Raw genomic sequence first — 53,888 nt, 5'->3', positions numbered from 1 at the left:
GGAGAGCCGGTCTTCCCCGAGGACGGCCGGCCGCTGAAGGAGACCATGCCCGAGCTCGTTCAGAAACTCTCTACCCTCAAGGCTGAGGAAGGGGACCTCATCGTGATCACCTGGGCCGATAACCCGGCGGACGCAATGAAGAGTGCCTACCACGTGGCCCTGACCCTGAAGGGGGAGTGCGTTCCCGAGGAGATAAAGTCCCTGGCGAGGTGAAACAGTGAGCAGGCTTATTCTGGCCCTCGACGTTTACGACCGCGAGAGGGCACTGGGGATAGCGGAGTGCACCGCGGACTACCTCTGGGCCATTAAGGTCAACTGGCCGCTGATAATCGGCTCGGGCCTTAAAATAATCACCGAGCTTAAGCAGGTGACGGGACTGCCGGTCATAGCCGATTTGAAGCTCGCTGATATTCCGAACACGAATCGGCTGATAGCGAGGAAGGTTTTCGAAGCAGGGGCCGATTACATCATAGCCCACGGCTTCGTCGGGAGAGAGGGCGTTAAAGCGGTGATGGAACTCGGGGAGACGATAATCGTCGTCGAGATGAGCCACCCCGGAGCTAAGGAGTTCATCCAGCCGGTGACGGATAAGCTCATCGAGATGGCCAACGAGCTTGAGCCGTTTGGTGTTATCGCCCCCGCAACGAGGCCGGAGCGCGTAAGTTACATCCGCTCGAAGCTTAAGCCGGGGATTAAGGTGATAACCCCCGGCGTCGGTGCCCAGGGAGGAAAGGCCGGGGACGTTTTAAAGGCTGGAGCCGACTACATCATCGTGGGAAGGGCAATCTACCAGAGTGAGAACCCGAGGGAGAGCGCGGGGAGTATTTTCGAGGAGGTGAAAGCATGGAGCTGAAGGTCAAGCACCCGCTTAGCAAGAAAGAAGTTAAGGAGATAATCCGCGAGATGAGCGAAATTTTTGGGGAAGAGATAGCGAAGAAAATGCTGAACAAAAAGGACCGCGTTGAACTCGCGGAGTTCGACAGGACGACGGAGATAATCCTAGTCAACGGAAAGCCCTTCTTCATCAGGCGAAAGGAACTGGTCTTTCCGCTGGTCATAGCGCTCTACGAGCTGTCCAACGAGGAGGACTTGAGGAAGTGGCCGAGAAGGGTGGTGGTTGACGCGGGAGCGGTTCCCTTCATCCTCAAGGGGGCAGACGTTATGGCCGCTGGTATAACCGACGCCGACGAGAACATCAGGGAGGGCGACTTCGTCTTCGTGGTCGAGGAGAACTATGGGAGGCCCCTCGCCATTGGAACGGCCCTCATGGACGGCAAGACGATGAAGGAGAAGCCCAGGGGCAAGGCCGTCAAGAACATCCACCATGCGAAGGACAGGATATGGGAGCTGACGGTGGGCTGAGATGGGCAAAAAGCCGCTCGAAAAAGGGGAGAAGAAAATCCGGGTTCTCGTTGGCGGGGTCTTCGACATCCTCCACGTTGGCCACGTCCGCTTTCTGAGGCAGGCAAAGGAACTCGGAGACGAACTCGTGGTAATAGTGGCGAACGACGAGACGGTGAGGCGGCAGAAGCGCAGGGAACCCGTGAACAGTGCCGAAGACAGGGCGGAACTGCTGAAAGCCCTCAGAATGGTCGATGAAGTCTACATCGGCTCGCCCGGGACGATAGACTACGAGCTGGTGAAGAGAATCGACCCGGACATAATCGCGATAGGCCCCGACCAGACCTTCAACTGCGAGAGGATGAAGGAAGAGCTGAGGAGGCACGGCATAAACGCCGAGGTCATCCGCATCCCGTACCTCTACAAGAGCGACCGCGCGAAGACGAGCAGAATAATCCAGAGGATAGTGGAGACCTACTGTGACTGAGCTGATTTCAGCCCTTATTTGAACGAAGACCAGGGGCATCCTGATGATTTGAAGGCTTATTCAAGCGCCTGATTGAGGTTAAAGCCTGAACCTCTGAAGGTACTCCCTCAGAAAATCCGGATCTTCCCTTTTAACCGCGCTGAGTAGCTCGTCGAACTTCTTCTCCCCAAGGGCGAGCCGGAGATAGTAGTAGAGGTTCACCGCATCTTCAACTATGGTGCTCTGTCTCCGCCCCTCCTCGCCGTAGAGTTCTATGAGCTTCCTGTTCATGTCCCTGCTTACGTATAGTGTCTTCTGCATCTTCTCCTTCTTCAGGTTGGGCCTGGCGGCCCTCTCCTCCCGCCGTCTGGAGGGTTTTGTGAGCTCATTAACGGAACCATCAAAGAGTTTTGGTATCTCATCCTTCGACAATCTCAACCACCTCTCGTGCTAGCTTTGAAAAGGCCTTCGCGGCGCGGCTCTTACCATCGAACTCGAAGATGCTAACGCCCTGACTCTGGGCTTTCTCTAGGGCTATCGCCCTCGGGATCGTTGTCAGTATCGGAGCGTCCGGGTAGGTTCTCCTGAGTTCCCTGAGGCGCATCCTTGGGACCTTCGTCTGCCGGGTGAACTTGTTCGGGACCAGTCCGAGGAGCTTGAGGTTCTCGTTGGTCTCCTCGCGTATCATGCGCATCAGGTTGAACATGAGCTGCATTCCGATGACGCCAAAGTAGCTGAGTTCGAGGGGAATGAGAACGTAGTCGGAAGCGGTGAGCGAGTTTACCAGGAAGATGCCCATACTCGGAGGATTGTCTATGAGAACGTAATCGTAATCGGGCAAAACGGGAGTCAGAGCTTTTTCGAGCCTTCTCTCGCGGTTGTAGGCGTTGATTATCTCGATTTCCTTCGCTGAGAGGTTGAGGTGGCTGGGTACCAGGTGAATCCCCGGTCTAACCTCCACGAGGGTCTCGTGAACCTCGCTTTCCCTCGTCATCAGCGTTCCGACGTTGCTGTTGCCGTGCTGGAGTACGTCCATCCCGATTAACCCGAAGGTTAGGTTGAACTGCGGATCTATGTCAACGAGGAGAACCCTCTTCCCCATATCGGCGAGGGCGTAGGCGAGGTTCATGGTGAGGGTCGTCTTCCCGACACCGCCCTTCTGATTTGCAACGCTGATCACTACCGCCATGGGATCACCTGATTGAAGGGTTGGAAAAAGATCAGGTTATGTCCAGGAAGTCATCGAGGATTCTCCTGGCGTGGGGCGGAAGATCCCTTCCCGTCCTTTCGGGTCTCCCCGAGATTGTCTCGAAGATCCTGCCGAAGTCGTCCTCTTTGAAGGGCTTGGCAGGTTTCGTGGGGATTATGTTGTCCTTCACCGAAGAGGCCACCTGGAGGGCGTGCTCCCCGCCGAGGATGTGGGGGCTCTTGACCCCTGTCATTATGACCATGGCGCGAACCACTTTACCCATGTCCTCGTCAATCCTCGCTCCCCACTTGATCTCGCTCTTCTCACCGAGCTTCTCGTAGACGACGTTCATGGCATCGTTTATCTCGCCGAGACTCACGTCCGGGCCAACCGTGAAGTGCACCAGTGCCCTGTCGCCGCTGCCATATTCAACGTCGAGCATTTTGTTCTCGAGGGCGTTCTTGACGGCATCAACCGCCCTGTTGCTGGAGTCGCTCTCACCTATTCCGATCAAAGCGGCTCCACCGTTGTGCATGACGCTGTAAACATCTGCAAAGTCTATGTTTACCATTGACGGGAGCTTTATGGTCTCGGTTATGCCCTTGACCATCCTCGCTATAATCTCGTCGGCGAAGCGGAAGGCCGCGTTGATCGGTAACTTGGGAACGAGCTTGAGGAGCTTGTCGTTCTCGATTATGATGACGGTATCGGAGTAGTACATGAGGGCCTTTATGCCGGCTTTGGCCTTCTCTATCCTTATCCTGCCCTCGTTCCTGAAGGGGAAGGTAACGACGCTGACGACGAGAGGCTCCCTAAAGCGACCGTTGTGCCTGGCGCGTTCCTTTATCACCTTCGCCACAACCGGCGCGGCACCGGTCCCGGTTCCGTTGCCCATGCCGGCGGTGATGAACACCAGATCGGCGTCACCTATGGTCTCCGCTATTTCGTGGGCGCTTGCCTCCGCCGCGCGGTAACCTATCTCGGGGTTTCCGCCGGAACCCTTTCCCTGGGTTATCTCTTTCCCCAGGAGGAGTTTTTTGTGGGCCTTGGTTCTTGCGAGATGCTGGGCGTCGGTGTTCATGGCTATGAGCTCCGCACCCTGAACACCCAGCTCAAAGAGCCTCGTTATCGTGTTGTTTCCAGAACCGCCAACACCTACTATAACAATCCTTATCAGGTCCTCTAGGTTCTCGTCGGGGAACCCTTCGACCCCGGTCCTTCCCGCGTCGTCCTCGACATCCAGTTTTATCCCGGCCTGCTCCAGCAGTTTAAACACCATATGCCCCAACCCCCAATCAAGCTTAATCAAAGGGTTATTTTACACCTGGTTCCAGCGGCTTATTTCAGGATGTAATCGGGTGTTGAACGCTCTTCAGTTTCAAGCTCGTAAAGTTCCCTCTTCAGGAGCTCGCGTATCGCCGCCCTGATGATCTCGCTCCGGTTGGGGTAGACACCCCTCTTAACCAGTTGGTCCATTGCGTTTATGAGCCCCTGGGGGAGCTGAACACTGATGATACGCATTCTGGCCACCATGCACCACCCGGTTCAGCAAACCGCTGGAATAGGTAGGTCTTTAATTAGTTAAATACTTTGCGCCTGCTTGATAATATGCACAAAATATGTTTTTTAAAAGATTTTTTAAGTACGTGGCTATTTATGAAGATTTTTAAATCCCCCGGGAAGAAGAGCACAGAAAGGGTTTTAACGCCCGGGATTCCAGACGTTCGGGGGTGGCTGAATGAAAGCAATAACGCCCAACCTCCACGTTGCCAGGGTTCTGGTCAGGAACGCCGGTGAGATAATTCCCCACATAGGAAGGGACCTTCAGATAGTCAGGGGCGAATGCCTGGAGGAGGTGGCCTTTGCAGGTCTCCTTGCCCTGCGTTCCCTTGAAAGGGGAACCTCCCGTGCACGGACGCCAGGTGGGGAACTGCTGCTCAGACTTTCCGGAAAACTCCAGATAAGGGAAGCCATAGCGGAGCGGGGGATTAAAAACGGTGAGAACTACCTGGTGGTATTCGGCCCCGGTGAGAGGGCCAGGGAGATCATTGAGGAGCTGAAACTGGAGGAGCTCCCCCTCATCGAATGTGAGCGGGAAAAACTGAAAACTTTTTTCGAAAGGGCGGCCCTTGTCGAAGCTTTATAGAACGGTTCCCCCGTCCCAAAGTCCCCACCGGCGGATAGATTTATATAGCCCCCACCATTTCCCGAATTGCCGAGGTGATGATCCCGTGAAGTACAAAAAGCGCAAGTACTTTCTTGCCGGCAGAATAAACCTCATCCAGCGCTCCAAGATCAGGGAGCTTTTTGAGAAGGCCAAAAGCATGGAAAACGTTATATCCCTCGGAATAGGGGAACCGGATTTTGACACTCCTGTGGTAATAAAAGAGGCCGCCAAGAGGGCCATAGACGAGGGTTATACCCACTACACCCCCAACGCCGGCATTCCAGAGTTTCGAGAGGCAATAGCAGAGTACTATAAAACCCACTACAAAGCGGACGTCTCACCCGATGACATCCTGGTCACCGCGGGCGCCTACGAGGCAACCTACCTCGCCTTTCAGACCCTCCTGGAGAGGGGCGACGACGTCATAATTCCCGATCCCGCCTTCGTCTGTTACGTCGAAGACGCCAAAATAGCCGAGGCTGGTATACTAAGGGTGATTCTCAGAGAAGAGAACGAGTTCCAGCCCGACCCGGACGAACTGGTTGAGGCGATAACCAAAAAGACCCGGATGCTGGTTATAAACTACCCCAACAACCCAACAGGTGCGGTTCTCAAAAAGAAGACCGTAAAGGCAATAGCTGATATAGCGGAGGATTACAACCTCTACATCCTGAGCGACGAACCCTACGAGCACTTCCTCTACGAGGGGGCCAAGCACTACCCGATGATAAAGTACGCCCCACACAACACGGTTCTGGCCAACAGCTTCTCCAAGACCTTTGCCATGACCGGTTGGAGGTTGGGCTTCACCATCGCCCCGAGCCAGGTCATCAGGGACATGATAAAGCTCCACGCCTACGTCATCGGAAACGTTACTTCCTTCATCCAGATAGCCGGGATCACCGCCCTCAGGGACAAGCGCAGCTGGGAGGCGGTTGAGGAGATGCGCAGGACCTACGCCGAGAGGCGGAGGCTCGTCCTAAAGTACCTTAACCGGATGCCCCACATAACTCCCTTTAAACCGAAGGGCGCCTTCTACGTCTGGGCCCGCATTGATCCCGGGCTGGGAATGACCAGCGAGGACTTCGCAGAGTGGCTCCTGGACAACGCCGGTGTGGTTGTCATTCCTGGAACGGCCTTTGGGAAGGCAGGAGAGGGCTGGATTCGGATAAGCTACGCCACCAAGAAGGAACAGCTCAGGGAAGCTCTCGAGAGAATGCACGCGGCCCTATCAAAGATCTGAGGGAGAGGGATGAACGAGGTAATCGCCATCTTCGTTACCATATTTTTGGCTGAGCTCGGCGACAAGACCCAGCTCGCGACCATAGCATTTGCCGCGAAGTACGGCTGGAAGACGGCCTTCACCGGCGCGATACTCGGCCTCGCGGCGGTTAACCTGCTCGGGGCCCTGCTGGGGGATTGGCTCGGGGACGTGGTCCCCCTGGACCTGATCCACAAGGGTGCAGGAATTCTTTTCATAACCTTTGGAGTTCTGATGCTGTTGGGAAAGCTCTAGGAGGGATGTAGATGGACAGGAGATGGCTAACGGTTTTGATGAACACCCTCGTCATCGCGGCGGGTTTCGGAACGATGCACATGCTTGAAAAGTTCAAGGACGTTGTTATAGCACACTACGGCATAACCGAGGCGGCCATGGGGTACCAGCAAACTGCCTACGTTGTCGGTCTTTTCGTCGCGTTCCTTCTCGGCGGAACCGGCCTCTTCAAGGGCTCCTTCAAGCGGAGCGTCGCGCTTATAGTAAGCTTTGCCGCGATACCCCAGTTCCTGATCCCCTTCGTGCCAAACTGGTGGGGAGTGGTCGCGCTCCGCTTCTTCCAGGGTTTCATAGTTGCTCTCATTGCGGTCTTTAGCAACCAGATAGGAAGGCTCTTTTTAGCGGAGAGGCCCTTCGCGAAGGGGATAATCCTCTCGGGAATCTTCTGGGGAGGGATCTACGGCATCAACCTGGCCAGATGGAGCGCCAGCACTTACTCCGGATGGGAGGCCGTCAAGATAGCGTTCCTCCTCTCGGCTGTGGTTATGTACCTGGCCCTCGCGATCTGGTGGCTCTTCGTCGAGGACTTTGAGATACCCCGGGAAAGGAGATCCTCCGGGGTTAACGTCTGGAAGATGCCCTTCACGTGGGTCTTCGGGCTCACCTTCTTCCCTGCCCTGTGGATAATCTTCACCCTCGGATCGTTCACTCTCCACAACGTCAGGTTCAGCGACTCCCAGCTTGCAAATCTGGTCACGACCCTGGAGGTCTCCATGGGGATCTGGTCAATAGTGATGGGCTACCTCGGCTTCAGGCTCTCCCTCAAAAACACAACCAACCGGGGCCTCTTCAGGGCAATAGTCAGCGTCATGACCCTCTCCTACGCCCTGACATTCCTGGGCCTCCTAATCCTGTGGAGGGGCATATCGGCCAACGACTACATCATCGCCCTCCTCGGGCTGGCGGTAACGGGCATAGTCCAGGGAACGGGACCTGCGTTCTGGACGACAGCGCCGGCGGCGTATCCAAAGGACGTCTACCCCGAAGCGAGCTTTGCCCTCGGATTGATCTCGAACTCTGCCAACGCGATAGCCCCCAACGTGATGTTCGTTCTCGTGCACGGGGTCTCAACCGGGATCATTATCTACATCTCCATGGCACTCCTCGGAATAGCCCTCCTGGCTGTCTCGTCCCGGATGAGGCTCCCCGTGGAGGAGCTTGGCGATGCGGCCTAAAACGTCCATCGTCTTATTTTTCTCCCTTCTAGCGGCGTTTTTTTACGGCATCGGACTAACCGGCGACCTTTCGGACGCAGTGGGCTACGGACTGATAGGAACCGTTCATGCTATTACCTCCATCGGGATCCATAAGGGGCACGAGACGGTCATAGCGCTGTCCCCATACCTGGCACTCCTTGACATGCTCTTCGGCCTGCTCTGGGTTATGATCGGTCTGACCCTGCCCGCGGTAACGCTGACCCTCCTCTCGGCCCTGGCCCTCTTCATCCTTATGGACGAGGACGTGAGGACGGAACTCAGGGGAGGGCCCTGAGACCCCTCCGGCGAAAAGCTTAATAAGGGACCCCCATCACTACCGCCGGGGGGCCGTAGGGTAGCTTGGCCCATCCTGCGGGCTTTGGGAGCCCGTGACCCGGGTTCAAATCCCGGCGGCCCCACCATAGCTTGCCTTCTGAAAAACCCAAGTCCAAGGAGGTTTGCTCATTAATTGACGTTTTTTGTCCCCCCAAGGCGTCCAGTCAGAACAGGCTGCAACTGCCCGAATGGCTTCTTCTACAGGATAAACCCCACCAGCGATATGTCACGAAAAAGGGTGCACGCCTCGTTACCGGTCCCGCATGAGAAATTTTTGTGTTGGTGGGCCCGCGGGGGTTCGAACCCCGGACCTCCGCCGTGTGAGGGCGGCGTCATAACCAGGCTAGACCACGGGCCCGTCCCGGGAATAGTGAGAGGAGGGAGAAATATAAAGCTTTCGCCCGCTAGGTTTCCTCCAGTATCTCCCTGGGCGCACCGGCGAACTCCACCAGATACTCCGCCTCGACTATGTGCAGCCTCCCCGGAACCACCATGACATGCGGCTGTTTCCCGAAGTCCTCGTTTATCATGTCCCTGACGTAGCCCGCCCTGAGCGTCGGGTTCAGAGAGCCGGCCCTCGCGAGGACAACAACGAGCGTGTCCGGGGTAAAAACATTCTGCCCCCTCATCTCCTCGACCTGAAGGAGTATCTCCATCGCCTCGTTGGCCGTCATGTAGCGGTTCTGGTCGGCCTTTATGTCGAGGAAGAGCATCGTATGAAGGCCCCTCTCCCTGTTCTCCCCTATCACGTCGTAGTGGCTCGTGGGGAACCAGTTCCTCTCGGGGTAAGCAACGGTCGCGCTCTTGCCGAACTTGTAGATGTGAAGCCCAGTTATCGCTATGGCGGAGTATATGCTGGGCGCGTGAATGACGTAGCTCTCGATTCCGGCCTTTTTGGCCCGTATCCTGAGATCGGAGTGCGTCGTCGCGACCATGGGATCTCCAGCGGTGAGGAAAGCCACGTCCCTGTCTTTTGCCTCGCTCAGGACGATCTTCTCGAAGTTGAGTTCCACCTCCTCCCTGTTCAGCCTCCGTATCGGCTTGCCTATAAGCTCCTCGATTCTGCCTATTGTCGTTCCCGCCAGCAGGGAGGTGTAGAACTCGGCAAAGACCACGTCGCATTTCCTGGCCGTCTCAAGACCCTTTAGCGTTATGTCCTTCTCATCGTAAAGTCCCAGTCCTATGAAGTATATCGCCATCTTCCCCACCGGGGGGTGTAGGCGGTGGCGTTTTTAAGCTTGAGGTCAATACATTAGGCAATTGCCGAAAAGCTTATAACGATTGACGAATACCCCTATCCATGCTTGAAAAGGAGAAAGAGGCTCTCGCAAAGAGGATCGCGGGAGAAATAACCCTCTCCTCCGATCCGGGCAAGACCATGCGCAAGTGGCGTGAGATATTCGGCATCAGTCAGACGGAGCTTGCCGACCACCTTGGAGTTTCTTCCTCCGTGATAAGCGACTACGAGGGCGGGAGGAGAAAGAGCCCCGGTGCTTCTACGATAAGGAAGTTCGTTGAAGCCCTCATCAGCATAGACGAGAAGCGCGGTGGCAACGTCATAAGGGCCTTCAGCAAGACCCTCAGCAGCGAGCTTCCCACAAGTGCCATTCTCGACATCAGGGAGTTCGCTCTTCCGGTCACGATAAAGGACCTCGTTGATGCGGTTAAGGGCGAGATAGTCGCCAACGCCCACCTCCTTGACAGAAAGATCTACGGCTACACCGTGGTTGATAGCATAAGGGCGATTCTCGAAATGAGCAGCGAGGAGTTTTTAAAACTCTACGGCTGGACTACTGAGAGGGCTCTCATCTTCACCAAGGTGACCACCGGCAGGAGTCCGATGATAGCGGTGCGCGTCCAGGGTCTCAAACCTGCAGTTGTAGTGCTCCACGGCGTCAAGAACCTCGACGAACTCGCAGTAAAGCTCGCGGAACGCGAGAGGGTTCCGCTTGTTGTGTCCCACGCCCCCAGTGAGGCCGAGCTGATATCGGGTCTCAGAAGACTGGTGGAAAAAACGGAGAGGGAGTTTTAGCTTTCGAGCTCCTTTTTCCTCCAGATTCCTTCCTCGGCAAGCTGAGTTAACCTGTCCCTCATGTGGACTAAAACGTCGCTCAGCGTCTTCCCGTTGTCGTACTCCTCGAGTATTTTCAGCAGCTCCTCCCGGCTGTAGTCCTTCATCTTCCTCGCGAGCTCCGTCATCCTGGGGTATGCCCTCACTATGTTGTCAACTATCGTTATGTCGGCCATCCTCGCCGAGCGGGAGAGCGGATTTAGGTCTATTGTTATCACGAACTTTCCCATTCCAACTAAAGCCTCGGTTCTATCGCCGTCCTCGAGCGGAACGACGACTACGTCGGCCCTCCATATCCCCTTCTCGTCCACCTTGCCGCGCTCGTGCTCTAAACCTGGGATTCTCTTCGTTGGGTTTATTCCGAGGAGTTCTATTTCGGGGTCGTACTTCCTGAGCTCCTCCGCTATGGCTCTAACGCGCTCCTCGGTGCGATAGAAGAGGTTTATCTCGAGCTTGGCGTTGAGCGTTTTGGCCAGCTCTATCGTTTCCTTTGGAACGAGCGCCGCAACGTTCCCGTTAACGGATATAACCGGGTGTTCCGCCAGGAGGAGCTTTGCCACCGCCGCCTTCATCGCCCTCTCTGCCGGCTCTATCGTCCTCTCGCCGATTATGTAGTCGAAGGCCTCGCCGCGACCGTGCGCTATAAGACCGGCCTTCGCTGTTATCCCCTTCTCCATGCCCTCGATTATCTTCTCCCGGTAGTACAGGCTCCAGTAGCGTGGATGACTCTTGGGGATCTCGACCATGGAACCACCGGGGGATGTTGCCGCGGAGAGCTATAAGACTTCCGTCACCACTGCCTGTTCCTGTCCCCGAAAAAGAACTTCATGAAACCTGAGAAGTCTTCCCCCCGAAAAGCGGCGTAAAGCTTCTGGGTCTCCTCGGGGGTGAGCCACTCGATGTGCTCTGGAATACCCTCCTCGAAGAGGTAGAGTATCTCGTCTCCCTTCCTCGCCACGTCGAGGGTGTATACCTTCTTCCCGTGCTCCAGGGCTATCCTTGTCTCATGAGCGACGAGGGATGTGAACCTGCCGATGACGGCCACCGCGACGAATATATCCGCTTCCGGGATAAGGTGGTCGGTTGTTTTGAGGCCGTAGTCAGAGGGGACAACGAAATTGTTAGAGCCAAGCTTCTCCTCGAGGAGCTCGAGGATCGCCTTCTCGGTGCGCGTGTGGTAGAGTATGGTGGGCTCGCTCAGGTAGACAAGCGGCCCATGGGTTTCCTTTTTCCTTCGCTTGAAGAATCCGAGCATTGAACCACCTCAGGTGGGGATAATGTCATCATCTCTCAGGAGGGATGACACTCATCATCGGCTGGTCATCATAGCGGGGAGGCTTTATTAAGGTTTAGGCTCAGCTCATACAGGTGATAGAATGCGCGTCATTCCCATCGCGAGCGAGAGTTTGGGAGTTAGAAGTCTAGCGACCTTCATCGAGGCTTCCGGCCTAAAAATCCTCATAGATCCCGGCGTCGCCCTCGGGCCGAAGCGCTATGGCCTCCCACCGGCCAGAATAGAGCTTGAAACCCTCCAGAAAATGAGGCGAAAGCTCCAGGGGTACGCGAGAAGGGCTGACGTTGTGATAATATCACACTACCACTACGACCACCACATGCCCTTTTTTGAAGGCCTCTACGAGAGTTCAAGCGAGGAATACGCGCGGGAGGTTTATCAGGATAAGCTCCTCTTCCTCAAACATCCCAAAGAGAACATAAACTTCAGCCAGAGGAAGCGTGCCTGGGCCCTTTTGAGAAACGCTGAACCGATAGCAAGGAAGATTGAGTTCACCGATGGAAAAACCTTCGACCTCGGAGGGGTTAGGCTTGAGTTCTCGCCAGCTGTCCCCCACGGAAGGGAAGGGAGTAAGCTCGGCTTCGTCGTGATGGTCCTCGTGGACGATGGCTCCCAAAGGATAATCCACGCAAGTGATATTCAACTGCTTAACAGGAAATCGGTGGAGTGGGTAGTCGAGAAGAACCCCGACCTGCTAATAACCGGCGGTCCTCCCACATATCTCGGAAAGCGCACCGAGGGGAGCTGGGAGACCGGGATAAAGAACCTGAACGAGATAATCCGCGAGACGAACGCTGAGATAATACTCGACCACCACATAGTGAGGGACAAACGCTATCAGGAGTTCTTCGATGAACTTGAGGTAAGGCCCAAAACCTTCGCCGGTTACCTGAGGATCGGGGATAGGCCACTGGAGGCCTACAGGAGGGAACTCCACCGGAGGGAAAAAGGGGAAAGGGTGAATCTTCCGTTCCTGTCGGATCGGCTGGAGTAAGTGATCCTCTGGTCATTGCTGTCCAGGGAGTTTTATAGGGGCCGGGACTGAGGGGAAACCATGTCGTGCGATTCCAGGCGAAGAAAGGCATTCCAGGGAAGTCTGATGACCCTCGCCATTGGAATGATAGTCTACGCCCTCTGGAGCGGGAGATACTCAATAGGGGCCCTGGCCGTTGTTCCGGCAGTGCTCTTCGTCTACGCTGAATGCGGTTCACTGCCCTTCGACACCTGTGACGTTGAGGATGGCGACGCAACATTCTCACTCAAGCGAAAGCCTTAAGCCTTCACCTCCAAACTCCCTCCGGTGGTGGAGATGGGGGACTTTTACATAGCCCACGAAGGAGACATAAAAGCCGGAAGGACGACAGACGTCTACTTCCTGAGGACGAAGAAAATCCTCGAGGAGAAAGGGGTAAGGAAGAAGGTCTTCGCAGACGTGGCGACTACTTCTTTGCCGCATGGCTGGAAGTGGGGGGTTTTAGCGGGAATAGAGGAGGTCGCAAAACTCCTCGAGGGCCTTCCCGTCAACGTCTACGCGATGGCCGAGGGGACGATCTTCCACCCCTACGAGCCGGTTCTCCAGATAGAAGGATTCTACGAGGAGTTCGGGATCTACGAGACGGCCCTGTTGGGAATGTTAAGTCAGGCGAGCGGGATAGCCACCGCTTCCCTAAGGGTGAAGATGGCCGCCAACTTCAAGCCCGTCTACTCCTTCGGGATAAGGCACATGCACCCAGCAATAGCTCCAATGATAGATCGCTCGGCCTTCATAGGCGGCTGCGACGGTGTTTCCGGCATTCTCGGAGCCGAGATGATCGGAGAAAAGCCCGTCGGAACGATGCCACACGCGCTCATCATAACCGTCGGCGACCAGGTGACGGCCTGGAAGTACTACGACGAGGTCATGCCGCCGGAGGTTCCGAGAACCGCCCTGGTCGATACCTTCTGCGACGAAAAGTTTGAATCGCTGGTGGCCGCCGAGGTCCTGGGCAGGAGGCTCGACGCGGTCCGCTTGGACACGCCGGGCTCCAGGAGGGGCAACTTCCGAAAAATCATCGAGGAAGTCCGCTGGGAGCTCAATTTAAGGGGCTACGACTGGGTGAAAATCTTCGTCTCGGGGGGCCTAAACGAGGAAAGCATAAGGGAAATAGTGGACGTGGCCGATGCCTTCGGAGTTGGCTCTGCCATAGCGAGCGCCAAACCGGTGGACTTCTCCCTCGACATAGTGGAGGTGGAGGGAAAGCCACTAACGAAGCGTGGAAAACTCAGCGGAAGAAAGCAGATCTACCGCTGCGAGAACGGTCACTACCACCGCGTCCCGGCGGACAAAAAGCTCGAAAGGTGTCCCATCTGCGGGGCAGAGGTTGAACCGCTCCTGAAACCTCTCATAGAGAATGGCGAGATAGTTGCAGAGCTTCCTAAAGCGAGGGAGATAAGGGAATATGTTCTGGAGCAGGCGAAGAGGTTCGAGCTAAAGCTCGAGTGACAGTTTTTCTGTTTTTGTTTTCAGCAATCCACGACAGTAAAGGACGCGGAGAGAAGGGGTAGCGGGATAAGGAAAAGGAGGCTTCAAACCTCCTCTATGTAAATGCAGCTGACCGGGCAGGCCTCTGCTGCCTCCTTGGCACAGTTGTAGAGGTTCTCATCCTCGATTATCTCAACGACCGGGTGGCTCTTTCCGTCGTCTCCCATCTCGAAGACGTCCGGGCAGAGGCTGGCACAGATGGCATCTCCGATACAAACATCCTGGTCAACCCTAACCTTCCACGCCATGGAACATCACCGGGTTTAGATGAACTCCGGCGAATATAAACTTTTCGTCGCAGAATAGAACGCTCAACGGCGAGAATTAGGGAAAATGGGAAGACGCTGGGCGTCGGTGTACAAAGAAATGCAGGATGGATCAGTAGAGGCCGAGTTTCTTCTTGTACTCCGGGCTTATCATGTCCGGGCTCCACGGCGGATCAAAGGTGAGCTCTATCTCCGCGTCCTTAACCCCCGGGATCTCGAGTATCTTGTCCTCTACAGCCCTGAGAATCCACATCGTCATCGGGCAGCCTGGGGTGGTCATCGTCATTTTTACATAAACCGTGTTGTCGGGCCTTATCTGAAGGTCATAGATGAGCCCGAGGTTAACCACGTCAACCCCTATCTCCGGGTCTATGACCTCCTTGAGCTTCTCCAAGATGAGCTCCTTCGTGAGCTCGACGTTCTCACCCTCGCTGGTTTTCTCCTCGCGCTCGCGGTTTATCGTTATCAAACCGACGCCCTCGAGCTTTCCAATCTCCGAGTGGAGCCTGATGAGAACGTTGTCCAAATCAGGAGTGTCCTTCGCGAGGGTCACCGTTACGTTACCCTTCCCATCCACCTCTATGGATTTGACGAACTTCTCGTCAACGATGTCCTTAACGACCCTTTCAACGTCTTCCTTCGTGACCATTGTTCACCACCTGGCCGGAGTTGGGGAATACAATTTTAAACCTTTTGGGTCAGAAGTGAGTAGTCAGGGCGAGAGAATGTCGAGTATCAGATCTTCGGCTATTTCGGGCGTTATCGCCCTTGCCCGCAGCTCCCTCAACACCCTCTGTATGGCGAAGCGCCTCACCGACGGGGCTTTTCTAAAGGCCTCCCTGAGGAGCGGGCAGCCGAATTTGAGGTCGTAGTTCCCACCGATGAGCTCGATTATCTCCGCCTTGTCGAGAGCCAAAAAGGCCGGAAGGTTGAGGGTCACGAGGTCTCCGGAGCGGTAGATTGAGATCAGGCCCGAGCTCAGGAGATCACCGGAGGCGAGGATTCTTATTCCATTTTTTCGAGCGTAGTCCTCGACGGCCTTCATAACCATGGAGTGACATCTGCCACATATGGGCGCTCCCTTCTCCATCTGGGCGGTTATAACCTCGAGATAACCGGGAATCTCCACGAAAACCGCCCCCTCGTCTCTAGCCCTTTCGATCACGCTCTCCTTCATCTGGGGGAGTTTTGCGGTAACGGGAACGACATCAAACCCAGCCCACCTGAGGATCTTGAGGGAGGCTGTGCTATCGGAACCGGCCGAGAAGGCGAGAACCATTCTCACGCCTATTGGAGAGCGATCAAAGTCCTTTCCGGTCAGACGGTACTCGACGAGATCCCTAAGGCGAGAATAGGCTTCCTCCCCAATTTCTCCCCTGACCCCCTCAAGGGCTTCGAGGTTGTACTCAAGGCGGTACCTCTTGATAAAATCATCCTTCACCGGGCCGATCATGAGGATAGGAGGGAGTGAGGATTATTAAACCTGACGCCGGGAAAAACCTTAAAAAAAGCCCGACCTACCCCGCTCACGAACGAAATCCTTCTGGAGGTGCTGCTATGGAGGAGATAATCGAGAGGGTCAGGGAGAAGACGAGCATTCCTGTTTACGAGAGGACTATCGAGAACGTTCTGAGTTCGATCCTCGCTAGCGGCGATGTCTGGCGCATCGTTGATCTCAGCGAAGAACCCCTCCCGCTGGTCGTGGCCGTCATAACTGCACTCCATGAACTCGGTTACGTGACCTTCGATGGCCCGAACGTCGTCCTGACCGAGAGCGGGAAGAGACTCGTGGAGGAGTACGGGATCGGCGCGAGAAGGGACTACACCTGCCCCCACTGTGCCGGAAGGACCGTCGAGCTTTCAGCATTCAGCGACCTGCTCGAGCAGTTCAGGGAGATCGTCAAGGACCGCCCGCAGCCGAAACACGACTTCGACCAGGCCTACGTTACCCCCGAGACAACCGTCGCGAGGATTGCCTTAATGCACACCAGGGGAGACCTCGAGAACAAGGAGGTCTTCGTCCTCGGGGACGACGACCTGACAAGCATAGCCCTCATGCTCTCCGGCCTGCCAAAGAGGATCGCGGTTCTCGATATTGACGAGCGCCTTGTCAGGTTCATCGAGAAGACCGCCGACGAGCTTGGCTACGAGAACATTGAGATGTTCACCTTCGATCTGAGGGAGCCACTTCCTGACTACGCCCTCCACAAGTTCGATACCTTCATCACCGATCCGCCCGAGACCGTTGAAGCGATAAGGGCCTTCGTCGGCAGGGGAATAGCGACGCTCAAGGGACCGGGACGCGCGGGTTACTTCGGCATAACGAGGCGCGAGAGTTCTCTCGATAAATGGCGCGAGATTCAAAAGCTGCTCCTCAACGAGTTCGGCGTTGTTATAACCGACATCATCAGGAACTTCAACGAGTACGTTAACTGGGGTTATGAGGAGGAGACGCGCGCCTGGAAGCTCCTTCCGGTCAAGGTCAAGCCCTCTTACAACTGGTACAAGAGCTATATGTTCAGGATTCAGACCCTCGAAGGTTCGAAGGGCTTTGAGGACAGGATAGAGGTCGGTGACGAGCTCTACAACGACGAGGAAGCGTCGACCACATGATAGCCCTTGTCGACTGCATAAGGAAAAATCTCGGCCGGGTTCCCGGCCTTTATTCCCTAATCCTCTACGGTTCCCTGGTTAGAGGAGATTACATCCCCGGAACGAGTGACGTTGACTTCTTCGCAGTTCTTGAGGACGGTATCGAGCCGGAGGAGGTGCTTTCAAAACTACAACCTGTTCTTGAGGAGTGCACCAGATCCATACAATCCGTTGAGGTCGACATGGCATGGGAATGGCTCTCAAACCTCCGTGACCCCCTCAACCTTGGCTATCCCTACAAGTTCCTGACGGTTTACCAGGCAGACTTCAGGGAGAACCACTTCGTGGTTCTCGGTGAGGATGTAGTCCGGCTCCTGCCCCAATACCGGGTTGAGGAGATACTTCCCAGAAGGCTGGATGACATTCTAAAGAACCTCGAGCGCTTCTCGGAAAATCCAAAGATGCTCCATATCCTCGCGGGCGAAACCGCCAGGCTGATGGCTTTCCTTCACGGCTCAAGCCTCAGAAAGTGGGACGTCCTTAGAAAACTCGAAGAGCTTGGCGATGGCGAGGCGGTAGAAATCTATCGCTCGTACCTTGATGGAAGGAAAACAGAGCTTGATAAGGAGTTTTTAGCTGAGTTTGTGCTATCAAGGGTGGAAAAACTGAGAAAGGAGCAGGGCTTACTTTCCCCTTGACTTCTCCGCCTTCTTAGTCCGCCTTCCTCTCCAGGCCACGACGGCCGCGAGGGCTATCAAGAGGACCCCCGTACCGATGTAGATGTATGCAATCCCTTCGCCTTCCCTGGAGGGTTCTACGGGGCGAAAGCCGTTAACTTCGTAAGCCCCGATCGAGAGCGGACTTCTACCGGGGTATATCACCACGTAACCGTCGAGGTCGTCCGGCCGAATCCCGTTGGTTGAGTTGCCGATGTAGGTCGAGTTCTCAATGAGCAGAAACGTCGCGTTGGCGAGTACCACCGTTCCGTTTTTCACCCTCGGTTCAGGGATATCAGCGTAGAGAAGCCTCCGAAGGAAAGAGACTCCCCTCCGATAGATCCCGATATCAGTGAGGTTTGCCTCCTGGAGGGCCCAGAGAACCCTCGCCGTGGAGGTTATGCCCGCTATCGAGCCCTGAGTATACGGAAAGGCCCCGTTCGGATACTGTCTCTCCTCAATTATCTCCAGCGTTTCGTTGAGTTCCCGATCCCTGCCAAACTCCCGGAAGACAATGACAGCGTGGGCGAAGTAGTAGGTGGGAACGCGGTAGTAGACGGGGTTTCCTGTCTTCGGGTCTCTAGTGGAGAGCATCCAGGTGAGGTTCCTTGAGAGGTAATCCAGGGATCGGGAGTAGTTGTAGCTCACGTTGAGGTTCCTGAAGACCCAGACGACGTATTCCGTGTTGTAGAAGTCTCTCCAGACGCCGTTTTTGTTGGTGGAGAGCAGGTGGCTGATCTCCTTCGAGTAGTCCTCCCCGAGGAGTGCCTTCACCCTCGCCGTTTCGGCGACCTGCCACGGGAGCAGTTTCGAGAGGTTCCCGGGCAGTTGGGGTTTCCTGCCGCACATCAGGTAGTAGTCCGCCAGGACCACCCTCTCCCAGTCCGCTGTCGGGCGAACCTTCGAGAGGTAGGGGCAGGCTATCGGACGAAGGTTCTCAAAGCCCTTTATTTTGGAGACACTCAATAAATCGAGGACACGGTAGTGGAGCGTTCCCCAGAAGCCGAAGTGCTCCCTCTGGAGGAGCTCCTCGCGGTACTTCTCGTTTCCCGTCGCGTAGAGTGCCATGGCTATCGCGACGGTATCGTTGAAGTTCCCCTCGAGCTCAACCCTGTCACCAAGGTATGCTAGCGCAAAGGCCCGATAGGCCCTCAGGTCCCCCTCCACCTTCATCCTTTTGAGCTCGTCCTTTTTCCCAAGCGCCATGTATCCGAAGATCTTTTCCTCGTCGTTCTTGGGTTGTGCAGCCATCAACCAGCCGGTAGCCCGGCTTAGGGCCTCCTCAACCTGCTTTTCAAAGCCGGTGAGGTTCTCGAGTATGTAGCCACTCCTGAACTCCTTCAGGGCTATAAGCGCCAGAGCGGTATCGAGGTAATCATTCCACGAGCCGTCGGGATTCTGGGTGTAGACCAGCCAGTAGGCGGCGTTGTTTATGGTGTGAATATACCTGCCCCGGGCTATGTTCTCCCCGCGCATGAGGGCCAGCATTGCCATTGCTGTGTGCTTCGCCTCGTGCTCCTCGCCGTACTCGTAGCCCCACGAGTCGAAGGGTGTCCTTATCTCCATCAGCCACTCGCAGCCCTCCAGAACCCGCGAGTAATCGCCGGTTTTGTAAAGGGCAAGAACAGAGAAGGCCGTGTCCGGAACGGTCGGGGAATAGACGTAGGGCTCGATTTTAGCCGATACCTGAACCGGTGACGCGATGAGCAGTATAAACAGCCCGATTGAGAGAAGCCTCTTCATTCAAACCACCCCGGGGGGAAAAGAAAAGGGGGTTAAAAAGTCATCCGTAGTAGACCCTGGCAACGAGCTGGTAACTGGCGCTGTTGTAGTAGGTGTCGTAGGCGTAGACGACAAAGTACCAGGTTCCGGGAGCGGGGTTGCTGTACTCCACGTGCTCGCTCGAGCCGTAGTTCTCGGAACGGTCAACCAGGTTCTGGTTGTTGTCGTAGAGGTAGAGGTCGAGGTCATCGTAGCTGCTGCCGGTGAGGTCGCCGGTGATCTTGGTGGCGCCGCTGCCGACGGCCATCTGGTGGACGTTGTAGTCGTGGTACTGGACGCTTCCGGTGAATGTCTTCTCGTCAACGGTGGGCTGGCTTCCTCCATCGCTACCGCCGTTGTCCCCGCCACTCGGCTGGCCGAGTGAGCCGTCGCTTACCACATCAACCTGGTAGTTGGCCGAACCGCTGTAGCTGACGACCTTTATCGTCCAGGTTCCATCAGCTGGGTTGTAGTAGCCGACCTTTTCGAAGCCGTAGTAGGCGGTGTAGGAATAGTCAACCTGGTTGCCGTTCGGGTCGTAGAGGTACAGATCGAGGTCGCTCTGGGAGTTGTCCCAGTAGAGCGTTGCCGTGATAAAGGAAGCACCGCTCACCGTGAACTGGTGGCTCTCCTGGCCCTTGCTGGCAACCGAGCCGGTGAAGGTGAGCCTGGAGAGGTCATCGTAGTACGCGGCCTTGTAGGCGTTGACCCTGCCGGCACCGTAGGCGATGTCGGCTATTTCATCGGGCTTGACGATATCGGCGGTCTCTATGAGGGCCATCTTGACCTTGTCCGGGCTCCAGCTCGGGTGGGCCTGGAGGATGAGGGCGGAGATACCCGCAACGTGCGGGGTGGCCATTGAGGTTCCGGGAGCCGCGGTGTAGTAGTCGTTTATCGGCTGCCCCATGCTGGTTCCGCTGGCGCGGGCGGCTATGATCCAGTTGCCCGGAGCGACGACCTCGGGCTTGAGCCTGTTGTCGGCGGTCGGTCCCCTGCTGGAGAAGTCGGTTATGACGTCGTTCTTGTCAACGGCACCGACGGTGATGACCTTGCTGGCCGCTGCCGGTGAGCCAACGGTGTACTTGTCGGGTCCGCTGTTTCCAGCGGCAACACAGACGACTATTCCAGCATCCCAGGCCCTGTTAACGGCCTGGCTGAGGGAGTCGCTTCCGTCCGAACTCTGGGAGCCGCCGAGCGAGAGGTTGATGACCCTTATCCCGTACTTGTCCTTGTTCTGAACCGCCCAGTCAACACCGGCTATGATGTCGGAAACGCTGCCGCTTCCCTCCCCGCTGAGAACCTTTATTCCAACGAGCTTGGCACCTGGGGCCATTCCTTTATACTTGCCGTTGCTCGCCTTTCCGGTTCCGGCGGCTATGCTGGCGACATGGGTTCCGTGACCGTTGTCGTCGTAGGGACTTGAGCGATCGTTAACGAAGTCCTTCCATCCGATGACCTTGCCCTGCAGGTCGGGGTGGGAGGCATCAATTCCAGTGTCTATTATACCTATGGTGATTCCGGAACCGTCGTAGCCGAGGTTCCAGAGGTTGGTGGCCATAACCTGGGCGGCCGACTCATCGAGGCCCTCGGTGTCAACGGCCACCTTAATCGCGTAGTCCTCCTGGATGAACTTTATGCCGGAGAGGGTGCTCTTTCCAAAGAAACCGGTGTCTATCATCCCTGCAATCGCCAGGAGATCCCTTACCTTTATCTTCACCGCAACCGCGGGAATGATCTCGTAGGTGTACTTCACTTCCGCACCCAGGAGCTTCAGTATCCTGACGGCCCTGTCCCTGTCCTGGGGATTGTCGAACATTATAACGGTGCTTATTTCCTGATTCCAGTTCATCCCCTGGACCTTCTTGAAGAGGCCCGGTGTTAACAGCCCGTAGTCCTTTTCAACCTGCACGGTCCCTGTCTGCGGCTTGATGGGTACTGCCGCAGTCGTTCCCGCCATCAGGCCAACAAGAAACAGGGCAACCAAAACTACCTTCCACCTATTCATTCTCCAACACCTCATTCTAGTGGGGGATTCCAGCATTCCTCCGGGTATAGAACCCATCATCCCGGGACATGAGTGTACATGGATATATAAGCCTTTCGAGTGCTGAAAGAACGGGAGACGATGCAAAGAGAGTGAGTTCATGAAAGCTAGAACGAAGAAACATGCCAGAATGTAACGGTGGAACCGTTTATCAGCATCGGCAGAAGTTTGGTGCGGTGGCCGGGATTTGAACCCGGGTTACCGGCTTGGGAGGCCGGTGTCCTGGACCAGGCTAGACTACCACCGCACTGTCCAGCCCGCTGATAAATAATCAGTCCGGACTTTAAAAGCTTTACTTTTCAGGCACTGCTGAGCAGAATGCCCCCGACTATCATTGTCAGCCCGATGACGGTCGCGGGTGCTATGTTCTCGCCGACGATGAGGGAAATGAAGACGAGGCTCAGAAAGGGCACGAGGTAGGCTAAATTCGAGGCGAACGTCATGTCATCCTCAATGGCTCTGTACCAGAGGAGAAATGTAACACCCATCTCAAAGAGGCCGACGTAGACCGCTCCGATAAGGCCCTCAATAGGTGGAACCGCAAGCCCCCCTGAGAGCGCGAGAACAGACAGGATATAGATGAACCCGAAGAGGAAGTTCCAGAAGGTCTTCTCGACGGGTGGCCGCTCGTCCCTCAGGTTCAACAGCCAGTAGGTGGCCCATATAACCGCACTTCCGAGTCCAAGGGCAACTCCGATTGGATCCGAAAAGTTCAGGTCGGTTAAATCTCCTTTCGTGGCCACGATAAATGCCCCAAAGAAGCCAAGTGAAAGCCCGGCGATCGTCCTTAACCTTACCCTCCTTCCAAGGAGGGGGATCGAGAGGAGAACCAGTATCAGCGGCCAGGTGTAGTTGAGTGCCTGCGCCTCCTGGGCCGGAAGCCGATCGTAGGCCGAAAAGAGGAGGAGGTAGTAGAGGACAATCAGAAAGCCGAGGTAAGCGGAGCGGAGGTTCTCCTTTCGCGAAGAGAACTCGCAGGAGTGGGGAAGGCCTAAAACGATCAGAGAGGTTAATAGGGCGTAGAAGAGCAGCTGAAATGGTGTTAGATGCCTCAGGGATAGCTTGAAGGCGCTCGCGACGGTTGACCAGAGGAGCACTGCGAGAACGGCGTGCTTTTTGGACATGGAGAAAAAGAGAAGTTGAAGCTTTAAAAATTCACTCCTCCCTGAAGGCCCCATACTTCTTGGGGTCATAGAAAGGTGGAGCAACCGTTACGGCCTTCTTTGCCTTGCCCCTTATCTCTATCTCCAGCTCGACGCCGGGCTTGGCGTACTCCTCCTTCACGAAGGCCATTCCAATGCCTATACCGAGGAGAGGTGAGAGGGTTCCGCTCGTGACTTCGCCGATGGGCTCGCCGTTGGCAAGAACGCGGTAGCCCTCCCTCGGAATGCCCTTCTCGACCATCTTGAAGTGGACGAGCTTCCTTCCCAAACCGCGCTCCCTCTGCTTCAGCAGGGCTTCCTTTCCTATGAACTCCTTGTCCCAGAATATGGCGAAGTCAAGGTTTGCCTGGAGGGGGGTAACCTCGTCTATATCTGTACTGAGGAGCTGTAGTTCTTTCGTCTCGTTGCCGTAGAGCGTGTAACCGGCTTCAAGCCTGAGCGTATCGCGAGCTCCAAGACCAGCGGGCTTTATGCCGTACTTCTTGCCAGCTTCAAGGATTCTCCCCCAGACGTGGAGGGCCTTTTCCGGTTTTCCTCTCTTCGATGGGTCCGGATGATAGGGGTTGGCATCTTCGAAGTAGACCTCAAAACCGTTCTCGCCGGTGTAGCCGCTCCTGGAGAGGAGCATCCTGATTCCATCGAGCTCAACTTCCTTCGCCTGGAACCACCAGAGATCGTTGATGTCTATTCCGAAGAGCTCCTTGGCGAGATCCCTCGCCTTCGGCCCCTGTACTGAGAACATGACCATGTCGTAGGTCTTGTTTTCAATCTCGAGGTCGAGCTCGCCAAACTTTTCTATCCCGCGCTTTAGCGCGTTGAACCAGGCCTCGAGCTTCTCGAAGGCGTCGCTGTCACAAACCATCATGTAGGTGTCGTTCCCGAGGTTGAAAACTAAAGTCTCGTCCTTAACCGCTCCGCGCTCGTTGAGAACCAGCGTGTAGGTTCCGCTTATTGCAGGGGGCTTGCTTATGTCGTTGGTCGTTACGTACTGGAGGAACTCCAGGGCATCTTTACCTCGGAGGATGAACTCGCCCATGTGGGAAACGTCGAAGATTCCGACGCCGTTTCTAACCGCAAGGTGCTCCTCCTTTATGCTGGAGTACCAGATGGGCATCTCCCAGCCGGCAAACTCCTCAACCTTTTTTGCGTGTTCCTTATGCCAGTCGAATAGGTGTACCCTTTTGGCCATGGACATCACCGTTAAAACTTCAATCAGAGCGTTATAACCCTTTCCGCCAGGGGGCGCGAGGAAAACATAATAAGCGGCCACCAACAATTTAAGGTGGGTGGTGTTATGTTCGAGAAAGTTCTCTACCCTACTGACTTCTCGGAGGTTTCCCTCCACGCGCTCAGGAACTGCATCCCAAGGCTCGCGGCACTGGGGGTGAAAAAGCTCTATCTCATCCACGTCATTGATATAACCGTTGCGGAGCTGGAGGCCCTCGAGCTCGAGGAGGTTTACAGAAAGAGGCTGGAGGAACTGGCGGAGGAGCTGAGGGAGGGGGGAATAAAGGCGGAGGCCATTGTGCGGCTGGGAATACCCTCACTGGAGATCTCCGAGACCGCTGAGGAGAAGAACGTGGATCTTATAATCATTCCCAGCGCTGGAGAGAACATCTGGAGGCGCATGTTCCTCGGTAGCACCGCGTCTAACCTAGCCAGGGCCACGAGGAGACCGGTTCTTCTTCTGAGATACATCAAAACGGACGACGGCTTCCGGCTCCCCCTTGACTGCGGGGATATATTCAAAAGGCCCCTCGTAGCCCTCGATTTCTCGGAGTGCTCTAATAAAATAGTTCAGGTGGTCAAAAAGTTCGAGGAGCTAATCGAGAAGGGCATCCTCCTCCACTCGGTTGACTACGGCAAGTTTGAGGAGCTGGAGCAAAACATCGAGACGGCCAGGAAGAACCTTGAGGAAATCGCCCGGGGACTGGATGCCAGGTTTGAGATCGAGATCACCGTCGGAATAGCAAGTCAGGCCATAATAGGGACCGCCATAGCTAAGGATTCGACCCTGATAGTCATCGGAAAGAAGGGTAGGAGCGTCATAAAGGATATCCTCCTGGGAAGCACGGCGGAGAGGGTTATCAGGGACTCAAAGCTTCCGGTTCTCCTCGTGCCGTGTGGTTGACCTCAGACTGGAACGGCTTCATCACCGATCAGTAGCTACCCTGTTGCCATCATCGGTCGCCCCTTCATTTTTCTCCTGGGCTTATAAATCTACTCCCTCGTGCTCTCCCCGGTCATCACGGCGCTCGCCACCATGTGGGCCAGCCTCAGGGGTTCGGGTGTCAGACCCGTCCTCGTGGTGACGCGGACTATCTCAGCCGCTGTTCTTCCGTCAACGCCGACCGTCTGAAGGTAGAGCCTGCCAGGGATCATCTCAAGCAGGGGAGGGGCCCTTCTGAGTAATTCAACCCTCTCCTCCCAGTCGGGAAAGTGCCTCTTCAGGGCGAGTTCCATGGCCGTTATGTTGGGCCTCTTACGAACGACCACGATGACCGGAAGACCCGTCTCCCGGTTGACCCTCCCAACGTCCACGACGTTGAAACCCGCGTAGGTTATCCCCTTGAGCATTATGACCCGCAGGTCCCTGAAACGCGAGCCGATCACAGCGTCAACAATCTTTTCGGTGGCGTCGGTTCCATCCACGGCTATCCAGCGCGAGAGGACGCCGACCACTTCCTGAGAACCCTTCATGACGACGCCGATGAGGATCGTATTCCCCCGGGTGAGTTTGGAGGAAAAGGAGAAGGTACCGTCGTCGAAGCCGACGACCCTTATCCCGGGCTTGACCTTCCGTATCATCCGAAGAGCACCCGCGCCATCCACTCGGAGTATTCGCGATTGAGCTTGTCCAGGTCTATCCTCGCTATGAGGGGAACCTCGTAGGGGTGGAGCTCCCTTATGGCCTCCCTGAGTTCCTTCCACCTGCTCACCTCGGTCTTGAGTATGGCCCCCACTTCCTTTCCTTCCTCGATCTTCCCCTCCCACCAGTACATCGCCTCGTGCTCGCGGAGGTTGGCGCAGACTATGAGCTTCCTCTCGAGGAGCTCCCTGACTATCTTTCTGGCGCTTTCCCAGTCCGGAAAGGTGGTGTAGACGAATATCGCCTCCATTGGTCTCACCGGAAGGGGCTCGACGGATAAACTTAAATCGGTTGCGGGGTAATGAATGGGGGATGGGTATGGCAAGGGTTAGGGCTCATCTGAGGATTCACGGGCGCGTTCAGGGCGTTGGTTTTCGCTCGAGAATGCATAGGGAAGCCAAGAAGCTCGGCCTGGCCGGGTGGGTGAGGAACCTGCCAGACGGGACCGTTGAGGCCGTGGTGGAGGGGGAACCTGAGAGGGTGGAAACCATAATAGGCTGGGCCCATCAGGGACCCTCCGGGGCCAGGGTAACAAAGGTGGAGGTACGGTGGGAAGAGCCGGAGGGTCTGAGGGACTTCCGGATTACAGGCTAGCCATCTTCTCTATCAGTATTCTCTTGGGGCAGTACTTGACCTCACAGAAGTTGCAGACGAGCTTTTCCTTGTCCTTCTCGGGGGTGTGGAGTATGAGCTTCCTGAAACCCTCCATCTCCTTGATCTTCATGAACACCTCCACCGGCAGGGTTCCGTCAATGACAATGTAGAGCTTTGCCGGTTCTTCGCGGAGGTTCCTGCTGAAGACCTCCATGACCGGAACCCCGTTCCTGTGGAGAAGGTTCAGAACCTCCGAGAAACCCTTCAGATACCTGTCCTTGTCGAGCTCGATCTCCAGAACCTCCCATCCCATGAGCGGGGCGACGTCAATGAGGCTGGGCAGGGGGTTGAGCTTCTCGAAGATGAGCTTTAGGGGATAGGTTTTCTCAATGTACTCGATGGTGTGATAGATTATCTTTCTGTTGACGCCGATTACCCTTGCCAATTCGCTTATCGGGACCTCAACGTTCCGCAGGTAGATCCTGCCGTTTTTAACGCTGAGACCGTTCTCAAAGAGGAATTCGGCCACCTTTTTCCTGGCCGGATAGTTCTTGAAATAGGCCTCTAGTATGAGCATCATCTTTGTTCACCTCTTACTCATATGTGGGTAGGAGTGGATATTTAAATCTTTCCCCGCGGAAGGTTAATTAAGGGAAAGGACCAGTTCTTACGGGTGTTCGGGATGGGGGATCTCGACGTGATAGGGATTGGAAACCTGAACTACGACATCATAATGCTCGTGGACAGGTTCCCGGAGTTTCACGAAAAGGTTAACGCCAAAGAGGCCCACTTCGGTCTCGGCGGTGCTGCTGCAAACACGATAACGTGGCTGGCCAGTTTTGGACTGAAGACCGGCTACATCGGGGCGGTTGGACGGGACGAGATAGGCGAAGCCCACCTCTCCTTCTTCCGGAGGATGGGCGTTGACACCGGGGGCATCAGGGTTGTTGACGCGCCCTCGGGAGTGGCGGTCGCGATGGTTCACGGTGATGACAAGAGGATAGTGAAGTATCCCGGGGCCAACCTCTTCAAGGAGATTGATCCGGACTACCTGGGCAGGGCAAGGCACGTCCACCTTTCCTCCAATCCGATCGAGACGATAGAGAAGGCCATCAACCTGGCCGATGAGAGGGGCATAACCACCTCGCTGGACATAGGTGAGGCACCCCTCCGGAGGGAGGTGGAGGAGAGGGTTGATTACCTCATGATGAACGAGGACGAATACCGGAGGAAGTTTGGCTCCCTCGATCCATTCCTCTCGCGGGCGAAGAACCTCGTCATAACTCTCAACGGAGGGGGAGCCCTCATACGTGACAGCCAGGGTAACGTCCAGGAAATAAGGGGGTTGAGTGCGAAAGTTGTGGACTCAACGGGAGCCGGCGATGCCTTCGACGCGGGGATCATCTACGGTGCCCTTCACGGCTGGTCCCTGGCAGATTCCGCCAGACTGGGAATGCTCCTAGCCTATCTGACCGTTCAGAAGGTTGGGGCCAGGAGCGCTGTGGTTTCTCTGGATGAGGTAAAGAGACTCGCCAGGGAACTCGGGATGAACCTCCCCTTCGAAAACGGGCCCGCCCGAAACGTTCGGGAACAGAAACCTTAAAAGTTCGTCCCCCAAGAGCCGTAGGGAGCCAAGAACCATCGACCGGAGGTGGAGTCATTGGAGATCATAGTTGACAACTTCAAGCCGAAGATCACCCGCCCGTTCCGGAGGAAGAACGAGTACTGGGTCAAGCTCATCCTTCCCGATGGGGAGGAGTACATAATGAAGTTCAAGACCCCACTGGAGGCAGAAGATGCCATCTACGGGATGCTGGACGATCTTCAGGTCTACGGGGGAAAGGTCAGACTCAAGCTTCGCGAGGGTAACGTCATCGAGAATATCGAGGTTCTCGAGCTCTACAAACCCTCGGCGAAGGAGCTCCTCAACGAGTACTTCACGGATTAACTCTCAATGTTCTTTTCTGTCTACCGGCGTTGTAAATCTGACAAAAACCTATATATAGTCCGGAGTACATAGTTAACCATTGGATAAACACAGGATCCTCAATCCAGGGTTCCAATTCTCAGGGGGTCGTGAACGTGGCAAGGAAAAAAAACAAGGAGCTCATAGACCTCGCCATGGAACTTGGCGGGGAAGAGGCGGTCGAGGTAATCAAAGCTCTGGAAAAAAAGAAAGAAGCAACCGACGAGGAACTTGCCGAGACGACTGGGATCCGAGTCAACACGGTAAGAAAGATTCTGTACACCCTCTACGACCACGGACTGGCCGAGTTCAAGAGAATACGGGATAAGGAAACCGGATGGTATTACTACTACTGGCGCCTTGACACGAAGCGCCTTCCCGAGATAATACGTGCCAAGAAGATGGCGGAACTAAAAAGGCTCAGGGAGATGCTGGAGGAGGAAACCGGCGAGATCTACTACCACTGCGGAACACCCGACCATCCGAAGCTGACCTTTGACGAGGCTATGGAGTACGAGTTCCAGTGTCCCATATGCGGGAAAATGCTCATGCAGTACGACAACACCCGGGTGGTCGAAGACCTGAAAAGGCGCATCGAGGAGCTGGAGATAGAGCTCGGCCTGAGAAAGAAGTCCCGGAAGTCCGGCGGAAAATCCAGATCCAAAAAGAAAGGGTCGAATTGACTGTTAACGACATGAGGAACTTCGGGGATGATCGGAATGGAGGAAATCGTTATTCTTGAGAAGGTTTACGGGGACAGAAGCGGTTTTCTTAAGCTCGACAGGAAGCTCAGATCCCTCCTGGGCGATCTGGATGTTGAATGGAAGCTCTCTGCAACGACCAAGAACTGGGTTAGGGTCTCCCTCAAGGGGGAGGATGAAGAGATCAGCGCCAACCTCATCAGAGAGGAGTTCGGTGAGGTTCCCTACAGCCTGAAGAACGTAAGGGAAGGAGAAACCTATCGCGGACGGTTCATAGATCTCGGTAAAGTTGGCTACGGGATCTACGTTGACATCGGAATCTTCCGTCCCAGGCCCAAGGATGCCCTCCTGCCGCTCTACTACCTGAAGGAGACCTTCGGCGAGATGCCCGTTCGTGAGATGATATCCAAGTTCGGCTGGGTGGACAACCTCCCCGTTGAAGTCACCGTCACACGGATGGAGTTCGGTGCCAGAGAAGTCGAACTGGCCTTCAGCGAGAACCAGCTGAGGCGTATAAGGGAGTGGCTGAGCGATGGCCACGACAAGCTCTTCATAGCCGGAACCATCAGCGAGAACGTGGAGAGGGCTCTCATCGAGACGGGTCATGGAAGGGACGTCAAGCGCATTGAGGAACTTGGCCTTATGGAAACCCTGCTCGTTCTCAAGAAGGGAACTCAGGCCCCTGGCATAATAAAGGAGATAGGGCCGAGACTCAAGGGGGCCCTGATAGGGGCGATTAAGTTCTAGCCAGCCCGCTCAGGAGCCTTACCGCCAGGGCGGAGAGGATGACGAAAACGTGCGGAATGAGCGATGACACCGCGAGGGAGAGGGGCAGGTAAATGGCCGCGGAGAGCATGAGAAACGGGGTATGTCCCCTGGTCCCGACCCTTCTCCCCCCTCTGGCGAGAACGTAAACTATCGTCCCCAGGCTCAGCCCGCTGTCGAGAATGAACCTGCCCGGGTTTGTGTTTAACGTCCATTCCATGATTCCGAGATTGGGGAAGGCCAGGTACAGCACCAGCGTCCCCCCCACTGTCATGAGAAGGTAGATGTGGTTTCTGAAGTGCCTTCCCGGAAAGGTAACCGCGAATACTATCGGGATGAAGACGAGGTAGGGGTTCACGGCTATCGCCAGCAGGGTGAAAAGCGAGAGGAGGACCGTCTGGAGAAACACCCTTCCCGGTGGAAAGTTGAGGTTGGTTATCATCGCGAGGGTTACCATCAGGGCCGTCAGGCCGAGAACTTCGCCGTTTATACTAGAGACCATTTCCCTGAACAGCGGGGCAGAGAAGGTCAATCCAAAGATCAAAAACCCGAGCTCGCGACTTTTCCTGGGGGCAAGATAAAAGGACAGCGAGATGACCAGGAGCAGGAAAACCCAGTGGGCGGCGGTCAGGGTCTCCTCCAGGGGGGGTACAACGCGAAAGACCGCACCCATGATGGCGCTGAGGGGGGATTCTGCGGATCCGCCCGCGGCAAAGGTCAGGGCGGAGAGAAGCTGGCGCAGAAAGGTCTCACCCAGGGGCAGACGGGGGGAGAGCAGGTACCAGAGGGCGTAAAGGGAAAGGGTCAGCAGGTAGAACTTCCCGGCGTGGCTTCCATCCCTGCCGAGAAAGACCGAGAAGATGAGTGCAATGACCAGAACGGTGAGTAGGAAGGTGATCAACATCATCCTGGAGGGATTCCAGAGATCCCTGAAGGCCTCCTCGGTAAGGTATATGTTGTCCTCTGAGCCGGTTATGAGAACCGTGTTGTTGAGGACGATTACGGAGGGGCGGAGAGAAGCGTTCTCGGGGAGACCCGTTCTCTTCCAAAGCGATGCCATGAGCTCGTTGTCGTAAACGTTGCCGACCAGAACTATGGTGTCCCTTCCGCGGGGCTTCACGGTGGCCAGTCTTTCGTCCACGTAGTAGGCCCAGCCCCTGGCCCAGTCCTCGTCCCCCGGGACCACCGTGTAGGACGAGCTGGAGTTGAGAAAGTCCCGGAAAGCTTCCCGGTCGGGATAGTACAGAAGCCTCCCCGCGTGAACCGTGGGGGCCGTGAGAAGAAGGATGAGCGCGATTAGAACCGGGGCCTTCCTCATGCTCTCCCTCCCGGGGGGATACCCGGAAGGGGTTAAAAAGTTAATGCAGTCTGGAGAGTTCACTCCCCTCCCTTTATTTCCCCGAGCTTCTTTACCAGCTTTTCAGCAATCTCCATGAAAGCCTTGGCCGCCGGCGTGTCCTCATAGAGGACTATCGGAATTCCCGCATCGCTCGCCTCCCGGGCCTTCAGGTCTATGGGGATCTGCCCAAGGAAGTCCACGCCCTCCTTCTCGGCGAGCTTCTTACCGCCACCCTTTCCAAAGAGGTCTATCTCCTTGCCGCAGTGCGGGCAGATGAGGTAGCTCATGTTCTCGACGACCGCTATGTATGGCACTTCCATCTTCTTCATCATGTTGACGGCCTTTCCGGTGTCAAGGAGTGCTACATCCTGCGGGGTTGTGACCACTATCGCGGCATCCAGCGGGATGCTCTGGGTGACGGTAAGTATCTCGTCGCCGGTTCCTGGCGGGAAGTCTATTATCATGAAGTCCAGCTCGCCCCACTTGACGTCGCCGAGGAGCTGCTTTATGGCCTTTGTCACGAGGGAACCACGCCAGATTATGGGCTGGTCTTCCGGAACCAGGAAACCCATGCTCATGACCTTTATCGGGGTGACCTGTCCGAGGAAGTCGTTCATCGGCGGTATCATCTCGAACCTGCCGTCCTCGGTCTTCTCAGCCAGAACTTCCGCCCTGTCAACGCCGAGCATCTTGGCGACGTTCGGGCCGTGTATGTCTGCATCAAGGATTCCGACGAAGTAGCCCTTCTTCGCGAGGGCCGCGGCAAGGTTTACGGCGACGGTGCTCTTTCCAACGCCGCCCTTTCCGCTCAGGACGGCTATCTTGTACTTCCACTTCTTCTGCTTCTCCTTTATCCTCTCCGTGAGCGGGTCCGCGCCGAGACCACCTACGTTGAGCGTTGGGGCCTTGATCGTCATCTTTCAGCACCTCCGATCGGCTTTGGTTGGTGGGCTTAAAAGCTTTGCCCGAATAGTTGCCAGCATTACCCAGATATGCATAAAAAGGATCAGCGTTTCTTTCGGAGGACGTGCAGGGGATACCGGAGAACCACGTAATCCTCAAATCGCTCAAACTCCACGAAGCCCCTCCTTTTGAAGTAATCGATGGCCTCGGAGTCCGCCGGGGAGATTATAAAGGGGCACTTGTTCTGCTTTCTCACATGGGAGACACCGTGGAGAAGCATGCTGATGCCGTAGCCTTTACCCCTGGGACAGACCAGGAAAAAGGTCAGGAGAACGGCGTTCTTTCGCCGTTTCATTTTCTCGGAGACCCATGGGAGATTTTTTCGCGAGAGCCCGTAGGAGATGGCGAGGGTGGAGACTATCTCACCGCTCTCTCTCGATCGTCCGAGGTAGAACTCGTCAAATTCCTCCCTGATCCGCCACCTGAGAACGTCTTCGTAGGCCTCTCGAAACGCATTCCAATCGCCAACGGGAGGTTTTCTATCCCCCCAGCCGTGAATGGGGTATGTTCCACCCGTGCATGTGTAAACCTTGAATGCGAACCTCAGCAGTTCTTCGAAGATTTCATTCGGATTGACCCTGGTTATTATCATGAACCCACCCTAAAAATATTAGGCGAGGGGCTAATAAACATTATCCCCGCGCATGTTTCATGGAGTAGCCGTAGACCAGGCCGAGCCTGTTGGCCGCGTAGACCATTCCTATTACCACCACTACGAGGCCAAGTGCCGCTATCGCCGGCTGGCCGACGAGACTCAGCATCAGGCCAACGAAGATTCCACCCGCGGGTTTTTCGAGACCGGCCTCCGGCAGGGCCTTTCCAATGTCATGGAGGGTGAGACTGAGAACCGCTATGGCAAGGGCGTCCATCAGTACCGCCAGAAAGCTCCCCCAACCGAAGAATCCGAATATCGTGAGAAAAGCGCTGGTCGCTATTATTATACCCCCGCCCGCGTACTTGCCCTTCCTAGTCGTCCGGTAGAGGCAGAACAGCGAATAGGCGAGGAGCAGTTTCGTTATGCCCCAGTAGAGGTCGAGAACGGGTAATGGCTCTCCAAGGTAGCCGAAGAGCATCATCAGGAAGTAGAAAAAGCCCATAGCGACGCCGGTTGAAAGCCATCGGATGCACTTCGGATTTTTCAGTATCGCCCGCGATTCGATGTAGAAACCGGTGCTCGTCATGGAATCACCTCAAAGGAAAAATGGAAGGGTCAGGCCTTCTCGGCCTGATCGTAAAGCTCCCTCTCGAGCTCCACCATCTCCTCGAGCTTGCCCTCCTTCTCGAGCTTCTCCAGTCTCTTGAGGTACATATCCTCGCTGTTCATCCAGAGTATCTCCTTGGGCTTGACGCCGATGTTCTTCGCTCCCTTCTTGACGGCCCAGACGAAGAGGGCCGCCCACATGAGGATGTAGAGCAGGTAGATTATTGACTGCGCAGTCTTGCTGGTCGGTGCTATCAGTGCCGGTCCAAAGGTGGTCGGTGTGTAGGGGTAGCCACCCATGAGACCGTCCCAGAAGTCCCTGGCGAGGGTGTAGGGCAGGTAGCCGACGTAGAAGAATATCCAGATGAGGAGTCCGGTTATGTAGAGCAGCCCGGTCCTTCCGTAGTTCCTGAACTCACAGCCGAGCATGAAGACCGTTCCGATGCCGAGGAGCAGACCACCGAAGATGTCCATTGGTAGGGAGGTCATCTCCCTGATTGCAACGCCAACCTTGTGGAATTCCATTCCCGTTGCCTGGGCGTACATCTCGGCGAACTCCTTGGTGGCCCAGTGGTGTCCCTCCATGATGCCGAAGAAGGTGAAGCCAATCCAGAGAACCAGTCCAAAGAGCGTCATGTGAAGCGCCAGGGCCGCGAAGGGCTGGAGTGAGAGCATGACGGTTCTGAGGGAATAGGGCATCTTCCACTTTCTGGCGAAGGCCTTCTCGTCCTTGGCTATCATGTTGGCCATCTCCGGGTTGATGAGACCACACTCGGTACCGAAGCCGGTCTTGGCCACGGATATGCCAAGGAGTACACCAACGAGTATCTGGAGCGTTATCGTCGGGATGTTCTTGCCAATGAGCATGTTCTTGTATATCTTCGTCTGCTCGAGGCTCTCGGCCCAGCCCATTTTTATCGCATAGTCATTGCCAGCGAAGGCACCGTAGAGGGCAACCAGGAAGAACAGTATCAGGTAAGCGTAGAGGGCGTAGCGGAGCCATCCGTGGGAGGGTCCCTCGTTGTAGGTCAGACCGTCGGCCATCCTGTACTCATTGGCCTGCTTGACGTACCACTTGGTGTCCTGGCTCTTGAAGTACTGTGCTATGTTCTGGGCGGTGAGTATCTTGAAGCCTATGAGTGCCCCAACCGTTGCGAACCCCATGACGACGAAGCTCTTGATGTTAAACGCCGCGACTCCACCGAGGAGGTGGTGAAGCGTACATCCACCTGCCACACGGGTTCCCCAGGCGAAGAAGAATGCACCCAGCGCTGTGAATACAAGCATCTTCTTGGGGTACTTGACCCAGCTTCTCCACTCGCCCTCGAGCCAGGCGAAGAGCAGGGCACCGATGAATGCACCGATGATAATCCACTGCAGTGCCGGCTGATAGTCAGGCTTCGTTGCTATCAGGCTCTTGCCGAAGAGTGTACTCTCGAAGTGGGCGTACATCCTTGCGAAGCCGCTGGTAACTCCGATAAATTTGTGCTTCGGGTGGCCCCACGGGATGAAGAGATAGTTTATTATCTCTGCCGTTGCGGTCAGCAGTCCCGCTGTCCACCAGGGCCACTGCTTCTTCAACCATCCGACCCCTTTGTAGCCGTTCTCAAATTTTATCCCTGCCATGGGCATCACCTATTTGCGTTCTAGATATGTGCCAGATTGGTTTATAATTCTTTCCAATTGAGTCCTATTGTCAAACTTGTGTATCAAAAATCAAACCTAATTGCTTTTGATTTTGAACTGAGGTTCGATTTTTCATCCTTCTGCCTTCGAAGATCGAATAAGCCTCCTATTGTCGTCAACTGACGGGGTAGATTCCCGATAAACAGGCAATATCAAAATTCCTATCCGAACAAAATGTCGAAACCTGGGTTATGAGGTTGCCGAAAAATTTTAGTTGGAAAACCCACACCCTTTCGAAGAAAGAACGGAAACCGAACCTCAGCCCGATGCGATGATCCTTTCCGCGAGTCTCCTGACGGCATCAATGTAACTCCGATAATCCATGGCCTGAGTCGCCGCGGGAATTGCCAGCCTGTCAATCAGCATCGGTGAGAGGATTCCGATGCCTATGACCGCAACGGCCATGACCACCATAACGAGTGCCATGTACGGGTTCTCGTGTCCGTGTGGGCCCTCGTGGGAATGCTCGTGTTCATGATGGTGCCCCTCCCTCGGCTTTCCACGCCAGAGGTAGACGAGTGCCCTGAAGTACGCCCAGGCAGCAACCGCGCTCGTGATTATGATGACGACACCGAGGGCAAAGCTCCTCTCCACGAGGGCGTCGTATATCAGCATCTTGCTGAAGAAGGCATTAAGTGGTGGAACACCGACCAGGGAGAGTGTTGCCACCACGAAGGCAAAGGTCGTGAAGGGCATGCTTTTTCCTATGCCTGCCATCTTCTCGAAATCCTTTGTTCCGGAGGCGTGGATGAAGGAACCGGCAGCGAGGAAGAGGAGAGCCTTCGCCAGGGCGTGATTGACGATGTGGTAGGTCACCGCCATGAGGCCCGTGAAACTTAGAACTCCAAGCCCCATGAACATATAGCCGGTGTGCATTATGGTGGAGTACGCAACGAGACGCTTTATGTCCCTCTGCACGAGCATCATCGTGGAGCCGAGAAAGGCAGAACTCGCTCCCAAAATCAGGAGGACAGCCGAGATGACACCTCTAATCTCGCCTTCGGGCGGGAAGACGGTGTAGAGGTACCTCGCCAGAACGTAGATTGGAACCGCAACAACGAGCCCGCTGAGCAGGGCGGAGACAGGGGACGGCGCTGCCGGATGGGCATCAGGAAGCCAGAAGTGGCCGGGGAAGTTGGCGCTCTTGACAACCACCATCGAGATGGTGAGGGCGAAGAATATCGCCAGGGCAAGGGTTGGGTCGCCGAAGGTCTTCACGGTCACCGGGAAGGGAATCCCGTGGAACTTCGCGCTCAGATCGGCGAGGTTGAGGGTTCCGAAGGAGGCATAGACGAACCCCATGGCGAGGAAGTAGAGGCTCGTGGCGAGGGCACCTATTATACCGTACTTGAAAGCGGCCTCAACTGCCTTTCCATCCCGTCTTATGAATCCCACCAGGGAGTACGATGCCGCGCCGATAACCTCGAACATGACGAAGATGTTGAAGGCATCCCCCGTCATCAGGGCACCTATGATTCCGGTTTCGAGACCGAGGAGTGCCGTGTAATAATAGTGGATTCCCTTCTCGCGCTCCATGTAGCCGATACTGTAGACCATCGCCAGCAGGAAGAGAATCGAGGCTGTGAGGACGATAAGGGCGCTGAGCCTGTCAACTTCGAGGGTTATACCTATCGGGGCCGGCCAGTTTCCAACGAAGTACACCAGCGGTTCCTCAGATGAGTAAGCCATTATAAACAGCTTCCATGAGGCGTAGGCGGTGAGAATGGACGCGGTGAGGGCGTAGAGCTCAATAACCCTGCGGGACTTTACGAAGTAACCCAGGAGGGGAAGGAAGAAGGCGAAGCCGAGCGGTATGATGGGGACGATTCCTATCTCCATGCTCTCACCTCAGTCAAATATTTTTTTCGCGTAGTCCTCGAAGTAGGAAACAACGTTCTCCTTCACTTCCTTCTCATCGAGCGTTGAAACGTCAATCCAGTGGACGTAGAGCCATTTCCCGTCGTCGCTTATGTCAACAACGACCGTTCCCGGTGTGTTCGTTATCGAGTTCGCCACCAGAACCTTCCCGTAGTCGCTCTCAACATCCAGGGGGACTCTGACTATCCCCGGGTTCGCCTTGAGCGTGAAGACCCTCTTCGCAACGTCTATGTGGGTTTTTGTCTCCTCAATCAGGAAGTAGCGGAGGCCATAGACTATCGCGTGGAACCACCTCCTCGGAGAGAAGAACTTGGACTCGTTCTTCACCAGCCAGTGGTCCACGAGGAAGGAAACTATTAACGCCACTATCGAACCCGTTATCAGATCGTACTCACTCACCGAGCCCGTGTAGAAGAGGTAAACCGCCAGCACTATAACGAAAGTGGCAGGTGAGAACCTCCTGAGCGGGTTCATTCGTCATCACCCCTCATTACCTCGGCTATGTCCCTCGCATCGACCGTTCCGTGGAGGCGGTAGAACTGAATTGCGTAGGTGGTTAGGAGTATGTTCATGGCCATTCCTATGACGACAGCGGTGAGAACCAGAGCCTGAGGCAGTGGGTCAACGGATTTCTCCAAGAATTCCCTAAAGGTTATGTGCTTCTCGTAAACCGGTGGAAAAACGGGAAAGACCATCCTGTACCCTATCAGAATGAAGAGCATGTTTATGGCGTCGTTGGCTATGTTGAGCATGATGATTTTCTTGATGAGGTTGGAGCGCGTAGCAACGCCGTAAATTCCGAGGAACAGCATGGCGAAGAGCGTTATTGTGATGTACGCTAAGAGGAAGCTAATCATTGAGCTCCCCCCTTAAAACCACTTTGAAGACCCACTCAGGTATTCCCAGCACGAGGAACACTGTGAGGAAGCCGAAGGCCACCGCAAGATACTCTCCAACGTCAAGGTTGAAGAGACCCATCTCCCCGGGCAGGAGGTTTATCTCAAGGACCTTTCCATTGTAGAGGAAGACCGGAGCCAGTACCGTTGCAAGGATCAGGGCCAGGCCAACGGCGTAGGCTGAAATCGTATGTTTGAGCGTGAGTCCCTTCCGCTCAAGGGTGAACTTGCTGAAGGCTGCGAAGAGGAGCAGAGCAGCAACCGCCATGGCCGAACCGCCCTGGAAGCCTCCGCCCGGCGTTAAGTGGCCGTGGAGGGCTATGGAGGCGGAGATGGCGATTATCATTATCACGACCAGCTTGGTCGTTGCCCTAACTATGAGGTCCATCTGCCTGTGGGGCATCGTTGCCTCGAGCTCCCTAACGAGTTTCTCCTGTTCATCGGTTAACCTCAGCACGCTTAAGGCCCCCATTATGGCCAGGAAGAACACGAAGGTCTCAAAGAGCGTATCGAAGCCACGGTAGTTCCAGACTATAGCGGTAACCACCTCAGGGCTGTGACTTGTTAAGCCCTCGTGGGCGAAGGCGTTGCTCAGGTAGAACTCGCCGAGAGGCCTTAGCTCGGCTCCGCCGAGACCGAGAACGTTTTTTACCGTTACGGCGTAGGCTATGAAGAGGAATGCAACGAGCAGGGAGACCGCGACGAGAATATCCCGCTTCATTCTCCCACCTCGTAGCGCTCGGTCTTGCTTATCGCGAGGATAACGAGTGCAGTATAGGCTCCGACCGCTATCGCTAAGTAGGCGAGAACTATGTCAGGCGCGGCCAGGATGTAGAATCCAAGGGCAAAGAACGTGGACTGGACGGAGCTTAGGGCCAGGGCCTTCAGCAGGTCGTGCTCCTTCATCGCGAGATAGCTGAAGACGAAGCCGAAGGAGACGACTATGACGAGGATGAGGAGGTGAAGCTCTATCATCTTCCAACCCTCCTGAAGGAGAACTTTGGTTCCTCCTCTTCTCCAGGAACCTCCTCGTGCTCGCGAACGAGTTCGGCGACATCCTCCCTCCTGGGCAAGTCCTCCTCGAGCTGGTCAACTACCAGAGGAGGCTTCTTTCCGACCTTTCCGAAGTACACGGCCGAAACCAGAGAGTGAGAGCCGGTGGGGGCTATGAGGAGAATGAGAACGCCGACTGTGAACGCTATTCCGGCCATGAAGAACCTCTGGCTTCCGAGGGGATGGTAGACGAGAGCAACAAGTCCTGCACCGAAGACCGGAAACGCGGCACCGCCTATTGTTCCGATGGTGGCGGCGTGGCTCCTCATGTAGAAGTCACCAAAGCGCAGCAACCCTATGGCCGCTATGAGGTCATAGATCGCCCCGAGGAGGATCGCGATCGAACCGATGATGAAGATGACCTCCTCTATCATACCTCCACCTCCCCATAGAGGACGTACTTGGTGTAGTAGACGTCGAGCATGAAGGCCCAGAGGGCGAGGATTATGGCGCCGCTGGCGAGCATTATTGACTTGAAATAGATGCCAAGGACGACCATGAATGCCGCCATGTCGAAGGAGAGGCAGTCCACGGCTAGGATAATGTCCGCGGTTGTAGGTCCCTTAATCGCCCTTATTCCGTACAGGATAAAGGCCAAGGCGTAGATGACGGCCGAGAAGTACAGCACGTTGAGGAAGGCACTCTCAAAGTTCATGCAAACACCCCCAGGAGAACTATAAGGACTGCCATCGCTATGGCAAAGCCGCCTATGAGCGCGTTCATATCAAGGTTCCTGCTTTTACCCCAGTGCGCGAGCCTTTCAACGGCCCTTATCAGGGGCATGAACATCGCCTCATCGAGGTGCCTTATGGGGTAGTCAAAGGCATCGTCCACGTCCTCTATGTCCGGAAGTTCGTACCGGGGAACGACCTTTATCACCGGGAGGACGTAGGTGATGTAGGCCCTTTTGAACTTCCCGAGGAAGAATTCAAAGGCCTCCTTCAGTATGTCGCCAGCGTTGTAGAATATGAGGAGCAACTCGCTGATCCTGTCTGTTGGCATCTTCCCGATCTTCCAGCCCGCCAGCGGGGCGGCAATTAGAAGGACCACCGCAAGCAGGAAAGAGGGCGACGCGAAGAAAACCTCCACAGGACTTCCCGGAATCGAACCGCGTATCTCCTCTATCGCGGAGATCAGCCAGGGGTGGAGGATTAGCGGGAAGATTGCGACTGTGAAGCCGGCCACCGCCATCATTCCCGTGACGGCTCTTATCATGAGCGGTATCTCTTCTCTCTCGACTTCCCTCTCGCAGAGCTCCCTGTTGAGGCGCCTTATCTGGAGGATCGAGGCCATCGGGAAGAGGCTGAGGAATGCTATCGTCAGCATCATTATCCAGAGGAGAACGTCCCTCGACATGGCTATGCCCTCGTATATCGGCCACTTGGAAACGAAGGCAGCCAGAGGGGGAACACCCGCCATCGAGAAGACCGAGAGTGATATGAGGAGCGAGATGACATGCCCCCTGAGGAGCTTCCGTATTGAGCACACCGTCGGATCCTCGCCGTAGTGCTCTATCGCCCCCAGTCCGAAGAAGACGGTGCCCTTGTAGAGCGCCTGGTACAGGATGTGGAGGAGCGCTCCTATGAGGACTATCGTTCCCGCGGTTCCCCCCAGGACCATCGAAGCGCCGAGGGCGAAGAAGGCTATTCCAACGTCCATTATGCTGTGGTGGGCAAACTTGCGCTTGAGCCTTATCTCGCGGAAGGAGTAGAGCGTCGCGAATGCCGAAACGGTGCCCAGAGCTGCCACTGTGTAGCCAACTGCCCGCGAGGTGGGGAGAGCGAACTCAACCGTCCTGAGAAGGCCGTAGAAACCCAGCCCCTCACCGATTATGAATACTGGAATGAAGGGACTTGGAACCGAACGGTAAGCGCGGGCCACCCAGGTGTGGAAGGGAAAGACACCAGCCCTTACCAGGAAAGCCGAGAGATAGAGGGCGTACATGAGCCAGAGGCCGACCGGGAGGTTGGCGAGGTTCTCTCTAAGACCTTCGAAGGTCAGCCCGTGCAGATCCCCCACGGCGGAATAGGCGAGGGATGTCGCGAGGAGGAGGGGGATTATGCCGAAGAGCTGTGTTATAACGATGTACCTCCACGCCGCCTTCCGCGAACCCTTTGTCTCGGAGGTAAGGATAATAACGAAGGTGAACACCGCGAAGAGCTCATAAGCCAGGGTGAACCGCTCAAGGTTATTCGTGACCAGAAAGAGAAGGGCCGAGAGCAGGGCCATGTTGACGGAGAGGCCGAGGTACCTTCCACTTCCCCTCGTCCTGTAGTCGAGGAGGTAAAGCGAGAGGGAGAATGTGATGAAAGCCAGGATCATCAGGAAGAGGGCCGAGAGCGGATCGACTTCAACCTCCGTCGGTAGAAATGGGATCACCTCACCGCGGAATCCCCCTATGCCCTTCACCGAGACAACGAAGATCGGCAGGGACGAGGCGAGCGTAAAGGAGTAGGCCAGCCTGCCACCCCGGAGCAGGGAAACCAGCGCACCCAGGAACAGGAGGGTGAGGGCTATCTCCAGAACCGCCACGGGCTCCATCAATGGCCACCTCCGAAGAAGCCGATCCCATGGACGAGGGGATAGGCGAGATAAGGAACGATGAAGACGAGGATCAGGAGCATTATCAGGGATGCCGTTATTATCGGGTGGGTGTGAGCCTTCGCCACGCTCCTCTTTCCAAAGACGTTCCTGGTTATCCACTTAACGCCAACCCAGAGGAACACTGCTGAATCAACGAGTAGCATCAGTATCGGAAGCCAGGCCAGGGGCGTTATCCTGATCGCGCTGAGGGTGGTGAGGAGCTCGGCCTTGCTGAAGGCTATCGCCATCGGCGGGAGGCCCGCCAACCCAAGGAGTGCAACGCTCCAAGCTAATGCGTTGACCGGAAGGAGGTCCTTGAGGCCGCTTATCCGTCTCATGTCGAGGGTTCCAAGGGAGTATGTGAAGGTTCCTGCTGTGAGGAAAGCCAGTCCCTTGACGAAGGCGTGGGTGGTGAGCTGGAACATGGCAGCCTTGAGGCCCACTTCAAGACCAAGAGCTGCGAAGGTCAGGCCGACGAACATTATTCCAGCTTCAGCCACCGTTGAAAAGGCCAGAAGCCTCTTGGCGTCGTTCTGAACGGGGTAATTCAGTATCGGGATGAGAAGTGTCAGGGAAACCATCACCGCCATGAAGTAGAAGATCCAAACCGGTAAGGGCCCGATGAACTGGAGAACCCTCGCAACGAGATAAACGCCCATCTCGACCATCGCCGCGCCGTGAAGGAAGGCACTGGCTGGAGTCGGGGCCTCCATGGCATCGGGAATCCAGGAATAGGTCGGGAACTGGGCGCTCTTCGTGTAGCCCGCGATGAGGAGCGCTATGAAGACCCATGGCTTCAGTGACTCCGAAACGTGGGAGAGCGAGAAGAGGCTCAGGTCGTGAAGCTGGGTTATTCCCACTCCGATGGCGGTGTAGAATCCTATCATCGCCCCGATGTTGGGGATTATAAAGGCCTTGAACCCGGCCCTGACGCCTGCTTTCGTTCCGTAGTAGCTAACCACACCCCAGCAGGCAAGACCCATGAGCTCGAAGAAGATGAGCAGGCCAAGGAAAGTGGAGGAGTATATGAAGCCGAGAGTAGCGCCTTCAAAGAGGGTCATCCAGGCGTAGAAGAGACCCTTTCCCTTTCTGACGGGATGTCCAGCGTTCCTCTCGCTCATGTACTCCATTCCGTAGAACATGAAGATGAAGCCGGCTAAAGCGACGACCGTGCCAATTAGAACGCTCATAGGATCGATTATAATACCGTAAACCTCCCCCAGGCGTTCCGTGATCATGTAGGCGACGTGAACTGTCCCGTGATGGTGATGAAGCAGGTATTCGATCAAAACGCCGAACTGGAGAAGCATCGCCGTAAAGAAGGAGCCCAGCATAACAGCGTCCGCTCTCTTCCCGTCCAGTTTGAAGAGCACCAGCCCTCCGAGTAGAGGAACGATGAAGGTGAGCGTAGCGAGAAGCCCTATCATCCCCCGCCCTCCTGAACCTAAACCCATTAGGTTGGGCTAATCCCCCTTTTAAAGTTTTTCGGCGATCTCCGAAAGTCCTTTTAACGAATGCACAAATATGTGAAATTCGATAGGCTAACCACCGACTTTTTTGAACTTCGCGAAGACCCCCTCGAAGTACTCGTTGACCAGCGAGATAACGCCGGAGGAGTCAAAGGGGAGGGAGCTGATGGATTCGTACGCCTCCTTCAAAAAGTCCTTCGCCGTGTCCATGGCCTCCCTGAAGACACCCGCGCTATTCATCCGCTCAAAGAGTTCCAGGAGGTTTTCCTCCGTGGGCTGGAGCAGGGTTTTCTCAACGAGTGCCGAGCCGTAGCGTTCCGAGTAGAGTATGAGCGGGAGCGTCGTTTTCCCGTTCAGCAGGTCCTTGAAGCGGTCCTTTCCGGTCCCCGGGAAGTAGTCCAGGACATCATCAACTATCTGAAAGGCCCTGCCGACGAGGATTCCTGCCTTATCAAGCTCCCTCCAGAAAGGTTTCCCGATGTAGTAGGCCGGCAGGGCAAAGGAGGCCCCGAAGAGCCCTCCGGTCTTTCCGTCTATTATCCTGTAATATGTATCAACGTCGAGGTGTACGCTCCCCCGAACGGCCTCCTGAAGGATCTCGGCCTTCACCATCTCCTCCACAACTCCTGCAACGTAGTCAACCATCCCAACCCGCTTGGATGCTATTATCCTCAGGGCCCTGACGAAGAGAAAATCCCCGCTCAAAACAGCAAGTTCCGGCCCCCACTGCATTGGCACGGTGGGACTGTTCCTCCTCTTTTCCGCGAGGTCTATCACGTCGTCGTGGACCAGGCTGGCGGTGTGGATGAGTTCAACGGCTGAAGCAAGGTCGAGGGCATCGCTTTCATCGAGGCCCAGTCCATTTGAAACCGCCAGGATTATCCTCGGCCTTATCCTCTTTCCCCCGCTTCTTATTACGTACTCTCCTATCTTCTTCGCGAGTTCGACGCTTCCCTCAAGCGTTTCTATGAGCTTTTCGTCAAGGGATTCCATTCCGCCTCACCCCCAGGTAAGCCGCAAGGACCAGACCTGCGCCGGCCGTGAGCATTGCCACCCCTGGCCTTCCCAGGGCCATCAGGGAGAGCGAGATAAACTGGAAGATCGTGAAGATGGGAAGGTACTCAACTCTCCCCGCGGAGTAGAGCATTGCCGTTAAGCCGTGGAATGCCGTGAAGATCAGGGCACTGAGGAAGGCATAGGCCAATCCCCCGGAAAAGGAAACGGGGAGCTTGAGGATGAAGTTGGTGGCAACGAAGGTTCCTATTGCCAGAAAAACGTACTTGCCGACGCCGAAGCCGAGACCGAGGGAGAAGCCGTCCCTTTTACGGGAGAAGTAGTACTTTGAGCCCTCCACGGTAAGGGCGATCAGGAGGGATGAGAGGAGGACGCCCGTGATCCTGCTGAGCCCCACGGTTATCAGGGAGTAGAAGGGCAGGATTATCCCGAGACCGAGCGCTATTCCAGCGCCCAGGATGAAATCCGCCACCTCAAGCTTCCGCCTCCAGAGGTAGAGCACCCCCAGGGAGAGGAGGGAGCCGAGCATGGTTAGGAGCATCCCCGCTGGATTGAGTCTCGCTTTGACGCCGAGGGCAATGCCAACCAACTGACCGTTTTTGTAAGCCAGGAGAACGGGGAAGGAACCCCTCTCACAGCGAACCGTGTACTCGTACCTGACGAGGTCCCCCGAGGTGGAGTTGGAGACGGGCTCAAAGGCAAGGGGCTTCCCGTAGTTTTCGAGGATAAAGGCCCTCACCTGGTTGAAGTAGTCCTCTGTGAACTGATCCCTGAGCTCTTCGCCCAGGTAGGGTTCTATCAGCGAGTAGTTTCCGGTGTCAACTGCCTCAACAAACCTGTTCATGAAATCATCCGGTCCCAGCGGAGAGGCCCGGGTGGAAATGGGGAAAAGTAACAGTAACAGGAGCGCGGAAACGATGGCCTTTCTCATTGGTCTCCCTCACACCGCGTGGGAAAGGGCCCTTATTAGACCTTTCGCCAGCCTGTCAACAAAGGGTATCCTGTAGGTCCGGCCCCGCATGTAGGAGTACATTCCAAAGGCCGCGTAGAGCAGCCAGGCGTAGACCACGTACATGGCCGGCCCGAAGTGGGGATAAACCCTGTTGACCGGCATGTGCCAGACCGCCATGAAGGTCAGCCAGGCGAAGAAGCCCATTACGCTCGAGTAGGCCGCGTGAATCCTGGTAAACTCATCGGTGTCCTTCATCAGAAGGAGGGGTATTCCCCCGACGAAACCCATGATGTACGCTATGAAGGCGTTGGTAAACCTCTCCGCTTCGTTTATCTTGGCCCTTTCAGTTTTCGTTACCGGCATTCAGGATCACCTCCGCTATGGCCTCGCTAAGGAGAGGGTCGCGGTGGTTCAGTTTGGCCCGGTAATATTTCAGGCCGAGTCCCTCAGCGACCTCCCTGTATTCAACGTCCAGCTCGTAGAGGGTCTCAACGTTCTCAACAAGAAAACTCAGCGGGTAAACGAGAACCTCGTTAATCCCTTCCGATTCCAGCCTCTCCAGAACCTCGGGAACAGCTGGCCCGAGCCACTCGCCCCTTCCAAACCTGCTCTGGAAGGCCATCTCCCAGGGCAGGTCGAAGGCCTTCATCACCCTCTCCGCCAGCTCTCTGTGGCTCCTCTCGTAGGGGTCGCCCCCGTCTATGACCTTCCTGGGTAGACTGTGGACGCTGAGGATGATGTAGGGCTCTTCAAAGCCACTCTCTTTCAAACCGTTCTCGATGTTCCTCTGAACCCACTGGATGAACTTCTCGTTGCCCCACCACTCCTTTATGTAAGGCTTCTCGCCGAAGAGTTGCCTTATTTTGACGAGGCAGCGCTCGGTGGTAGAGCTCGAGTAGACGTGGTAGAGCGGAAAGACCAAATCGAAGTCCCAGTTCAACTCCTCCAAAAGCGGTTTCGAGTAGCACATGCCGAGCCTTATCTCGTGGCCCGTCTTCTCGCTTACCGCGTTTGCTATCTCCATCATGTAATCAACCAACGGACTTCTGCCTCCTATGGCCGCGTAGTGCTCCCTCACCTGCCTCGCGCGAACTTTGGCTATGCCCCTGATTATGGCCTTCGCTCCGGGAACGTCGAGGCCTATGTGGTGCCTCACATCATAGAGAAACCTGAAGATAAAGTCCTCGATTTCATCCGGCTCGGTGGGAGCGCCCATGTAGGTGAAGAGAACCCTCAAGGTTCCACCCCCGAAAAGAAGGAAAGGGTCAGAGCTTGCCGTTCAGAGCCGCTCCTAAGTTCTTCGCGAGGGTTAGGAGGAAGCCGAGTCCCTTCTGCACATCCTCATCGCGGAGATATCCTAATGCAGCGGTCATGCCGACCTTCGGAACTTCCTTCGGGTCGGTCTTTGCCAGTGCCTTGAGCAAAGCCCTTACGAGCTCCTCAGTGTTCCAGCTTATCTCCCTGACCTCTGCCGTTTCAAGCTCCCTAACGGGTTCGAGGGCGGCGTTTCCAACTCCCATCAGCCTGAGGAGGGCTTTTTCTTCTGCCACCGTCTCGAGGAGCTTGTCGCCGTTCTCGGTCATGGCCTTTAGTATGCCCAGCGTTCCGCCCTTCTTGAGGGCGAGGGCAACCTCCGCTAACTCCTTAACGGCCGCAACTTCCTCCGGGGTAAGCTTGAGTTCGCTCATCTTCACCACCTCACAGCCTCAAACTGTCCAGCCAGCCCCTGTAGAAGGAATCCTTCATCAGCCTCACGAGCGGACTCTTTATCAGAAGATAGCACTCGCGCTTGTACTTGTTTCCGGCCCACTCGTACTCGCAGTTTCCTGAGAAGCCCGTGTTGTAGCCGTGGCCGACACAAAGCGTTGGGGCGTATTCAGCCACCGGATAGCCTCCGTGTATCCTGTGGAGTATGCTGGTTGCCGCAACGATTGATGCATTATGGAGCGGAACTCCCGCTGTTAGGAGTCCGAGCGGCGGCATGCTCGCTTCACTAACGATGTAGACCTCGTCGTAGTCTGGATAGCGGAAGTCAGGGCCGATTACTTTCGCCCAGCGCGGATCCTTTTCATCGGCCATGAACGCCATGACGTCGGGAATAGCTATGGGTGGTATCTTGATGAGGAGGTCGTAGTCAACTTCCGCGTTCTTGGTTACCACCTTGTTCGGCGTTATCTCGACGTGGCCCTCGTTGTGGATGAAGTTAACGTTGGCCTTCTCCATCTCCCTCTCGAAGAACCTGACCAGATCGGGACCGAGACCTATGGCCGGCCTCTTGTCGGGGTGGACGACGGTAATCTCAACGTCCTCTATTCCGCGGTGCTCGAAGTACATCCTGAGGTTGAGGCTCATCTCGTAGGGGTATATTCCACAGCGGTGCGGTCCTTCTGGAGCGTAGATGACTATCTTTCCGGCCTTGAACTCCGAAAGGGCTTTGTGAAGCTCGAGAGCCCCTTCGAGGGTGTAGTTGTGGTAACCGTACTCGGCGAAGCCCCTGTACTTGTCCCAGACGTACTTGACGCCCAGCCCAAGGAACAGGTAGTCGTAGTCGTAGGTCTTTCCTCCCTCGGTCTTCACCTGCCTGTTGGCGAGGTCGATCTCGGTGACCCTGTCGATGTCAACATTGAAGCCGTATACCCTTTCCGCGTTCTTTATCGGGGCCCAGGTCTCCTCAGGTGAGGCCGAACCCAAAGCCACCTCCATGAAGAGCGGGGGCATGTAGTGCCTCTCGCTCGCGGTCACCATCGTGACGTCCACATCGATGCCAAGTCTCTTCGCCTCGGAAGTTATGTACCTCCCTGCCACCAGTCCGGCGGTTCCACCGCCGAGCACAAGAACCCTTGCCATGGGCACACCTCCTCAGTTAGGTTGGTCTAAAAAAATTGGGATGTTGGGGTATTTAACCCTTTTGATTATCGCACCCACTTCGTTCGGAAAACTCCCGGAGCGAAAGGGATATAAGAACGATCAACGAAAGGGGTTCCGGTGATGCGCCATGGCTGTGAAGGCTGAAACCGGGAAGGAAGTGGTCTGCGGACTCGTGGCCATAACCTTAACACTGCTGTTCGTTATACTGGCATTTCTGTTACACAACGTTGTGTGGATTGTTGTTGGAATGCTGTTCAGCGTGGGCTTCCTGCTGTACGAGGCAGAGGTCCACGGCCAGGGATTCTTCGTCAGGCCAAAGGCCAGGAGTTAGGCCTTCAAATTTTCGTTTTCTGTCGAAAAAACCGCGTTAGGACTCCCGAAAACGTTATAAGTTTGGATTGCAGTATTGGTAGTTTGAAGGACAAACCTGGAGGTGACGTGGAATGGACCCGGTGCTGCTCTCGAGAATCCAGTTCGCCTTCACCGTGGCGTACCACTGGATTTTCGTGCCCGCGAGTATAGGTATGGCCTTTATGGTATTCCTGCTATGGACCATGGCGGCGATAACAGGCGAGGAGCAGTGGCATAAGGCTGCAAAGTTCTTCAGCAAGTGGCTCGGTGTATTCTTCGTTCTCGGCGTCCCAACCGGAATAGTCATGGAGTTCGAGTTTGGAGCGAACTGGGCAAACTACTCGGTCTTTGTTGGCTCGATCTTCGGGCCGCCGCTGATGCTCGAGGGACTCTTTGCCTTCGCCCTTGAGTCGACCTTCATTGGAGTGCTCCTCTTCGGCATGGACAGACTCCCGAGGGTAATAAGCTGGATTTCAGCCTTCTTCGTCTTCATCGGTTCGAGCCTCTCCGGACTCTGGATTCTCATAGCCAACAGCTGGCAGCAGGTTCCAACGGCCTACGTCATCAGGGAGACGTCCCTCGGCATAAGAGCCGAGCTGACCGACTTCATGAAGGCAGTTTTCAACCCGCTCCTGGTTTCCCAGTACACCCACACCATCAACTCCGCGATAATAACCGGCGCCTACATAGTTGCGGCCGTTGGAGCTTACTACCTCCTCAAAAAGAGGCACGTCCAGGTGGCGCGCTCGGCTGTTGCAATAGGCATAGTCGTCCTCGCGATAAGCTCGATAATCCAGCTCTATCCAACTGGACACGAGGAGGGCAGGGTTATAGCCAAGTACCAGCCGACCAAGCTGGCGGCCGACGAGGGACTCTTCGAAACGACGAGGGGAGCGCCCATGGTCATCTTCGGCATAGTTGACGAGAAGAATCAGGAAATCAAGTACGCCATAGAGATTCCAAAGCTGTTAAGCTGGCTGTCCTTCGGAGACTGGAACGCCGAGGTTATGGGCCTCCACGATGCAGCGAAGTACGTCTGGTACGAGCAGGTCCTCAACAACCCGAACTTCGAGAACGAGAAGGTCAAAAAGGAGTTCATCGAGCAGATAATGAGGGCTCATGGCGTCGACCCGAACGACCCGCAGGCGAACGAGAAGATGGTGAAGGTCCTCGAGAAGGCAGTCCCGGTAGCCTTCATGTTCTACGCCTACCGCGTCATGGTCGGCCTAGGGACGCTCTTCATAGCCATCGGCGGCCTTGGAGTGCTCCTGCTCCTCCTCGGCAAGCTCTACGACGCTCGCTGGTTCCTCAAGATGCTTGTCGTTACACTGCCCCTGCCCTGGCTCGCCGGTATGGCCGGCTGGTTCACCCACGAGGTTGGAAGAATGCCCTGGATGGTCTGGGGAATGGTGACGGTTAACACGGGCGTTTCACCGAACGTTTCAGCAACCAGCGTGCTGATAACCCTGATAGCATTCGCAGTGGTCTACACGGTGCTGTTCTACATCTGGCTCCACTTCGTCAGGAAGCTCGTCAGGGAGGGGCCCGAGCCCGTTCAGGGTGATGTCACCTCCAACCCCGTTCCCTCAATCAGCACCGCGGGAGGTGGTCAGTGATGGACTACGCGACTGCATGGTTTTACTTTTCAGCCTTCCTCCTCGGAATGTACCTTGCCTTTGACGGCTTCGACCTTGGAATAGGCACGCTGTTATTCTTCGTTAAGGACCAGAGGGACAGAGACGTCCTCATAAACACAATAGCCCCCGTCTGGGACGGCAACGAGGTCTGGTTCATCACCTGGGGAGCGGGACTCTTCGCGATGTGGCCGGCCCTCTACGCGACGCTCTTCAGCACCTTCTACCTCGCGGTGTGGCTTTTAGCGTTCCTGTTCATCTTCAGGGCGGTCAGCTTCGAGTTCAGGAACAGGAACAAGGCCCTCTGGGACAAGCTCTTTGCAGTAGTCAGCGCGCTCATAGCGCTGATCCTTGGCGTCATAGTCGGCAACCTCATCCAGGGACTCCCATTGGACGCCAGCGGTGCCTTCAAGGGGTCACTGCTGACGCTCTTCAGACCCTACCCGCTAATAGTCGGCCTATTCGTGCTCTTCGCGGTAATGTGGCACGGGGCCAACTGGGCCGTCTACAAGACGACAGGTAAGCTCCAGGAAACCATGAGGGGCTACGCCTTCAAGTTCTGGCTCCTGACGGTGGTCTTCCTCCTGCTCACAGTGATAGGCATGAAAATCTGGGCACCGCTCAGGTTCGAGAGGCTAATGACGCCACTCGGCCTTGGGCTCACGCTGGTAATCCTCGTTGCAGGACTGCTCGACGGCTACCTCATCAAGAAGGGCGAGGAGAAGCTGACCTTCTACATCAGCTGGCTGGCATTCCCCCTCGTTACCTTCCTGATCTACTACAGCATGTACCCCTACTGGATAATCTCCACGATCTCGGACTTCAAGCTTGATATCCACGACCTGGCAGCGTCACCCCTAACCCTCCAGGCAGTCCTTGGAGTGTCAGTGGTGCTAGCGATAATCATCATGGCCTACACACTATACGTCTACAGGATGTTCGGCGGCAAGGTCGAAGAGGCCACAGGCTACTACTAACCCCCTCTTCTTTTATCCTCCAAACACTGTTTTTTGGGGAAAGGTTTTTAATTCGATTACCCTAAGTTCATTCCGGTAACCTAAAAGACGGTGGTCGAAATGCATCGAGGCAAATCTGGCCACTGGCCCTACTATAAAAAGCCAGTTTTGGTGTTCTGGGAAACCACCAAAGCCTGCCAGCTCAAGTGCAGGCACTGCAGAGCCGAGGCGATTCTCCAGGCCCTCCCCGGCGAGCTGACGACGGAGGAAGGAAAAAGGCTCATCGATTCACTAACCGAATTCGGAAGGCCCTATCCGATTCTAATTCTAACCGGTGGAGACCCCCTCATGAGGAAGGACATCTTCGACCTCATAAAATACGCAACCGAAAAGGGCATCCGCATTGGTTTAGCTCCGGCTGTAACACCCCTCCTCACGGAGGAAACTATTGATAAAATAGTCGAGCACGGCGTTAGGGCTGTGAGCATAAGCCTCGACAGTCCCTTCCCGGAGGTTCACGACTCCATAAGGGGCATCGAGGGGACGTGGAAAAGAACCGTCTGGGCGATAAGGGAGTTTCTCAAGCGAGACGTTGCAGTTCAGGTTAACACCGTCGTCATGCGCGAGACCCTTGAAGGCCTACCTGAGATGGTCAAGCTATTGAATGATTTGGGCGTTGGAATCTGGGAGGTCTTCTACCTCGTTCCGACCGGCAGGGGCAACTTCGAGAGCGATTTGAAACCGGAAGAGTGGGAAGATGTAACCCACTTCCTCTACGAGGCATCGAAGCATCTCCTCGTTAGAACAACAGAGGGACCGATGTTCCGGAGAGTTGCCATAGTGAGAAAGGCCCTTGAAGAGAAGGGCCTCAACCCTGACGAGGTTCTGAAGCCGGGGGAGCTTTACTTCCGGCTGAAGCGCAGGCTGGTTGAGCTCCTCGGCGAGGGGGGAGAGGCAAGAGCACAGACGATGGGAACCCGCGACGGGAAGGGTATAGTATTCATCGCCTACAACGGAAACGTCTATCCAAGTGGTTTCTTACCCTACAGTGTTGGCAACGTGAGGGAGAAAAGCCTCGTCGAGATTTACAGGGAAAGCGAACTCATGAGAAAGCTCCGCTCGGCCGACTTCAAAGGACGCTGTGGTGCCTGTGAGTTCAGGGAAGTCTGCGGTGGGAGCAGGGCGAGGGCTTATTCATACCACCTTGACCCTTTAGCTGAGGACCCGGCCTGCCCATACGAGCCGGGTTCATACCTCAGTCTCGCTGAGAAATTCGGGTTGAACCTCCCGATTGGCACCTTTGGAGAGCAGAAGCCTTTGTGAGGTGGTGGAAATGAGATTGAAGTCGCTTATACTCGTTGGCATTCTCCTCCTTTCAGTCATTAGTGCGGGCTGTATCGGAAGCTCGAAGACCTCCACGACCCCAACACCCCACCAAAAGGAGATAACCGTCAAGGACTTCGCTGGAAGGAGCGTGACCGTGAAGGTTCCGGTTCAGCGGGCGGTAATCCTGTCAACCTCTGCCCTCGAGATGGTCCAGCTCCTCAACGCGAGCAATCAAGTAGTTGGAATTCCGGTAGAGGCTAAGGGGGACGCTTTTCTTACTCAGGCCCTTAAAAACAAGACGGTCGTCGGCAAGAGGCTCAAAGTGGACGACTGGGAGAAGGTTTTGGCGTTAAAGCCCGACCTCATCGTGAACCTCTACCTCAAGAAGTTCTACGACGTTGACGAGTTCCTCAACAGGTCAGCGAGCTACGGGATTCCCGTAATAATGCTCCGCGAGGATAAGCTTGAGGACATTCCGAAGGCCGTTTCCCTGCTCGGAAAACTCTTCGGGAAGGAAAAAGAGGCCAAAGCCTTCGAGGACTACTTCAACGAGCAGGTGAATGAGGTTAAGGCGAGGGCCTCGAAGATACCGGCCGAGAAGAGAAAGAAGGTCATCATGATACAGCCGATAATGGGGAAGCTCTACTTAGTTAACGGCAACGACGTTTTAGCTCAGGCGGTAAGGCTTGTCGGCGGGGACTACCTCGTCAACATAACTTTCAACGGCTACACACCGGTTAGGGTCCCGATGGACAGGGAGAAGATAATCGCCAGCTACAAAAACGCGGACGTGATAATCCTTCTAACCAGCTCAGTAACGCCGTACGAGAAGGTTGAGGAGCTTAAAAAGGAAATGCTGAGCGACGATGCGTGGAGACAGATAAAGGCCGTCCGCGAGGGCAACGTCGTAATACTGAGGGCCGACATGGGGAAGGATTCCTTCCTTCGCTGGAGCCCGAGGATGGCCGTTGGAATCTGGGTCATCGGAAAGGCAGTCTATCCCAACTACTACCCCAACTGGGAGGGCAAAGCGAAGGAGTTCGTCCAGACGTTCTATCCCTTCCTCTCCTGATTTCCATTTTGAGGTGGAAAAATGATAGCGGTCTTTCCGGCAAGCCTCGCGGAAATTGTCAAGCTGGTTGGAAAAGGGGGCGAAATAGCGGGGATAAACGAGGAAGTCAAACTCGATTACTGCCTGCCGGAGCTGAAGGACAGGCCAGTTATTGGTAAATACCTCAAGAGGACGAAGAAGACATACTGGGACGTTCTGGAGGGAATAAGGCCGAAACTAATCCTCGACTTCAGGGTTGAGAACCTTCACTCCTCGGGCGAGCTGTATTCCTTTGCCGAACGGATTGGCGCGGAGGTTCTTCTCCTCGACTTCTTAACGGTCGAAAACCTCATTGAAGGGAGCAGGCTGATAGCCGAAAAAACCGGCGGGGACTTTTCAAAACTGGAGAAGTTCTACGAAAGGCACCTCGCAAGGATAGGAGAGATAACCCAATCGCTTGAAGAAAAGCCGAAGGTGGTTATGCTCTACCGCGGGATAAACGTTGTAACTGGCACAAACGTAATAAGCGACGCGGTCGAGAAGGCAGGTGCAGAAAGCCTCGGGAAGAGACTGAGAACGGAAAGGAAGATCTATGCCCTCAAAAAGGAGGACTTCATCAGGCGTTTCAGCGATGCTGACCATATATTCCTTTTGACGAGCGTTCTGACAAACAGGGAGAGGCTCGAAGGTATAAGGGACGAGATGCTTGACTCGACGGAATGGAGAAATATTAAAGCCGTTGATGAAGGCAACGTCCATATCGTTGGCTCGGCATTGGATAGGGAAAGCTTTATGCGGTGGAGTCCGCGTTTAATTCCCGGAATCTACCAGATTGGAAGGTTCGTCCACGAAAAGCTCTTCCCCGACTGGAGAAAGCCGGCAAAAGAGCTTTACAGCCTCTGCGGTGTTGAGGAATGAGAAAGCTCGCCCTCATAGTCCTGCCATCACTCGCGGTATTCCTCGGAATCTTCGTGGGGAGTTATCCAACCAACCCCTTCAACCTGACGCCGGGTGCCGTAACGATAATCCAGGAAATCAGACTTCCAAGGACTCTGATGGGCATCTCAGCGGGAATAGCTCTCTCGTTGGGTGGCA

Annotated in this window: 64 protein-coding genes, 3 tRNA genes and 1 pseudogene (1 of these 68 running past the window's edge); 29 read left to right on the top strand and 39 right to left on the bottom strand. The window is 55.5% G+C overall.

Features of this window, described 5'->3' with window-relative positions:
• The 4 genes in view from MV985_RS03895 to MV985_RS03880 are tightly spaced (at most 4 nt apart) and all read left to right on the top strand, a layout consistent with a single transcriptional unit that may run on beyond the window.
• Positions 1-213: the end of a DUF4443 domain-containing protein gene (locus MV985_RS03895; protein WP_297462861.1), read on the top strand. The gene continues 387 nt to the left of window position 1, outside the view; only the last 213 of its 600 coding nucleotides appear in the window; its start codon lies off the left edge, out of view; the stop codon is at positions 211-213.
• Positions 214-217: 4 nt separating this feature from the next.
• Entirely contained in the window at positions 218-853 is a 636-nt protein-coding gene (gene pyrF / locus MV985_RS03890; protein ID WP_297462847.1) for an orotidine-5'-phosphate decarboxylase, read from the top strand.
• Entirely contained in the window at positions 844-1,362 is a 519-nt protein-coding gene (locus MV985_RS03885; protein ID WP_297462838.1) for an RNA-binding protein, read from the top strand. The genes pyrF and MV985_RS03885 overlap by 10 nt, the downstream gene beginning before the upstream one ends.
• 1 nt (position 1,363) lies before the next feature.
• Complete coding sequence (locus MV985_RS03880) at positions 1,364-1,828, top strand: FAD synthase (protein ID WP_297462831.1); 465 nt, start codon at positions 1,364-1,366, stop codon at positions 1,826-1,828.
• A 78-nt stretch (positions 1,829-1,906) separates the two neighbouring features.
• Here MV985_RS03880 and MV985_RS03875 read toward each other — a convergent pair whose 3' ends face one another.
• The 4 genes from MV985_RS03875 to MV985_RS03860 are packed head-to-tail and all read right to left on the bottom strand — an operon-like array spanning position 1,907 to position 4,526.
• Positions 1,907-2,239 carry a CopG family transcriptional regulator gene (locus tag MV985_RS03875; RefSeq protein ID WP_297462824.1) on the bottom strand — a complete coding sequence of 111 codons (333 nt, stop codon included), beginning with the start codon at positions 2,237-2,239 and terminating at the stop codon, positions 1,907-1,909.
• Positions 2,226-2,996: a ParA family protein gene (locus MV985_RS03870; RefSeq protein ID WP_297462814.1), complete on the bottom strand. Its 771-nt coding sequence runs from the start codon at positions 2,994-2,996 to the stop codon at positions 2,226-2,228. Before MV985_RS03870 ends, MV985_RS03875 begins: the two co-directional genes overlap by 14 nt.
• A 31-nt stretch (positions 2,997-3,027) precedes the next feature.
• Entirely contained in the window at positions 3,028-4,275 is a 1,248-nt protein-coding gene (gene ftsZ, locus MV985_RS03865) for a cell division protein FtsZ (protein WP_297462805.1), read from the bottom strand.
• A gap of 59 nt (positions 4,276-4,334) precedes the next feature.
• Entirely contained in the window at positions 4,335-4,526 is a 192-nt protein-coding gene (locus MV985_RS03860) for a ribbon-helix-helix domain-containing protein (protein WP_297462798.1), read from the bottom strand.
• Positions 4,527-4,734: 208 nt separating this feature from the next.
• On the opposite strand from MV985_RS03860, the gene cgi121 reads away from it, so the two are divergent.
• The 6 genes from cgi121 (at position 4,735) to MV985_RS03830 (ending at position 8,336) form a co-directional block, all read left to right on the top strand.
• Positions 4,735-5,142 carry a KEOPS complex subunit Cgi121 gene (gene cgi121, locus MV985_RS03855; protein ID WP_297462793.1) on the top strand — a complete coding sequence of 136 codons (408 nt, stop codon included), beginning with the start codon at positions 4,735-4,737 and terminating at the stop codon, positions 5,140-5,142.
• Positions 5,143-5,227: 85 nt separating this feature from the next.
• Positions 5,228-6,406 carry an aminotransferase class I/II-fold pyridoxal phosphate-dependent enzyme gene (locus MV985_RS03850; protein WP_297462785.1) on the top strand — a complete coding sequence of 393 codons (1,179 nt, stop codon included), beginning with the start codon at positions 5,228-5,230 and terminating at the stop codon, positions 6,404-6,406.
• Positions 6,407-6,415: 9 nt separating this feature from the next.
• Positions 6,416-6,679 (top strand): TMEM165/GDT1 family protein, encoded by a 264-nt coding sequence (locus MV985_RS03845; protein WP_297462775.1) that lies wholly within the window; start codon positions 6,416-6,418, stop codon positions 6,677-6,679.
• Positions 6,680-6,690: 11 nt separating this feature from the next.
• Positions 6,691-7,893 (top strand): MFS transporter, encoded by a 1,203-nt coding sequence (locus MV985_RS03840; protein WP_297462770.1) that lies wholly within the window; start codon positions 6,691-6,693, stop codon positions 7,891-7,893.
• Positions 7,883-8,209: a hypothetical protein gene (locus tag MV985_RS03835; protein ID WP_297462769.1), complete on the top strand. Its 327-nt coding sequence runs from the start codon at positions 7,883-7,885 to the stop codon at positions 8,207-8,209. The genes MV985_RS03840 and MV985_RS03835 overlap by 11 nt, the downstream gene beginning before the upstream one ends.
• 49 nt (positions 8,210-8,258) lie before the next feature.
• Positions 8,259-8,336, top strand: a tRNA-Pro gene (locus tag MV985_RS03830).
• Between the two features lie 194 nt (positions 8,337-8,530).
• On the opposite strand, the gene MV985_RS03825 is transcribed toward MV985_RS03830, so the two are convergent.
• A tRNA-Val gene (locus tag MV985_RS03825) sits at positions 8,531-8,608 on the bottom strand.
• Between the two features lie 46 nt (positions 8,609-8,654).
• Positions 8,655-9,449, bottom strand: coding sequence for a diphthine synthase (dph5, locus tag MV985_RS03820; protein WP_297463229.1), 795 nt, complete (start codon positions 9,447-9,449; stop codon positions 8,655-8,657).
• 101 nt (positions 9,450-9,550) lie between these two features.
• Between dph5 and MV985_RS03815 the strand changes: the two genes are divergently transcribed.
• Positions 9,551-10,282: a helix-turn-helix domain-containing protein gene (locus MV985_RS03815; protein ID WP_297462761.1), complete on the top strand. Its 732-nt coding sequence runs from the start codon at positions 9,551-9,553 to the stop codon at positions 10,280-10,282.
• Here the strand turns inward: MV985_RS03815 and MV985_RS03810 are convergent.
• Entirely contained in the window at positions 10,279-11,067 is a 789-nt protein-coding gene (locus MV985_RS03810; RefSeq protein WP_297462753.1) for a 4-phosphopantoate--beta-alanine ligase, read from the bottom strand. The genes MV985_RS03815 and MV985_RS03810 overlap by 4 nt on opposite strands.
• Before the next feature lie 44 nt (positions 11,068-11,111).
• Positions 11,112-11,576 carry a hypothetical protein gene (locus MV985_RS03805; RefSeq protein WP_297462736.1) on the bottom strand — a complete coding sequence of 155 codons (465 nt, stop codon included), beginning with the start codon at positions 11,574-11,576 and terminating at the stop codon, positions 11,112-11,114.
• A gap of 121 nt (positions 11,577-11,697) precedes the next feature.
• Here MV985_RS03805 and MV985_RS03800 point away from each other — a divergent pair, with 121 nt between their 5' ends.
• Genes MV985_RS03800 through MV985_RS03790 form a run of 3 tightly spaced genes read left to right on the top strand, consistent with a single transcriptional unit; the run spans position 11,698 to position 14,097 of the window.
• Positions 11,698-12,609 (top strand): MBL fold metallo-hydrolase, encoded by a 912-nt coding sequence (locus MV985_RS03800; RefSeq protein WP_297462729.1) that lies wholly within the window; start codon positions 11,698-11,700, stop codon positions 12,607-12,609.
• A 60-nt stretch (positions 12,610-12,669) separates the two neighbouring features.
• The gene (locus MV985_RS03795; RefSeq protein ID WP_297462722.1) at positions 12,670-12,891 is read left to right on the top strand and encodes a hypothetical protein; all 222 of its coding nucleotides are present in this window, start codon (positions 12,670-12,672) and stop codon (positions 12,889-12,891) included.
• A gap of 33 nt (positions 12,892-12,924) precedes the next feature.
• A complete protein-coding gene (locus MV985_RS03790) occupies positions 12,925-14,097 on the top strand; it encodes a nicotinate phosphoribosyltransferase (RefSeq protein ID WP_297463226.1) in 1,173 nt (390 codons plus the stop codon).
• An 83-nt stretch (positions 14,098-14,180) separates the two neighbouring features.
• On the opposite strand, the gene MV985_RS03785 is transcribed toward MV985_RS03790, so the two are convergent.
• The 3 genes from MV985_RS03785 to MV985_RS03775 all read right to left on the bottom strand — a co-directional run bounded on the left by MV985_RS03785 (position 14,181) and on the right by MV985_RS03775 (position 15,855).
• Positions 14,181-14,384, bottom strand: a complete 204-nt coding sequence (locus tag MV985_RS03785; RefSeq protein ID WP_297462715.1) for a ferredoxin — start codon at positions 14,382-14,384, stop codon at positions 14,181-14,183.
• A gap of 130 nt (positions 14,385-14,514) precedes the next feature.
• A complete protein-coding gene (locus MV985_RS03780; RefSeq protein ID WP_297462708.1) occupies positions 14,515-15,051 on the bottom strand; it encodes a metal-sulfur cluster assembly factor in 537 nt (178 codons plus the stop codon).
• Positions 15,052-15,114: 63 nt separating this feature from the next.
• Positions 15,115-15,855, bottom strand: coding sequence for an ATPase (locus MV985_RS03775; protein ID WP_297462702.1), 741 nt, complete (start codon positions 15,853-15,855; stop codon positions 15,115-15,117).
• Positions 15,856-15,959: 104 nt separating this feature from the next.
• On the opposite strand from MV985_RS03775, the gene bpsA reads away from it, so the two are divergent.
• Positions 15,960-17,015 carry a N(4)-bis(aminopropyl)spermidine synthase gene (gene bpsA / locus MV985_RS03770; RefSeq protein WP_297462695.1) on the top strand — a complete coding sequence of 352 codons (1,056 nt, stop codon included), beginning with the start codon at positions 15,960-15,962 and terminating at the stop codon, positions 17,013-17,015.
• Positions 17,012-17,692 (top strand): nucleotidyltransferase domain-containing protein, encoded by a 681-nt coding sequence (locus tag MV985_RS03765; protein WP_297462684.1) that lies wholly within the window; start codon positions 17,012-17,014, stop codon positions 17,690-17,692. The genes bpsA and MV985_RS03765 overlap by 4 nt, the downstream gene beginning before the upstream one ends.
• On the opposite strand, the gene MV985_RS03760 is transcribed toward MV985_RS03765, so the two are convergent.
• From MV985_RS03760 to gcvT, 5 genes are all read right to left on the bottom strand, one after another.
• Entirely contained in the window at positions 17,678-19,453 is a 1,776-nt protein-coding gene (locus tag MV985_RS03760) for a hypothetical protein (protein WP_297462677.1), read from the bottom strand. The genes MV985_RS03765 and MV985_RS03760 overlap by 15 nt on opposite strands.
• A gap of 40 nt (positions 19,454-19,493) precedes the next feature.
• On the bottom strand, positions 19,494-21,476 hold the full coding sequence (locus MV985_RS03755; protein ID WP_297462675.1) for a S8 family serine peptidase: 1,983 nt from the start codon (positions 21,474-21,476) through the stop codon (positions 19,494-19,496).
• Positions 21,477-21,684: 208 nt separating this feature from the next.
• Positions 21,685-21,762: transfer RNA gene (locus tag MV985_RS03750), tRNA-Gly, on the bottom strand.
• Between the two features lie 52 nt (positions 21,763-21,814).
• Positions 21,815-22,639 (bottom strand): DMT family transporter, encoded by an 825-nt coding sequence (locus MV985_RS03745; RefSeq protein ID WP_297462673.1) that lies wholly within the window; start codon positions 22,637-22,639, stop codon positions 21,815-21,817.
• A 31-nt stretch (positions 22,640-22,670) separates the two neighbouring features.
• The gene (gene gcvT / locus MV985_RS03740) at positions 22,671-23,867 is read right to left on the bottom strand and encodes a glycine cleavage system aminomethyltransferase GcvT (protein ID WP_297463223.1); all 1,197 of its coding nucleotides are present in this window, start codon (positions 23,865-23,867) and stop codon (positions 22,671-22,673) included.
• A gap of 105 nt (positions 23,868-23,972) precedes the next feature.
• Between gcvT and MV985_RS03735 the strand changes: the two genes are divergently transcribed.
• A complete protein-coding gene (locus tag MV985_RS03735; RefSeq protein WP_297462670.1) occupies positions 23,973-24,809 on the top strand; it encodes a universal stress protein in 837 nt (278 codons plus the stop codon).
• Positions 24,810-24,898: 89 nt separating this feature from the next.
• On the opposite strand, the gene MV985_RS03730 is transcribed toward MV985_RS03735, so the two are convergent.
• Together MV985_RS03730 and cutA are read right to left on the bottom strand one after the other, a co-directional pair.
• Positions 24,899-25,486 (bottom strand): DUF99 family protein, encoded by a 588-nt coding sequence (locus MV985_RS03730; RefSeq protein WP_297462668.1) that lies wholly within the window; start codon positions 25,484-25,486, stop codon positions 24,899-24,901.
• Positions 25,483-25,797 carry a divalent-cation tolerance protein CutA gene (gene cutA / locus MV985_RS03725; protein WP_297463220.1) on the bottom strand — a complete coding sequence of 105 codons (315 nt, stop codon included), beginning with the start codon at positions 25,795-25,797 and terminating at the stop codon, positions 25,483-25,485. Before cutA ends, MV985_RS03730 begins: the two co-directional genes overlap by 4 nt.
• Before the next feature lie 68 nt (positions 25,798-25,865).
• On the opposite strand from cutA, the gene MV985_RS03720 reads away from it, so the two are divergent.
• Complete coding sequence (locus MV985_RS03720) at positions 25,866-26,141, top strand: acylphosphatase (RefSeq protein WP_297462666.1); 276 nt, start codon at positions 25,866-25,868, stop codon at positions 26,139-26,141.
• Here the strand turns inward: MV985_RS03720 and MV985_RS03715 are convergent.
• Positions 26,131-26,721 carry a regulator of amino acid metabolism, contains ACT domain protein gene (locus tag MV985_RS03715; RefSeq protein ID WP_297462664.1) on the bottom strand — a complete coding sequence of 197 codons (591 nt, stop codon included), beginning with the start codon at positions 26,719-26,721 and terminating at the stop codon, positions 26,131-26,133. The two genes, MV985_RS03720 and MV985_RS03715, sit on opposite strands and share 11 nt — an antisense overlap.
• A 102-nt stretch (positions 26,722-26,823) precedes the next feature.
• Here MV985_RS03715 and MV985_RS03710 point away from each other — a divergent pair, with 102 nt between their 5' ends.
• The 4 genes from MV985_RS03710 (at position 26,824) to MV985_RS03695 (ending at position 29,555) form a co-directional block, all read left to right on the top strand.
• Positions 26,824-27,744, top strand: coding sequence for an ADP-dependent ribose-1-phosphate kinase (locus MV985_RS03710; RefSeq protein ID WP_297463216.1), 921 nt, complete (start codon positions 26,824-26,826; stop codon positions 27,742-27,744).
• A gap of 57 nt (positions 27,745-27,801) precedes the next feature.
• Entirely contained in the window at positions 27,802-28,089 is a 288-nt protein-coding gene (locus tag MV985_RS03705) for a hypothetical protein (protein ID WP_297462661.1), read from the top strand.
• Between the two features lie 134 nt (positions 28,090-28,223).
• Entirely contained in the window at positions 28,224-28,790 is a 567-nt protein-coding gene (gene tfe / locus MV985_RS03700; RefSeq protein WP_297462652.1) for a transcription factor E, read from the top strand.
• Between the two features lie 36 nt (positions 28,791-28,826).
• Entirely contained in the window at positions 28,827-29,555 is a 729-nt protein-coding gene (locus tag MV985_RS03695; protein WP_297463207.1) for a DUF2110 family protein, read from the top strand.
• Here MV985_RS03695 and MV985_RS03690 read toward each other — a convergent pair.
• The 20 genes from MV985_RS03690 to MV985_RS03595 form a co-directional block, all read right to left on the bottom strand.
• Positions 29,545-30,891, bottom strand: coding sequence for a hypothetical protein (locus MV985_RS03690; protein WP_297462645.1), 1,347 nt, complete (start codon positions 30,889-30,891; stop codon positions 29,545-29,547). The two genes, MV985_RS03695 and MV985_RS03690, sit on opposite strands and share 11 nt — an antisense overlap.
• 59 nt (positions 30,892-30,950) lie before the next feature.
• Positions 30,951-31,829, bottom strand: a complete 879-nt coding sequence (locus MV985_RS03685) for an Mrp/NBP35 family ATP-binding protein (RefSeq protein ID WP_297462634.1) — start codon at positions 31,827-31,829, stop codon at positions 30,951-30,953.
• Positions 31,830-31,918: 89 nt separating this feature from the next.
• Positions 31,919-32,467: a GNAT family N-acetyltransferase gene (locus tag MV985_RS03680; protein ID WP_297462624.1), complete on the bottom strand. Its 549-nt coding sequence runs from the start codon at positions 32,465-32,467 to the stop codon at positions 31,919-31,921.
• Between the two features lie 40 nt (positions 32,468-32,507).
• On the bottom strand, positions 32,508-33,056 hold the full coding sequence (locus MV985_RS03675; protein WP_297462615.1) for a hypothetical protein: 549 nt from the start codon (positions 33,054-33,056) through the stop codon (positions 32,508-32,510).
• Between the two features lie 29 nt (positions 33,057-33,085).
• Positions 33,086-34,702 carry a YeeE/YedE thiosulfate transporter family protein gene (locus tag MV985_RS03670; RefSeq protein WP_297462608.1) on the bottom strand — a complete coding sequence of 539 codons (1,617 nt, stop codon included), beginning with the start codon at positions 34,700-34,702 and terminating at the stop codon, positions 33,086-33,088.
• 318 nt (positions 34,703-35,020) lie between these two features.
• Positions 35,021-36,601, bottom strand: coding sequence for a proton-conducting transporter membrane subunit (locus MV985_RS03665; RefSeq protein ID WP_297462590.1), 1,581 nt, complete (start codon positions 36,599-36,601; stop codon positions 35,021-35,023).
• Positions 36,602-36,610: 9 nt separating this feature from the next.
• On the bottom strand, positions 36,611-37,114 hold the full coding sequence (locus MV985_RS03660) for a Na+/H+ antiporter subunit E (RefSeq protein WP_297462582.1): 504 nt from the start codon (positions 37,112-37,114) through the stop codon (positions 36,611-36,613).
• Positions 37,111-37,497 carry a sodium:proton antiporter gene (locus MV985_RS03655; protein WP_297462574.1) on the bottom strand — a complete coding sequence of 129 codons (387 nt, stop codon included), beginning with the start codon at positions 37,495-37,497 and terminating at the stop codon, positions 37,111-37,113. Before MV985_RS03655 ends, MV985_RS03660 begins: the two co-directional genes overlap by 4 nt.
• Positions 37,490-38,257, bottom strand: coding sequence for a Na(+)/H(+) antiporter subunit B (locus MV985_RS03650; protein WP_297462567.1), 768 nt, complete (start codon positions 38,255-38,257; stop codon positions 37,490-37,492). Before MV985_RS03650 ends, MV985_RS03655 begins: the two co-directional genes overlap by 8 nt.
• Positions 38,254-38,511, bottom strand: a complete 258-nt coding sequence (locus MV985_RS03645) for a hydrogenase subunit MbhD domain-containing protein (protein WP_297416596.1) — start codon at positions 38,509-38,511, stop codon at positions 38,254-38,256. The genes MV985_RS03650 and MV985_RS03645 overlap by 4 nt, the downstream gene beginning before the upstream one ends.
• Positions 38,508-38,963, bottom strand: coding sequence for a monovalent cation/H(+) antiporter subunit G (gene mnhG / locus MV985_RS03640; protein WP_297462560.1), 456 nt, complete (start codon positions 38,961-38,963; stop codon positions 38,508-38,510). The genes MV985_RS03645 and mnhG overlap by 4 nt, the downstream gene beginning before the upstream one ends.
• Complete coding sequence (locus MV985_RS03635) at positions 38,960-39,244, bottom strand: monovalent cation/H+ antiporter complex subunit F (protein ID WP_088885811.1); 285 nt, start codon at positions 39,242-39,244, stop codon at positions 38,960-38,962. Before MV985_RS03635 ends, mnhG begins: the two co-directional genes overlap by 4 nt.
• Positions 39,241-41,130: a complex I subunit 5 family protein gene (locus MV985_RS03630; RefSeq protein WP_297462548.1), complete on the bottom strand. Its 1,890-nt coding sequence runs from the start codon at positions 41,128-41,130 to the stop codon at positions 39,241-39,243. The genes MV985_RS03635 and MV985_RS03630 overlap by 4 nt, the downstream gene beginning before the upstream one ends.
• Positions 41,130-42,599: a hydrogenase 4 subunit D gene (locus MV985_RS03625; RefSeq protein ID WP_297462541.1), complete on the bottom strand. Its 1,470-nt coding sequence runs from the start codon at positions 42,597-42,599 to the stop codon at positions 41,130-41,132. Before MV985_RS03625 ends, MV985_RS03630 begins: the two co-directional genes overlap by 1 nt.
• Positions 42,600-42,713: 114 nt before the next feature.
• Positions 42,714-43,634 carry a polyprenyl synthetase family protein gene (locus tag MV985_RS03620; protein ID WP_297462534.1) on the bottom strand — a complete coding sequence of 307 codons (921 nt, stop codon included), beginning with the start codon at positions 43,632-43,634 and terminating at the stop codon, positions 42,714-42,716.
• A complete protein-coding gene (locus MV985_RS03615; protein ID WP_297462525.1) occupies positions 43,621-44,499 on the bottom strand; it encodes a DUF3887 domain-containing protein in 879 nt (292 codons plus the stop codon). The genes MV985_RS03620 and MV985_RS03615 overlap by 14 nt, the downstream gene beginning before the upstream one ends.
• A gap of 96 nt (positions 44,500-44,595) precedes the next feature.
• Positions 44,596-44,970 carry a hypothetical protein gene (locus tag MV985_RS03610; protein WP_297462520.1) on the bottom strand — a complete coding sequence of 125 codons (375 nt, stop codon included), beginning with the start codon at positions 44,968-44,970 and terminating at the stop codon, positions 44,596-44,598.
• On the bottom strand, positions 44,951-45,844 hold the full coding sequence (hemH, locus tag MV985_RS03605) for a ferrochelatase (protein ID WP_297462513.1): 894 nt from the start codon (positions 45,842-45,844) through the stop codon (positions 44,951-44,953). Before hemH ends, MV985_RS03610 begins: the two co-directional genes overlap by 20 nt.
• Before the next feature lie 28 nt (positions 45,845-45,872).
• Entirely contained in the window at positions 45,873-46,295 is a 423-nt protein-coding gene (locus MV985_RS03600) for a DUF1641 domain-containing protein (RefSeq protein ID WP_297462495.1), read from the bottom strand.
• A 10-nt stretch (positions 46,296-46,305) separates the two neighbouring features.
• Entirely contained in the window at positions 46,306-47,454 is a 1,149-nt protein-coding gene (locus MV985_RS03595; RefSeq protein ID WP_297462487.1) for an FAD-dependent oxidoreductase, read from the bottom strand.
• 148 nt (positions 47,455-47,602) lie between these two features.
• On the opposite strand from MV985_RS03595, the gene MV985_RS03590 reads away from it, so the two are divergent.
• From MV985_RS03590 to MV985_RS03560, 7 genes and pseudogenes are all read left to right on the top strand, one after another.
• A complete protein-coding gene (locus MV985_RS03590) occupies positions 47,603-47,806 on the top strand; it encodes a hypothetical protein (protein ID WP_297462480.1) in 204 nt (67 codons plus the stop codon).
• Between the two features lie 112 nt (positions 47,807-47,918).
• Positions 47,919-49,442: a cytochrome ubiquinol oxidase subunit I gene (locus tag MV985_RS03585; protein ID WP_297462472.1), complete on the top strand. Its 1,524-nt coding sequence runs from the start codon at positions 47,919-47,921 to the stop codon at positions 49,440-49,442.
• Positions 49,442-50,437 (top strand): cytochrome d ubiquinol oxidase subunit II, encoded by a 996-nt coding sequence (cydB, locus tag MV985_RS03580; RefSeq protein ID WP_297462464.1) that lies wholly within the window; start codon positions 49,442-49,444, stop codon positions 50,435-50,437. The genes MV985_RS03585 and cydB overlap by 1 nt, the downstream gene beginning before the upstream one ends.
• Positions 50,438-50,536: 99 nt before the next feature.
• A complete protein-coding gene (locus MV985_RS03575) occupies positions 50,537-51,739 on the top strand; it encodes a TIGR04053 family radical SAM/SPASM domain-containing protein (protein ID WP_297462458.1) in 1,203 nt (400 codons plus the stop codon).
• A gap of 10 nt (positions 51,740-51,749) precedes the next feature.
• On the top strand, positions 51,750-52,814 hold the full coding sequence (locus MV985_RS03570) for an ABC transporter substrate-binding protein (RefSeq protein WP_297463194.1): 1,065 nt from the start codon (positions 51,750-51,752) through the stop codon (positions 52,812-52,814).
• Positions 52,815-52,835: 21 nt separating this feature from the next.
• Entirely contained in the window at positions 52,836-53,711 is an 876-nt protein-coding gene (locus tag MV985_RS03565) for an ABC transporter substrate-binding protein (RefSeq protein WP_297462450.1), read from the top strand.
• A pseudogene (locus MV985_RS03560) lies at positions 53,708-53,888 on the top strand (iron ABC transporter permease); the annotation flags it as partial. The gene MV985_RS03565 and the pseudogene MV985_RS03560, both read left to right, overlap by 4 nt.

The sequence above is a fragment of the Thermococcus sp. genome, assembly GCF_027012695.1.
GTDB lineage: Archaea > Methanobacteriota_B > Thermococci > Thermococcales > Thermococcaceae > Thermococcus.
This window is presented reverse-complemented; position numbering and strand designations above follow the sequence as displayed.

Coding starts and splice junctions, on each gene's coding strand:
- MV985_RS03885 (WP_297462838.1), top strand. CDS start 844: ATGGAGCTGAAGGTCAAGCACCCGCTTAGCAAGAAAGAAGTTAAGGAG.
- MV985_RS03880 (WP_297462831.1), top strand. CDS start 1,364: ATGGGCAAAAAGCCGCTCGAAAAAGGGGAGAAGAAAATCCGGGTTCTC.
- MV985_RS03870 (WP_297462814.1), bottom strand. CDS start 2,996: ATGGCGGTAGTGATCAGCGTTGCAAATCAGAAGGGCGGTGTCGGGAAG.
- ftsZ (WP_297462805.1), bottom strand. CDS start 4,275: ATGGTGTTTAAACTGCTGGAGCAGGCCGGGATAAAACTGGATGTCGAG.
- cgi121 (WP_297462793.1), top strand. CDS start 4,735: ATGAAAGCAATAACGCCCAACCTCCACGTTGCCAGGGTTCTGGTCAGG.
- MV985_RS03845 (WP_297462775.1), top strand. CDS start 6,416: ATGAACGAGGTAATCGCCATCTTCGTTACCATATTTTTGGCTGAGCTC.
- MV985_RS03840 (WP_297462770.1), top strand. CDS start 6,691: ATGGACAGGAGATGGCTAACGGTTTTGATGAACACCCTCGTCATCGCG.
- MV985_RS03835 (WP_297462769.1), top strand. CDS start 7,883: ATGCGGCCTAAAACGTCCATCGTCTTATTTTTCTCCCTTCTAGCGGCG.
- dph5 (WP_297463229.1), bottom strand. CDS start 9,449: ATGGCGATATACTTCATAGGACTGGGACTTTACGATGAGAAGGACATA.
- MV985_RS03815 (WP_297462761.1), top strand. CDS start 9,551: ATGCTTGAAAAGGAGAAAGAGGCTCTCGCAAAGAGGATCGCGGGAGAA.
- MV985_RS03810 (WP_297462753.1), bottom strand. CDS start 11,067: ATGGTCGAGATCCCCAAGAGTCATCCACGCTACTGGAGCCTGTACTAC.
- MV985_RS03805 (WP_297462736.1), bottom strand. CDS start 11,576: ATGCTCGGATTCTTCAAGCGAAGGAAAAAGGAAACCCATGGGCCGCTT.
- MV985_RS03800 (WP_297462729.1), top strand. CDS start 11,698: ATGCGCGTCATTCCCATCGCGAGCGAGAGTTTGGGAGTTAGAAGTCTA.
- MV985_RS03795 (WP_297462722.1), top strand. CDS start 12,670: ATGTCGTGCGATTCCAGGCGAAGAAAGGCATTCCAGGGAAGTCTGATG.
- MV985_RS03790 (WP_297463226.1), top strand. CDS start 12,925: ATGGGGGACTTTTACATAGCCCACGAAGGAGACATAAAAGCCGGAAGG.
- MV985_RS03785 (WP_297462715.1), bottom strand. CDS start 14,384: ATGGCGTGGAAGGTTAGGGTTGACCAGGATGTTTGTATCGGAGATGCC.
- MV985_RS03780 (WP_297462708.1), bottom strand. CDS start 15,051: ATGGTCACGAAGGAAGACGTTGAAAGGGTCGTTAAGGACATCGTTGAC.
- MV985_RS03775 (WP_297462702.1), bottom strand. CDS start 15,855: ATGATCGGCCCGGTGAAGGATGATTTTATCAAGAGGTACCGCCTTGAG.
- bpsA (WP_297462695.1), top strand. CDS start 15,960: ATGGAGGAGATAATCGAGAGGGTCAGGGAGAAGACGAGCATTCCTGTT.
- MV985_RS03765 (WP_297462684.1), top strand. CDS start 17,012: ATGATAGCCCTTGTCGACTGCATAAGGAAAAATCTCGGCCGGGTTCCC.
- MV985_RS03760 (WP_297462677.1), bottom strand. CDS start 19,453: ATGAAGAGGCTTCTCTCAATCGGGCTGTTTATACTGCTCATCGCGTCA.
- MV985_RS03755 (WP_297462675.1), bottom strand. CDS start 21,476: ATGAATAGGTGGAAGGTAGTTTTGGTTGCCCTGTTTCTTGTTGGCCTG.
- MV985_RS03745 (WP_297462673.1), bottom strand. CDS start 22,639: ATGTCCAAAAAGCACGCCGTTCTCGCAGTGCTCCTCTGGTCAACCGTC.
- gcvT (WP_297463223.1), bottom strand. CDS start 23,867: ATGGCCAAAAGGGTACACCTATTCGACTGGCATAAGGAACACGCAAAA.
- MV985_RS03735 (WP_297462670.1), top strand. CDS start 23,973: ATGTTCGAGAAAGTTCTCTACCCTACTGACTTCTCGGAGGTTTCCCTC.
- MV985_RS03730 (WP_297462668.1), bottom strand. CDS start 25,486: ATGATACGGAAGGTCAAGCCCGGGATAAGGGTCGTCGGCTTCGACGAC.
- cutA (WP_297463220.1), bottom strand. CDS start 25,797: ATGGAGGCGATATTCGTCTACACCACCTTTCCGGACTGGGAAAGCGCC.
- MV985_RS03720 (WP_297462666.1), top strand. CDS start 25,866: ATGGCAAGGGTTAGGGCTCATCTGAGGATTCACGGGCGCGTTCAGGGC.
- MV985_RS03715 (WP_297462664.1), bottom strand. CDS start 26,721: ATGATGCTCATACTAGAGGCCTATTTCAAGAACTATCCGGCCAGGAAA.
- MV985_RS03710 (WP_297463216.1), top strand. CDS start 26,824: ATGGGGGATCTCGACGTGATAGGGATTGGAAACCTGAACTACGACATC.
- MV985_RS03695 (WP_297463207.1), top strand. CDS start 28,827: ATGGAGGAAATCGTTATTCTTGAGAAGGTTTACGGGGACAGAAGCGGT.
- MV985_RS03690 (WP_297462645.1), bottom strand. CDS start 30,891: ATGAGGAAGGCCCCGGTTCTAATCGCGCTCATCCTTCTTCTCACGGCC.
- MV985_RS03685 (WP_297462634.1), bottom strand. CDS start 31,829: ATGACGATCAAGGCCCCAACGCTCAACGTAGGTGGTCTCGGCGCGGAC.
- MV985_RS03680 (WP_297462624.1), bottom strand. CDS start 32,467: ATGATAATAACCAGGGTCAATCCGAATGAAATCTTCGAAGAACTGCTG.
- MV985_RS03675 (WP_297462615.1), bottom strand. CDS start 33,056: ATGACGAGCACCGGTTTCTACATCGAATCGCGGGCGATACTGAAAAAT.
- MV985_RS03670 (WP_297462608.1), bottom strand. CDS start 34,702: ATGGCAGGGATAAAATTTGAGAACGGCTACAAAGGGGTCGGATGGTTG.
- MV985_RS03665 (WP_297462590.1), bottom strand. CDS start 36,601: ATGGAGATAGGAATCGTCCCCATCATACCGCTCGGCTTCGCCTTCTTC.
- MV985_RS03660 (WP_297462582.1), bottom strand. CDS start 37,114: ATGAACCCGCTCAGGAGGTTCTCACCTGCCACTTTCGTTATAGTGCTG.
- MV985_RS03655 (WP_297462574.1), bottom strand. CDS start 37,497: ATGATTAGCTTCCTCTTAGCGTACATCACAATAACGCTCTTCGCCATG.
- MV985_RS03650 (WP_297462567.1), bottom strand. CDS start 38,257: ATGAAGCGGGATATTCTCGTCGCGGTCTCCCTGCTCGTTGCATTCCTC.
- MV985_RS03645 (WP_297416596.1), bottom strand. CDS start 38,511: ATGATAGAGCTTCACCTCCTCATCCTCGTCATAGTCGTCTCCTTCGGC.
- mnhG (WP_297462560.1), bottom strand. CDS start 38,963: ATGATAGAGGAGGTCATCTTCATCATCGGTTCGATCGCGATCCTCCTC.
- MV985_RS03635 (WP_088885811.1), bottom strand. CDS start 39,244: ATGAACTTTGAGAGTGCCTTCCTCAACGTGCTGTACTTCTCGGCCGTC.
- MV985_RS03630 (WP_297462548.1), bottom strand. CDS start 41,130: ATGGAGCCCGTGGCGGTTCTGGAGATAGCCCTCACCCTCCTGTTCCTG.
- MV985_RS03625 (WP_297462541.1), bottom strand. CDS start 42,599: ATGATAGGGCTTCTCGCTACGCTCACCTTCATCGTTCCTCTACTCGGA.
- MV985_RS03620 (WP_297462534.1), bottom strand. CDS start 43,634: ATGGAATCCCTTGACGAAAAGCTCATAGAAACGCTTGAGGGAAGCGTC.
- MV985_RS03615 (WP_297462525.1), bottom strand. CDS start 44,499: ATGAACAGGTTTGTTGAGGCAGTTGACACCGGAAACTACTCGCTGATA.
- MV985_RS03610 (WP_297462520.1), bottom strand. CDS start 44,970: ATGCCGGTAACGAAAACTGAAAGGGCCAAGATAAACGAAGCGGAGAGG.
- MV985_RS03600 (WP_297462495.1), bottom strand. CDS start 46,295: ATGAGCGAACTCAAGCTTACCCCGGAGGAAGTTGCGGCCGTTAAGGAG.
- MV985_RS03595 (WP_297462487.1), bottom strand. CDS start 47,454: ATGGCAAGGGTTCTTGTGCTCGGCGGTGGAACCGCCGGACTGGTGGCA.
- MV985_RS03590 (WP_297462480.1), top strand. CDS start 47,603: ATGGCTGTGAAGGCTGAAACCGGGAAGGAAGTGGTCTGCGGACTCGTG.
- MV985_RS03585 (WP_297462472.1), top strand. CDS start 47,919: ATGGACCCGGTGCTGCTCTCGAGAATCCAGTTCGCCTTCACCGTGGCG.
- cydB (WP_297462464.1), top strand. CDS start 49,442: ATGGACTACGCGACTGCATGGTTTTACTTTTCAGCCTTCCTCCTCGGA.
- MV985_RS03575 (WP_297462458.1), top strand. CDS start 50,537: ATGCATCGAGGCAAATCTGGCCACTGGCCCTACTATAAAAAGCCAGTT.
- MV985_RS03570 (WP_297463194.1), top strand. CDS start 51,750: ATGAGATTGAAGTCGCTTATACTCGTTGGCATTCTCCTCCTTTCAGTC.
- MV985_RS03565 (WP_297462450.1), top strand. CDS start 52,836: ATGATAGCGGTCTTTCCGGCAAGCCTCGCGGAAATTGTCAAGCTGGTT.